We start from the raw sequence: 57,671 nt of genomic DNA, 5'->3' as shown, positions 1-57,671 counted from the left end.
TCAATGGCCTGACCCAGGCATCATTTGTCGCTTTCATGGCTCTCCTTGATGAGGGCGACGAGGCGATCCTGCTGGAACCCTATTATCCGCAGCATATCAACAAGATCGAGATGACCGGCGCTCGCGTAATATTGGCGCCGCTCGATCCCAAGACGAATTTCAGCATCAGCCGCGAGCTGATCGAACCGTTGATTACCACGCGGACACGCATGATCGTGCTGGTCAATCCCTCCAACCCGACTGGCCGTGTCTATAGCCGCGCCGAACTTGAAATTCTGGCGGATCTGGCCATCAAACACGATCTCGTCATCGTCTCCGATGAGGTCTATGAGCAAATTTTGTTCGATGGCGCGGAACATATCTCTATCGCCGCACTGCCGGGCATGAAGGAACGCACGATTTCGATGTTCGCCTTCACCAAAGCCTATGCGATGGATGGATGGCGGCTTGGCTACGTCGTCGCCGATGCGTCCATGATGCCTGCTTTCCTCAAGCTCACGGCAAACGAGATCACCCACGTCAACACTTTCATTCAGTACGGCGCCCTGGCTGCTGTGACCGGCCCGGCTGCTATTCTTGATGAGATGGTCGCCGACGACCGCCGCAAGCGTGACCTCGTTGTCAGCCGCCTCAACCAAATGCCGGGCGTGACCTGCGAGAGTCCGCAGGGCACGATCTACGCTTTTCCAGACATCAGTGGCACTGGCCTTACCTCCCAAAAGGCGGCGGACATGATCCTTGAACAAGTCGGCGTCGTTGTGGAAGCTGGTGGCTTCTACGGCAAATCGGGTGACAACCACCTGCGGGTGTGCTTCGGCTCTGAAAGCTACGAAAGGCTCGAACAGGCGATGGACCGGCTCAGCACATTCTTCAACGGACTCTGAGTGAACTGATCTTCCGGCTTGTCGTTCCTTTGCCGGTTGATGGCCGAAGTACTTATTGCCAGTCAAGATTCTCGTGCTTGCCTGACCAGCAGCAGGGCCCTCATCCCAAGCGAGCATAGTGCTGGGCGAATAAGTATTTTGGCATAAGCCCGTCTATTAAATTAGACGGGCTTTGATCTTAAAGGGCTCGAAAACACCCCGAGAACTTGAATGATCAGCGCCATCGAAGCCAACAAAAGGCGCTTGCAAGGATTCTGCCTGAAGCGTAAGCAATTGCGGACATTATAGGCAATGCGGGTGCTTTTGACGGAATTTCTGTATCCGTCAAGCAGACTTCCAAATCGGGCGGACGTCCAAAATTATGAATAACAAAATCGCCGTTGCCGTGAGCGGCAATGCAATCCTTGCCGGCATTCTTCTGATGTTGCTCGGCGACTTCATGTTCGCCATGAACGACGCCATGGGAAAATGGCTGGTAGAGAGCTTTTCTGTCGGCCAGGTTCTGTTCATCCGCTCGGTTGGCGCGTTTCTCGTTCTCGGCCCCATGCTTTCCCGGCGGCCAAAAACATCGCTTTTTCAGGTGGAAAAGCCAAGCCTGCAACTGGCTCGCGTCATTTTGGCAACTGCCGACACCGGGCTTTTCTATGCCGCTGTTGCTTATCTGCCGCTCGCCGATGTTATGACCTTTTATATGGCAGGCCCGATCTATATTGCGGCCCTTTCGCATTTCCTGCTCGGTGAGAAGATCGGCTGGCGTCGCTGGCTCGCGGTTCTTATCGGGTTCGCCGGTGTCGTCATCGCCTTGCGCCCATCTTCAGCAATGTTGTCGTGGCCTTCGATCTTCGGCCTGTTGGGTAGTATAGCATTCGCACTCACGCTGGTTCTGGGTCGCGTGCTTCGTTCCACGCCCGACGCGACACTGGTAACCTGGCAGACAATAGGCTGTCTCGTGATCGGCATGGTTCTCAGCATCGGCAACTGGAATCCTATGGACACCAATCAATTGCTTGCACTGCTGCTATTGGGCGTCGTCTCGTGTACAGCGCATCTCTTGATCACGCGCGCGCTCAAACTCGCTCCGGCATCCGTGCTGGCGCCATTGCAATATACTCTGCTGCTCTGGGCAATTGTGCTCGGATGGTTATTCTTTAACGATCTTCCCGATGCGATGATGCTGGTTGGCGCTTCAGTCATTGTTTTGGCAGGATTGTTCATTTTCCATCGAGGCAAAGTCCGGAACAATTCAGAACCGGTTGTGCCAAACGATTCCAGCCACGGATAGTCAAGGCGCGAAAACCATTGCATATCCGTTGAAGACTGCACGCACCGTTCGCGGTAGTTGCAGTCTTCAACCAAACGCCACCCAATCAGACCAGCAGTGACATCGGATCTTCGATGGCCATCTTGAATGCTGCAAGCAATTGCGCACCCAAGGCACCGTCCACCGCACGATGATCGACGGAAAGTGTCAGGCTCATCATCGTTGCGAATGCAAGTTGTCCCTCGCGTTCAACCGGGCGACGTTCACCCGCGCCGACAGCCAAAATGGCACTTTGTGGTGGGTTGATGATGGCTGAGAACGATTTGACGCCGTACATGCCAAGATTGGAGATCGAGAACCCGCCCCCCTGAAACTCCTCCGGTTTCAATCGGTTGTCTCTGGCCCGGGCTGCCAGAGATTTCATCTCCGCAGAGATCGCGCCAATGCTGATTTGGTCAGCATTGCGGATGATGGGCGTGATGAGGCCTCCGTCCGTCGCAACAGCCACGGCGATATCCACACTTTTGAGCTTTAACAATGCGTCGTCCGTCCAAATGACATTGGCATCGGGCACCCGGCGCAAGGCGACAGCCGCAGCCTTAATAACGAAATCATTGACGGAAATTCGTGACGCACTGTCGCGCTTCTCGTTAATCTGGCCGCGCAGCTTAAGAAGTGCATCGATATCGCAATCAGCATTGAGATAGAAATGCGGTACTGTTGTTTTCGCCTCGAGCAGCCGACGTGCAATGGTACGACGCATCGATGTGTGCGGAATGGTTTCATATTCGCCGATACCTGCCGGGAGACCCTTCGGTGATAACGATGCAACTGTTGCGACCGGTTGAGGTGTGGGGGCAACCGTTAGGGACGCCATCTGGCGCTCTACGTCGATGCGCACAATGCGGCCTTTAGGGCCACTGCCGAGAACGCCATCGAGTGAGATGCCGTGCTCCATTGCCAGACGTCGTGCAAGAGGTGAGGCCTTATGGCGAGTGCCATTCGAAAGCTGCGCGAGGGACGCCACTGCAGCATTGTCGGAAGACAAACGAATACTATGAGCTGCCACTTCCACTGGGGCTGTGACAACCTGTTCCGTTACAAGAGGGTCAGCAATCGCGGATTGGTCTTCTCCAGTTGTCAACAGGACGGCAATGACCTGATTGACGTTTGCCCGTTCGCCGTTCTGGACGAATAGCTTACCGATACGCCCATCAGTTTCAGCTTCGAGTTCCATCGTCGCCTTGTCGGTTTCGACTTCGGCAATCAGATCGCCCTTGTTGACCGTGTCACCTTCCGCTCTGAGCCAACGCGCAATGACAGCATCTTCCATTCCTGCCGAAAGGGCAGGCAATACAACTTCAATCGGCATTGTCTGTTTCCTTCCTTCAGTCTTCGATCGGCAGACCCTGGGCTGCCATGACCGCACGCAGACCTGCATCGATATCCTGCGGTCGCGCCGCAGCGGCGGCTTCCAGAACCTTCGAGATGGATGGCGACGCTTCGGCACCATGAACACGGGCTATCGGTTGATCCAGCCAGTCGAAGCAACGGCGCTGTAATTCATCCGCTAGCCAGCCGCCATAGGATGTGCCCGACGCGCCCTGCTCCACAATCAGGACATTCCCCGTTTTGCGGATCGAGGCTTCGATAGTCTCCCAGTCAAGCCCTGCCCGGTCGAGTGAACGCAGATCGATGATTTCAGCGTCAATACCCAACGCATCGACCACCGCTTGCGTCTTGGCTACCATGGCCAGATACGTCAGGACCGTAACCTTCGAACCGGAACGCACCACCTTCGCCTTACCCAGCGGAATGAAGTAATCGAGATCGTCTGCCGGTGCAGCGCCCTTCGAGGCGTAAAGATCGACATGTTCGAGAACCAGAACCGGGTCGCGACAAAGCAACGCCGAATTCATCAGGCCGACATAGTCGAATGGCGTCGAGGGAGCAACAATGCGCCAGCCGGGCGCGGTCGCGAAAATGCCCGCCGGGTCCATAGAGTGCTGCGAGCCATATCCTGTGCCCATCGCAACTTTCGTGCGCAACACCACTGGCATATCGCTATCACCACCAAACATATGGCGAGCCTTGCCGATCTGGTTGAATACCTGATCGGCGGCAACCCACATGAAGTCGGGATACATGAATTCGATCACCGGAAGCACCCGGCCATCGGCGGCCATACCGCCTGCAACGCCGGTGAAGGCGTTTTCGGAAATCGGCGTTCCCAGCACACGATCTGGAAACTCTGCCGACAGCCCGCGCGTTGCGCCGTTGGTTCCGCCTTTGAGACGGTGCACGTCTTCGCCCAGAACAACGATGCGCTCGTCTGTCTGCATGCGGCGTGTCATGACATCGGCAACAGCATCGATGAAACGCGCATCGTCGGTCAGCTTGCCGGAGAATTGCTCCTTCTCTTCAAAGCGCACGCCGCTGAATTCCGACAGGTCTCCACGCAGTCCGAAATCGCGGAAGCTTTCTTCAGGCCAAAGCGCAGGAATGATACGACGCTTGCCCTCATGCATTTCGATCAGTTCGCCTGCGACATCATTCATGAGAGACACGCAACGCTCACGCAATGCCTTGATTGCGTCATCGCCCAAAGCCTGACGTTTGAGCAGCGTTTCAGCCAATGCGTCGAGTGGATCGCGACCGCGCCATTCCGCTTCTTCTTCCTTGGAACGATAGCCGAAGGCGCTTCCCGGCAGCGGACCATTCTGGTGGAAATAACGATAGACGTCGGCTTCGATAATCGTCGGACCATCGCCTGCCCGCATGATTGCGTTGGCTTCCTCCGAGGCCAGCCAGACGGCGATAGGGTCCATGCCGTCAACCTTGAAGGATGGAATATTGAATGCGAGACCACGCGAGGAAAGCCGCGTTTCGGCGGTCACTTCGTCCACATGCGTGGAGACCGCATAGCGATTATTTTCGATAAAGAAGCAAATCGGCAGTTTCCAGGCGGCGGCGAGGTTCATGGTTTCCAGAACCGAACCGATATTGGTCGCTCCATCGCCGAAATAGGTGTAGACGACATCACCGGAACCGGCCCGCTTATGCGCCCATGCCGCGCCAGCCGCCATCGGCACACCACCGCCGACAATGGCATTGGTGCCAAGATTGCCGGATTCGGCCCAACGCAAATGCATCGAACCGCCGCGACCACGACAAAAGCCCTGCGACAAGCCCAAAATTTCCGCGAGTGTGCGTTGTGCGAGTTCGCGAACATCCTGATTGAACGCGCTCTTGGGATCGATGCCGCTTTGGGCGACATAACCAAGCGCCTTGGCAAGAAACTGATGGTGGGCGCGGTGGGAGCCATTTATCTGATCGCTGGCTCTCAACGCTACTGCAGAACCTACGGCACCGCCTTCCTGTCCAATCGCCGAATGCGCTGGACCGTGCACGAGACCCTGACCCGCAAGTTCAAGAACCTTTTCTTCAAAGGCGCGGATCAAATGCATTTGGGAAAGCATTGTCCCGCCAAGCGTGAGATCGAAGGCGGCACGATCGGCATCCGTTGGGATGACTTCCCGCCAGAAGCTGTGCGGAACAAGATCTTTATACTCGGGCATCAAAAATCTCCGGAGCTATGCTCTGTAATGACAATCAAGCAGCCAGGAAGCCACCATCGACCGGCAAGATCGTGCCGGTGATGTAGCTCGCCATGGCGGAGGCCAGGAAAACGACAGGATCGACGACTTCGTTGGTTTCACCGATGCGCTTCAACAAAACGCGGTTCATGAACCAATCCGCACCGCCGGGGCGGTTGAGCTGGGCGACGGCCATCTCGCTCATCATGATCCCGGGCGCGACCGCATTGACGCGGATGCCGTAAGGGGCGAGATCGCGTGCCATGACTTGTGTCAGTGAGCGGATCGCGCCTTTGGAAACGACGTAACCGGCTGTCGACCCACCGGCCACGAATCCTGCCACGGAACAAAGGTGAACCACATTGCCCTTCGCGACTTTCAACGCAGGCACGAAGGCATGCGAAACATTGAACGCACCTTCAAGATTGACCCCGATGACGCGATCCCACACCTCGGCGGCTTCCGGCTGATCAAAGGCTGCACGACCAGCAACACCGGCATTGTTGACCAGCACATCAAGGCCGCCCAGTCGCTCCAGAATATCGGCGGCAAGGTTTTTGACGGCGATACGGTCGGTGACATCCAAAGGCTGACCCTCGGCGGCATAACCTTGCGCTACCAGATGTGCGGCCTGCGCCTTTGCTGCGTCACCATCGATATCCACCAAAATAAGCCGTGCACCCTGCGCCGCCATGCCCGCCGCAATTGCGGCGCCAAGACCGCGCCCCGCCCCTGTGACGAGTACAAGCTTGTCCTTCAAGAGTTCCATTTTGCGTCCATTCCCTTACGCAAGGCGCTTACGCCATATAAATTCCGCCATTCACCTGAATGGTTTCGCCAGTGATGAAGCTGGCTGCCGGTGAACAGAGGAAAGCGACAACTGACGCGATTTCGGATGGCTTGCCGAGACGTTTGAGCGGTGTCTGCGACATGGTCTCATCCATACGTGTCTTGAGCAGATCGATGATCATCGGCGTTTCTATGATGCCCGGCGCCACACCATTGACCCGCGTTTTGGGCGCAAGCTCGCGCGACAGGGCGCGGGTCATGGAAACCATCGCGCCCTTGGTGGCACCATAATGGGCGTTCACAAATGCGCCGCGATAGGCGGCCAGTGATGCCAATGTTACTATGGACGAGCCTTCGTTCAGAGCGGGAAGCGCTCGTTTGCAGAGGTAGAAGACGCCGTCGAGATTGATCGAGATCGTGCGGTGCCAATCAACATCGCTCATCTCAGCAAACGGCTTGGCCTGATAGATACCGGCAGATGGCACAAGAAAATCGATCCCGCCAAATCGCTCGCCCGCCAGCGCTATCGTCTTTTCGGCATCCTCCGCGCTTGCAGCATCCGCCTGTAGGGTCGCAATACGCTCGTCGTTACCCAATGAAGCTGCAAAACTGTCCAATGCGCTCTTGTCAATGTCCGTCAGAACCAGATTAGCGCCCGAGGCATAAAACAGCGCGGCAATAGAACGACCGATCCCGCCATTCGCGCCGGACAGTACAAGGGTCCGGTTGTTAAAATCAAACATCATTGTCGGGTCCTTTAAGCCAGATCGGCGCGGTAAACGGAAACATCGTCATACTGAACGATTTCCACGATATGCCCCTCGGGATCGCTCAGAAAAGCGAGCCATACTCCGGGACGCACCTCAACCGGCTCGCTGCCGGTCAACAGTTCAGCACCATGTCTGATGAGATCACCGACAAGCGCCTTCAAATCGTCAACGATGAATGTCAGATAGCTGGCACCCGCACGCTCCAGAATAAAGCCTTGGCCGGGTGCGTCACCCGCCGCTGGCAGACGGTCGGGCTGAAGCAACTTGATACGTTCACCCTTTTGCGACTGCAGACGAACCACGGTGTAGCCGTCCAGGCTCAAGGCAGCCCGCGCTGCCTTCGCACTGCCGACATATATTTCGGAAACAAAACTCAGCCCCAGAGCGCCTTCATAGAAAGCGCGCATCCGCGTCATGTCTCTGACGGCAAGCCCGACTTCAAGCGGCGCTGTCATAGTCATCATAGTCATCCTCCCGATCTCTCCCCGATCGGCATCCGACAGTCACAAGAACTGTCACCCTATCTTTCAGTTCCAGATTCGTAACTCAAACTGGTAAGACCAGTCAATAGACAAGTAAGGCCAGTCGATACAAAAAATATCATGCTGTTTTCGTTATATTTTTTTAACTTACCGTCCTCGAAATTTGCTATTTCACGTCATTGCCGTCGGGCGCTTCAGGGAGGGCCGTTGACTTGTTAGACCAGTTACGGCATTTTGATATCTGTGCTTGAAGCCTGATGATTCAGAAACGAAACAGAATTGTGCGAGGGGTGCGATGAAAGAAACGACCGGCAATGCGCCGCCCCCACGCTTATTAGGCCATTTACCCCATGAGCTCGCCCGACAAATCGAGAAGCGCATCGGCAATGGCGAATTTCCTGTCGGCACGAAACTGCCAAGCGAGCGCGAGCTATCAGCGGAATATGCGGTCAGCCGGCCGGTGGTCCGTGAAGCATTGTCGCAATTGAAACTGGATGGACTGGTCGAAGCCCGCGCAGGCAGCGGGGTCTTTGTCATCGACAAAAGCAGCGAAAAAGCATTCCGGATCCAACCACTCGCCATTGAGGAAACGCAGTCTTTAGAGCAGCTGATGGAGCTTCTGGTTGCCGTCGAAGTTGCGGCCACCCGAATTGCGGCGGCCAAACGCACGGACGAAGACCTCAAACGGATCAAGCGGGCGCTTATCGGTCTGGAATATGCGATCATCAGCGATCAATTGGGTGATGAAGAAGACTATGCTTTCCATGACGCCATCGTGATGGCCACCCATAACCAGCACTTTATTGCGTTGTGCAAGCATCTTGAATATGGGGCCCGCCACGTTATCCGTCAGGCCCGCACCAATACACGTGCCAATCTCACCGGCATGCTGGATGCAGTGCAGGACGAACACAAGGCCATCTATCAGGCAATCGAAAAAGGTCTGGCAGACGACGCTGGAATTGCGGCAGAGCTACATTTGAGAAATGCCGCGAAGCGCATGACAACGTATCTGTCGGGTAAGAACGACCTCTGACATCTTTGCTATCTGGCACAACATCTCTTGAAAAGCCCCACCCATGGCAGGGCTTTTCGTGCTCGGGGCTTACGATTTCAGACCAACATCGTCGTGACGGTCATCGTCGTCAGATAGGCTTCAATACCTTCCAGACCACCTTCAGAACCGAAGCCGGAATCGCGGACACCACCGAAAGGTGTTTCAGGCAAGGCGAGCGCGAAATGATTGACGCCAAGCATGCCGCTCTTCAGCCTGTTTTGCACCTTGTGTGCCGTCGTCATGCTAGAGGTGAAAAGATAGGCACCCAGACCAACCGGGAGCCGATTGCCCTCGGCGATGGCCTCATCGAGCGAACTCACGCGCATGACGAGGGCGAGCGGGCCGAAGGGCTCTTCGTTCATTGCCAGCATATCGGATTTCATGCCTGACAGGATTGTTGGCGCATAGAAATTCCCGCTTTCGCCAATCCGTTCACCGCCGGTCTCAACCTTGGCTCCCTTGGTAACGGCATCAGCGACCATATCGACAACCGTTTCAAGCTGGCTCGCCGACGTCAGCGGCCCCATCTGCGTGTCTGCCTCAACACCCTTGCCCACCTTCAGTTCCTGCGCCTTTTCAGCGAAACGGCGTACGAATTCATCGTGGATGGAAGCATCGACGATGAAGCGCGTTGGCGAAACGCAAACCTGTCCGCAATTGCGGAACTTCCATTGCACGGCGAGCGGAATCAGGTGATCGAGATCAGCATCCGCCGCCACAATGACCGGACCGTGCCCACCAAGTTCCATTGTAACTTTCTTGAGCTGTTCACCCGCTTGTGCGGCAACGATACGCCCCACACGCGTTGAACCGGTCAGCGAGACCTTCCGAATTTCAGGTGCCTTGATAAGCGTATCGGAAAGCTCGGACGTCGCCCCCCAGATGACGGAAATAGCCTTGGGCGGCAATCCAGCCGCGAGCAGGCATTTGCCGATCAGCCATGCGGTGCCAGGCGTATCCGACGCTGGCTTGATGACGACCGGACAGCCAGCGCCCAATGCGGGGGCCACCTTTTGCATCGTATTCCATGCCGGAAAATTCCAGGGCGTGAAGGCCGCCACGGGTCCGACCGGATGCTTCAGCACCTGTATCTGAATGTTTGGCGCACGCGAAGGCACGATACGACCGTAAACACGCCGACCTTCTTCGGCAAACCAGTCAAGAAGATCAGCTGAACCCAGCCACTCGCCCCGCGCCTCGACCAGAGGCTTACCCTGTTCCATCGACATGACAAGGGCGGCCTCATCTGCACGCTCGCGCATGATGTCGGCTGCCCGGCGCATGATCTTGGACCGCTCCAGTGCCGAAAGCGCAGCCCACTGGACACCACCCTGCTCGGCAGAACTGGCAGCTTCTTCTGCCTCCGCACGACCCGCACGCGGAGCAACTGTCAGTTCGCGTCCGTCCGAAGGGTCTGTCAGACGCAGCGTTCCAGCGGAACCTTCGTTACGCTCTTCGCCACCTACGATCAGGGTCAGTTTAGGATACATCGATATCTCCTGCATAATTCAATTGCGCCGCAAGCGGTGCGCCCGACAGCGACTTAATGTTTATTGCCCAAAACGAGATCGGCCCCTTTGGCCGCCAGCATCATAACGGCCGCCTGCGTATTGCCGGACACCATTTCCGGCATGACCGAGGCGTCGATTACCCTTAGTCCCGATATCCCGTGGACACGCAGCGAAGGGTCAACCACCGCACCGGAATCTTCACCCATCCTGCAGGTTCCCGCCGCATGATAGATCGTCTGACCATTGGCCCGTGCAAAGGCCAGCCAATCCTCGTCGCGTGCGCAATTTTCACCCGGGCTGAGTTCTGCCACGCGAAAGGCGTCCATTGGCTTCTGGTCGATGATCCGACGCGCGAGCTTCATACCGTCCACCATCGCGCGGCGGTCTTCTTCGTGGTCCAGGAAGTTCGGCACGATAGCGGGCTGCACATTGATATCCGCCGACACGGCATGGATCGAACCGCGAGACCGGGGCCTCAACTGCGTTACCCCCAGCGTCATACCGGGAAAATGGTGGAGCTTGCGCTCGGCAGCATTGGCGTAACTTGCATGCATAAAGAAAAACTGTACGTCTGGCCGATCAAGCTCTGGGCGCGACCGCAGAAACGCATGGTTCAAACCCGTGCCATAGGTTAGCACGCCACGCCGTTTCAGCGCATATTTCAAAACCTCACCCACAAGGCGCGGTCCGCGTGTATATTCGTTCAACGTTACGGGTTGCGAAACACGCCAGTTCATTCTTGTGCAGAAATGATCGAGGTAGTTTTCCCCCACACCCGGCAATGCGTGAACCGGTTCTATGCCGATCAATTTCAGCCGATCCGGATCGCCAATGCCTGATAGCTCCAGAAGCTGGGGGGTCTGGATTGCGCCTGCCGTCATGATGACTTCGTTCGCCAACACGTTGCAGCTTTCTCCACCATCGGTCAAAGCCACGCCAACAGCTTTCTTGCCCTCAAGGAGAATACGCGTCACGCGGGTGTTGGTCAGGACGGTCAGGTTCGAGCGTTTGCGCGCCTGCGCAAGCCAGGCACGATCCGCCGAATAACGTTCACCGCCCGATTGATTGACCTGATACCAGCCCACACCTTCCTGGGATGCACCATTATAATCAGGATTGAATTTCTGGCCTTGCGCTTGCGCGGCAGCAATGAATGCCTCGCCAATGGCATTTTTTTCGACCACTTCATTTACGGGTAACGGTCCGGAATGACCGCGCAAACCGTCTGGATCTGGAAGCTGCCAGCGCTCAATGGCCTTGAAATATGGTAGGACACCTTGCCAGTCCCAACCAGCGGCGCCCCGCTCTTGCCAGTGTTCATAATCCTGCGGCTGACCGCGGACATAAATCATGCCATTGATGAGTGTTGAACCACCGAGACCCTTTCCGCGTGGGATGGCGATGCGACGAAAATCCGTCGCTGCCTCTTCCGTGCTCCAAAAACCCCAGTTGTAACGCTTATTGATCAGAAGCTTGTAGAAACCAGCCGGGATGCGAATCCAGGGTGACCTTGCTTCGCCACCGGCCTCGCAAAGCAGAACCTTGTTTCGGCCCGAGCGGGTGAGCGCCTCGGCGAGAATGCAGCCAGCAGTACCACCGCCTACGATAATGAAATCGAAGCGCGCGTTTTGCGGAAGAGCCTGTGCCATCTAAATTTGACTCCGTGGCATTTTAAGCTGCCGCTGCCTTGACGCCCATATGCTGCGCCATGAGGCGAATTTGCTGTCGCAGCATCGGACGACCAAAATGGATACGTGCACCCTTTTCTCGGGCGGCAGCCAGCAATGGTGTAATTTCGGGTTCCATGATCACTTCAGCCACAATCTGACCGTCATGGAAGGAAAGATCGTCGAGCGGCAAGCCGTCACCGGGACGCAAGCCGAGGGATGTAGCATTTACGACAAGATCGCGTTTGGAAGTTTCTGGTGCCCCAGCGATAACCTTCACGGAAGGGTAGCGGCTGCTCACGCGCGCTGCCAGATCGCGTGACTTTTCTTCAGAACGATTGACAATGGTCAGCTTCGCGATACCAGCTTCGGCAAGTGCGAAAGCAATCGCCGCTCCAGCACCGCCCGCACCGAGAAGGCAGGCATCCATGCCCGCCACATCGATACCGTTGAATTCAAGACCGTTTACGAACCCTTTTCCGTCCAGCATCGCGCCAACCAGACTACCATCGGCCTCGCGACGAATGGTATTGACAGCACCGATCAGCGCGGCATCGCCGACAACCCGGTCGCACATCTCCAGAACGGACGTCTTGTGCGGAACTGTAACAATCAGACCGCCAAAGTTCTCGATCCCGCGCAGATTGTCGATGAAACGCCCGAGATTTTCAGGCACGACATGGAATGGCACCAAAACGCCGTCATAGCCCAACGCTTCGAAGTGATTGTTCATCTCTTCGGGTGTTTTGACGTGAGCGATTGGGTTGGCGACGATGCCGTAAAGCTTGGTATGTCCGGTTATCACTTCTGACACCTCACGTCATATAGAGCCCACCAGCCACATCGATTGTCTGGCCGGTAACGAAGCTGGATTCAGTTGAAGTGAGCCAAAGAGCGACATCCGCCACTTCTGCCGGTTCACCAAGACGCGCCATCGGCGTCAGCTTGACCTGTTCGGCATTGACCTCCGGAGCCACGCCCGCGACCATCGGCGTTGCGATGCGCCCGGGAGCAAGTGCGTTCACGCGGATTGAAAATGGCCCAAGTTCGGCGGCCAGATGTTTGGTAAAGCCAATAATAGCCGACTTCGTCGCGGCATAATGGCAGGCTACAATCGGCGAATAGGTCTTCCCCGCTACCGACGACGTGTTCACGATCCAACCACGGCGGGCTTCCACCATCGCTGGGGTTAGGGCGCGAATAGTGTTGAAGGTTCCCGTCAGATTAACATCGACAACCCGCCGCCACTCGTCGGGCGCCATCTGCCAGACCTTGTGCGCAACGCCATCGTGCTTGGGAGAAATACCGGCATTGTTGATCACGGTATCGAAAGCCAATCCCGTCGCGTCGATTGCTGCGACGAGCGCATCATAGTCCGACACATCGCAGGCGACCGCAACCGCACGTCCCAAACCGAGTGCATTCAGTTCATCGCAGGCGCGAGCAACATCTTGCGGATTGAGATCGCAGATACCGACCGTCGCATGACGCTCGACAAAGGCCTGGGCGATTGCGCGACCAATGCCGCGCGCGGCTCCCGTCACCAAGACGTTGCGACCTTCATGCGATGGACGGCGGCGGATCGTTTCGGGCGTAATTTCAGTGAGTTGCATTTTTAGATTCCAAGATAAGCGCGACGAACGTGATCGTTATTCAGAAGTGCTTCCGAGCTATCGGCCAGAACCACCTGTCCGTTTTCGAGCACGTAACCGCGATTCGCGACTTTCAGCGTCGTGAAGACGTTTTGTTCGACAATCAGCACGGTGGTTCCTGTCGCCGCGATCTGGCGCACCACATCGAAAACCTGCGACACGACAATCGGCGCCAGTCCGAGCGATGGTTCGTCGAACATCAAGATGCGCGGATTTGCCATCATGCCGCGCGCAATAGCCACCATTTGCTGCTCGCCGCCGGAAAGCGACGACGCGGTCTGGTCCAGACGCTCCTGAACACGGGGGAAAAGTTCCAGAACTTCCTCCAGACGGCTTTGCTGCGAGGCGCGGGCAGCCTTGCGATAGGTTCCCATCTGGAGATTTTCGCGCACCGTCATATCAGGAAAAAGCTGACGCCCTTCCGGCACGAGAATGATGCCACGATCCACAACCTCATGCGCCGGTAGCCGCGTTATATCCTCGCCCATGAAAGTAATCTTGCCAGCGCGGGGTTGGATCTGGCCGACGATTGTGCGCAGCGTCGTCGTCTTGCCGGCGCCATTCGCGCCGACAATCGTTACAATCTCACCTTCCTTCACATCAAGGCTGACATCTTGCAGGATGGTGGTCGGGCCGTAACCGGCATCAACATGTTCAAGCGTGAGCATGTGCAAACTCCTTGCCCAGATAGGCTTCCACAACTTGAGGATCGCGCACGACATCCTGCGGACGTCCCTGTGCGATGACCTCGCCCGAGGCAAGAACGATCACCCGATCCGACAACGACATGACAGCCTGCATCACGTGTTCGATTGCGATGATCGAAACGCCGGAGTCGCGGATGGACAACATCAGATCAATGGCGCGACGCACGTCGGTCTGATTGATGCCAGCCATCACTTCGTCCAGCAGAAGAACGCGCGGTTCCATTGCCATGACGCGGGCGACTTCCAGTCGTTTCAAACCACCGATCGTCAGGCCACGCGCTTCTGCGTTAAGCAACGGGCCAAGTCCCATACGCCAAGCAGTCTGGCGGGCCGCTTCGCGGGCGTCTTTTTCTTCATGATGACGATAGAACGCGCCGACCATGATGTTTTCCTCAACGGTCATCGCCGCAAAGGGCTGGACAATCTGGAACGTACGGCCAAGACCAAGCGCTGCAAAATCGGCGGGATTGTTGGGCGTATGGAACTCGCCATCGGGACCCCGCATACTCACCTTGCCCTCATCCGGGCTCATGAAGCCGGAAATCATATTGAAGAGCGTGGTTTTGCCTGCGCCATTCGGGCCGATCAGACCAAGAACCTCGCCTTCACGCAATGTGAAGCTGACATTGCGCGTAACATGAAGGCCACCGAAATGCTTGTTGAGGTTTTCGACGCGCAGAATGTCCTGTCCGATGCCGGAACGGTCGGGAGACGGCGCTGCAGTTGCGGTTGCGGGCGCGATGATGGGTCCCGTTTCGGTCGCAGGCGCTGCATCCTTGCTGTCAGTCGCTGTCGGTTTGCGGGTGAAACGCTTGAGCGCGCCCATGATGCCATTCGGCATGAAGAGAACGACAAGGATCAACACCAGACCATAGACGAAGCCGTGCAGTCCGAGCGCAGAAGCACCGAGCGACGCACGCGCCCATTCAGTGATTGGCACCAGAAGCGCTGCGCCAAGCAGCGGACCTGCGACAGTGCCAAGACCGCCGATAAGGGCGAACATGGCAATCTGGATCGAGAAGGCGAGCGAGAACATGGCCGCCGGTTCGATGAAGGTCAGATACATTGCATGGAATGTACCGAGCATCGCGCAAAGAGCCGACGAGATCGCAACTGCAATCAGGCGTACACGAACGGTACGAACACCTGCCGCACGCGCGGCAGATTCACGCTCACGGGTTGCGACAAGGTAAAAGCCCAGACGCGAACGGCGCACGGCCCAGGTAACGAGCAGCGTTACCAGAAGCATGCCGAAGACGATCAGCAGTGACGGCCAGCGTTCGCGGAACACCATCCATGTCCAGCCGAGACGCAGTTCGATCATCAGACCTGTTGCACCGCCTGTCAGCGAACCGAAATGCAGGGAAAGCACGCGGAACACTTCAAGAAACGCGATAGAGGCCAGAGAATAGAACGGACCCTTGAGACGGAAACACGGATAGGAAATCAGCATGCCGACCAGCGCTGCAATCAGCGCGCCCACAAACATGCTGAACCAGGGGCTGATCCCCAGATTGAACAGGATTACGCCCGTATAGCCGCCGATACCATAGAAGACGGCATGGCCGAGCGACATCTGACCGGCGAAGCCGCCGACGAGATTCCATGCGGTGGACAGCGCGGCAAACAGGCAGATCGTGATGAAGATATGCGAGACGAAGGCGTTGTTGATCGCCAGCGGCAGAAGCAGCAGCAGGGCCAGAACGCCGAAGAAGGCGATTGGGCCCCAGCCCAATCTGGTTTTTTTCGTGCCAGTCCCGCTTAGAGTTTCACTGATGCTCATGAATTTTCCTCAGGACAGGTGCGAAAGGCTAAGCCGCTTGCCGAACAGGCCGGATGGCTTGAGAATGAGGATCAGCAGGAATATGCCGAATACGACGGCCTCCCGCAGATCGGAACCGATGTAGTAACCCGACATCGCATCGATAACGCCGATAATCAGCGCGCCGAAAAACGCACCCGGAATTGAACCAAGACCGCCGAGCACGACAACCACAAAGGCCGTCAGCACGAAATAGGTGCCGATGTTGGATGAGGTCGGATAAAGGGGCGCAATCAACACAGCAGCGAAGCCGACACAGGCTGCCCCCAGGCCGAAACTGAGAATGTAGATGCGTGATACATTGACACCCATCAACTCAGCAGCGACGCGATGCTGGGCGACGGCGCGAATGGCGCGACCGGTCTGACTTTTCTTGAGAAACAGTTGCAGAACGATCACCAGCGCTATGGCCGCCAGGAAAATGTAAACCTGCCCCGTCAAAATGCGTAAGGAACCGATCTCGATTGGTGCACGCAGGCCGAAATTGGGTGTGTTGGCGATGTCCGCGCCGAAAATCAGCAGCGCGAGATTGATCATTGCCGTGGAGAGACCGACGGTGGCGAAAATCTGGACATGGTCGTCCTCGGCCGACATCAGCGGCTGTATCAGCAGCCTCTGGGTCAACGCACCCAATAGAAACATCATGGGTACAACAATGATCACTGCGGCATAGGGATGGAGTCCCAGCCTCGTTGTGATCATCCAAGTCACGAACATGCCTGCCATGAGGAATTCCCCATGGGCAAAGTTCACGACTTTGACGATGCCGAAAATCAGCGTCAGGCCGATGGCGACAATTGCGAACAGTCCACCAAGCATGAGGCCGTTCAATAGGATTTGTAGAAAGGTCGTCATAGCATGCTCCACGAGCGGGGGCGATCACAGGTTCAGCACCTGTGGTCGCCCTTGCACGATCATTTGTTAAAGCGCATCTTCGCGACGGCGGCATTTTCCGGATAGACAGTGACGAGCTTGCCGTCCTGCCACTGCATGCCCATCATGCTGGCACGCTCGTTCTGGTTATTCTTGCCGAACTTCACGCCGTAGCCAGCAGCCGTCTGACCATCGGGAATATCCAGTGCCTTGGCCGCACTGACGATCTGGTCCGGTTCAAGACCTTCGCCCGCATTGAGCGCCTGGAAGACTGCCTTCGCACCGACGTAGTTGTTGAGCGAATGACCCGAACGCGGTTCCGAACCATACTTGGCCTTGTAAGCCTCAACAAACTTGGTCAGGCCCGGCGTCGCCTCGGTATTGACCGCATATTGCGTGAAGTCGACGTCGTAAACGCCTTCGATCACGTCATGCCCCACTGCATCGGCGGTCGGCTGCATGGAATAACCGCCACCGCCACCGATAACGGCCAGCGGCTTGTAGCCCGTCTCATTGGCCTGCTGAAGAAATAGAACAGAGTCGTTCTGATAGGAGGTCTGCATGACAACATCGACGCCCTTTTCACGCAGTTCCAGAACCAGAGAGGACATGTCGACAGTATTGGACGGGTAACCCGACTTCAGCACGACATTCAGACCGGCAGCCTTGGAGTTTGCTTCCTGATGGCCCGCAACCGAGGTGCCGTAAGACGAATCTTCGTAAATGATGCCGATCTTCAGATCCTTCGCATCCTTGCCGAGACCCGGCGCGATGCTCTTGACCAGCATATCGACCGAATCCTTACCCATGTTTTCAGCGGTCGGATTGGTGCGGAACAGATATTGCAGGCCACGTCCCGTCACTTCATCGGCAACGGCGCCGAGTTCAAAATAAGGAACGCCTGCAAGTTCGCTGACCTGCGAAGCGGCAATAACGCGAGCCGACGAATAGGTGCCGAAGATAGCCTTGACGCCTGAAAGCGAAATCAGGCGGCGCGCTTCGCCAGTGGCCTGGTTGTTATCAACAGCATCACCGCGCTCCAGCACAATCTTTTCGCCCTTGATGCCACCAGCTGCGTTGACTTCCTCAACGGCAAGCTCAAGACCACGCGCGCTTTCTTCGCCCAGAAGAGCGAGAGGGCCGCTGATCGGATAGAGTGAACCGATCTTCACATCGGCGAAAGCCGCAGACAGCGCGGTCGAGGAAAGTGCGATGCCGAGCGACGCACTCATAAGCAGTTTGGATAGTTTCATTCTCTCTCTCCCTGAAGAATTAATAGTCGAGTGCTTGTTTTCCGGTGAAACTGGTGACTGGCGGGTAAGCGCGTTCGTCGGTGACGACATCAATGACAGTCAGAACATTGGAGCGAAGAGCCGTCTCAAGTGCAGCGGCAAGTTGATCAGCGCGCTCTACCCGGATGCCATTGACACCGCAGGCTTGCGCAATTGCCGCATGGTCGACCGGCTGGAAATGCACGACATCGGTATATGCACCAAAGAGGCTGAGTTCCGCATGTTTCTGGTAACCCAGAATCTGATTGTTGAGCACAACAACCACGACTGGCAGGTTCATCCGCTTGGAGGTTTCGATCTCGGCCCAGACATGCGCGAAACCACCGTCGCCCGTCAGGCAAATAACCGGCGACTGCGGGCGAGCTGCCTTTGCGCCCAGCGCAAACGGTAGTCCCCAGCCCAAACCGGCCAGGCCCCGTGGCGTGATGACCCGTTGTCCGCCGGAGCGGATGGTCACACCATCGGCAACCCAGATCGAGGAATAGGACGCGTCCGCCACGACAATGGAATCGGGCGTAAGCAGACGGTCGATTTCCGCGACAATCCGTTCGGGCCGCAGTGGTGTCGCATCCGAACCCGCCTTGGTCTCGCGCAGTTTTGCGCCATCCTTCAAGCCATCGCGAATGCGTGTCTCAGTGGCCGGGCGCTGCGCCTCGCGAACAGACAGGTCCTGCAGCTTCAGCGCTGCAACAAGGGCTTCCAGCCCAAGACGCGCATCGCCGACAAGGCGCAGTGCCTCGTAGTTGCGGCCAACCTCTGTGCCATCAATATCGATCTGGATATAGCGCGCGTCTTTCGGATAAAGCTGCCAGCTGTCGGTGCCGTTCTGATTGGTGCGATTGCCGACCAGCAATATGACATCTGCGTCCTGCACCATCGGCGCGAGCTGACCCGCACGCGCGCCAGGCCCCATGAAATAGCCCACCACGCCAAGCGAAAGCGGATTGGTTTCGTCGATTGCACCCTTGCCCATCACCGTGGTCGCGACAGGGAAACCGAGAGCCTGCAGCGCAGACAGAGCTTCATAGCCGCGCGCACTGTGCACGCCGCCGCCAGCAATAACCAAAGGGTGACGTGCGGACGCAAGCAGCGCCGCAGCTTCGCTGACACGTGCCGGATCTGGCGCAACCGGATCAAGAGGGTAATGGCCAAGAGAAGCCTGACGTGCAGTCTTTAATGCACCGTCGTCCAGTTCATCGAGAACATCGAGCGGAACCAGAAGAACAGCCGGGCCTGCACGACCGGTCGTCGCAGCCGTAAAGGCCATATCGACATAGTCTTCGATACGCGAAATCTCGCTGACGCGACGAACCCATTTGGCTGCTCCGTCAAAGAGCGCCAGATGATCCAGCTCCTGAAAAGCGTTCTTGTCGGTAAACTGGCGATGGACATCCTGAACAATTGCCACAACCGGAATAGAAGCCTTGAGTGCTTCGGCGAGGCCCGGAACCAGCAAGGTTGCTGCCGGACCGTTCTGTGCGGTTACGACCGCAACTTGCCCAGAGACGCGGGCATAAGCATCGGCCATGGCCGCACCCGCATTTTCCGTACGGTAGCCGACCTGCGTAATGCCGAAATCAGGCGCGGCAAGAAAGAACGCTGAAGGGATCGACTGTCCGAAGACACGGGTAACACCGTGGCGCTGCAACGCGCCTGCCAAGATATGAGCGCCGGTACGATTGGAACGTCGTTGAACATCTAGCATCTGCGCTTACTCCTCGCCGCAGGCGGTCGTTTTAAGAACAATCTTGCCGGTATGCGCTGAGGCTTCGAGATGGGCATGGGCTTCACGCACATCGGCAAGGTTGAATACGGAATCGATGACGGGACGAGCCCCCTTGTCGAGGATCAACGGCAAGACCTCGGTCTCCACCGCGCGGGTCAATGCCGCCTTCATCGCTAACGGGCGCGCGCGGAGCGTCGAACCGCTCAGCGTGAGGCGCTTGAAGAGCAAAGGTCCCATGTCCATCTGGGCCTGCGATCCTTGCTGGAAGGCGATTTGCGCAATGCGTCCGTCTTCGGCTACCAATTGCAGATTGCGCTGCATGTAGCTGCCCCCGACCATATCGACGATCACTTCTGGTCCACGCCCCTCAGTCAATGCCCGACCGGCCTCAACGAAATCGGTTGTGCGATAATTGATTGAGGCCACCGCGCCCAGAGCTTCGGATGCACGGCACTTGTCGTCCGAACCGCATGTGGTGATCATGCGTGCGCCGATGGCCTTGGCCAGCAATGTCGCGGTCACGCCGATACCGGACGTGCCGCCATGCAGGAGCACCGTTTCGCCGGGCTGGAGGCGAGCACGCTGGAAAAGGTTGCTCCAAACCGTGAAGTAGGTTTCGGGAATACCTGCCGCCTCAATCATCGACAGACCGGCTGGCACCGGTAGGCAGACATCCGCCTGCACCACGGCTTCTTCAGCATAAGCGCCACCGGCCACCAGCGCCATGATGCGGTCACCCACGCGGAAACGCGTGACGTCATTCGCCGTCTCAAGGACCACGCCCGACAGTTCCAGCCCCAAAACGTCAGTCACACCGGGCGGTGGTGGATAGTTACCGGCACGCTGCATGGCATCGGGCCGATTGACGCCTGCCGCATGCACTTGTACGCGCATTTCGCCGGGCTTCAGGGCGGGCAACTCACGCGCAACAAGTTCGAGAACTTCAGGGCCACCCGGACGGGCAGCTATAACGGAAAGCGTCGTCATATCAGACATTGGGATTTCCTTCGGGAAACAGCATCACTTTGAGCGCGGCCCGCTTTCGGGCGAGCGCAAATCCTTCTTCGGCGTCAGCCAAAGGCAAACGATGGGTGATCATGCGGGTATAAAGCTCAGGCTCCGCAGCGAGACGCTCAACGGCTTCAGCGAAGGCTTCCGGTGTGGCGTCGTGGCTGCCGCGCAATTGCTTTTTGCCGCGCACCAGCACATTGAGATCAAGAGTAAGTGGTTCGGCATGGATACCGACAACCACCAGAACGCCGCCAGAACGAAGCTGGGTCAATCCGGAAGCCACGCTTTCAGCGCGCCCGGTTGCTTCGAAAACGATATCGAGCCCGCCCTCGAAGTGGCTCGTCACAGCATCCGCCAAATTCACATGCTTCAGGTCCACACAAGCTTCGATGCCCATGGCGCGCGCCAGCTCGAGGCGTGCATCATCATCATAGCCAGCAACCATCACCTTCGCGCCGCGCGCTTTGGCGACAATCGCGACGCCCATACCGATCGGGCCGGGTCCCAATACCAGCACTCGATCTCCAGACAGGACTTCGCCGACATTGACGGCATTGATCGATACCGCCAGTGGTTCTGTAAGTGCGGCCACGTCCAGCGGCATTGCATTGGGCAGCAACAGCGCATTTTTAGCGGGGATACGCACCTCCTCCGCGAAGCCACCATCCCGATGGAGACCAATCACGCGGCGCGTTTCACAACTGCCCGGAAGGCTATTGCGGCAGGATTTGCATTTTCCGCAAGCAACGGTTGGACAGCACACAACGGCATCGCCGATAGCAATCTGGCTCACGCCAGCGCCGAGGCCAGTCACGATCCCCGTAAATTCATGTCCAAGGGTAAGCGGCAGAAAAGATTCCATGAAGCCGTAAGAAGGCTCCCACGCATGCGCATGGAGATCGCTGCCGCAGATGCCCGCAGCATGAACTTTAACGGCAATCTCTCCAGTGGAGAGGGCCTCAATTCGATCGCATTCTACCAACTCAGCACCCGGAGCGGGTAGACGCTTGCGCAAGGCTAGCATTAAATCCTCCTCCGGCGCACCGGCTCCTCAACCGTATCGCGCCACGTCTATATATGTTATAAGCCACATGTTATAACACTGAGTCAATTGAGAACCGCAAGATTGCCGATCAAAGGGGTGATGAATGGTAGAAGCTACAGCGACCGAATGGATAAAACCCATTCAAAGACAAAACCTTAGCGAGCTTGCCTATACCAATCTGCGTGAGGCACTTATGGAGGGCCGACTCAAGCCGGGCGAAGACCTGCCGTTGCGTCCCATCTCCAGAAGCTTCGGAATCAGCGCCACGCCGATGCGCGAAGCGCTGTTTCGGCTTGTCGCCGAACATGCGCTTGAGATCGATGGACGTGGCCGTATCTCCGTGCCTCACCTCACCCGTGCGACGCTGATTGAAGTTCGTAAAGTGCGCGGTTTTCTCGAAGGAAACGCTGCGCGTGAAGCCGCGCTCAATGCCAGCCCAGAGGCAGTCGATGCGCTTGAGGCTATTCATAATAAGCTGAGTGCAGCCCAGGATGCCGATGACTTTCCTGCCGCCATCGGGCTGAACACCAAATTTCACCTGAAACTTTGTGAGATTGCGGGCCTGCCGGTCACGCATGAAATGGTATCCAATCTTTGGGTCCGCTGCGGGCCCCTGCTCTCTCATCTCTATGACGGCGGCGTACCGCTGAACTGGGATCCGCATCCGCATGTGCGCATTGTGAAAGCCATCCGCGCCAGAGATCCCGACGCCGCCTATGAAGCGCTGAACATGGATATTGAAGGCGGTGGCGCCGGACTGTTGGCACATGTGAAAGACTGATACTCTCGCCACGTCCTGTGCGGCTTTATGGGGAGCAGGCATGTCCATTGCTCTCTCAGGCTGCCGTATAACGGGACTCGACCCACCGTATTGACGCCTCAAGCCCATCCGCATCCAACGGACGCGGCAGATGGCCGATATGCGGCGCAGTCATCGTTCTGCTGACGATTTCTCCGATCTCGTCGTCAGCCGCAGCGCGTCCACCGAGTTCGATCAAGGTGGCTGGCAGGCCAACACGACGGGAAAAGGCAACAAAGGCATCGATTTCAGGCGTCTGCGCCCCTTGGGCGTGCATCTGAACGACATTTGCATAGGCAACCTGAAGGCCATGCATTTTTTCCGCGAAAGGCGATACTGCGGTCAGCCCACGCGTCATCGAATGCGCGACAGACAAGCCCCCGCTTTCAAAAGCAAGGCCACTCATCAGGATTGTCGCTTCCACGACGCGCTCCAGCGCGGGCGTCGGTGTTTTCCTGTCTAATGCGGCGAGTGCGGCCTCGGCATGTTCCAGCAATATTGCGTGACACGCTTCGGCCAGAACCACAGCTGTCCAGGCGGAACTGCCACCGAAAATGTTCTTGCCCTGCGCATTGGCGCAGCATCGTACTTCATGAATTTTCCCGATCGCGTCGCCTATTCCAGCCAGGAAAAATTGCTTCGGAGCTTTCGCGATAACCGCCGTATCGGCCAGAACAAGCTCGGGATTACGCGGGAGTTTGCTGACGCCCACCATGCGATGGGCATCGTCATACAAGACATAATTGTGCGAGGTCGGCGCATCCGTCGATGCGATGCTTGGCACTGTTACGACTTTGGCGTTCAAGCGATGCGCCAAGGCTTTGCCCGCATCGATGCATTTGCCACCGCCAGCTGCCACAACGACAGAAGGCACGCCGGCGAGCGCATCATGTAACCTGATGATTTCGGCCTCGGTGCAATCACCGCCGAACATCAATACCGCGACTGTGATCTGCTGGTTGCGAAACGATTGCTCGATCATGTCTCCGTACTGTTCCCACAGCACGGGGTCGGCGACCAGAACTGCATCTCCGCCCAGTCGAACAAGTTCGGGACCAAGCTCTTTCAGAGCGCCTGCACCCTGCACATAGCGCGATGGTGATCCAAAAATTATCATTTGCGTTCCTCCCCGACGTTTCGAGCGAATGCCCACCCCGTCGAATTTTTTGCGATTGCATATCATATATGATGCTTGATGTATCCTCCAAGAGTCAATATACATATTTTCGTCTGGTCGGAAGGAGCCGCCTTGACGCAAACATGACGCCCGCTTTCAGGATTGGCCCTTGCGGCGCATATGCCACCCATGGAGAAGAATATGACCCTGCCATCGCCCGTCGGAATGCCATCCGCTGGAGCATCGCCCGGCGCGAACAGCTATATGCCCGATGAGAAAACGGTTTCATTTCTGCGCGAGCGCGCGCAATTCATTCGACTGGAAACCATCCGACTGATCGATATTGCAAAGACCGGGCACTACACCTCTGTCTTCTCGGCGGCAGAAGCCTTCGCAGCGCTTTATTACGACGTGATGAACCTGCGTCATGGCGAGCCGCATTGGGACGAACGCGACCGGTTCACGATTGGCAAGGGCCACGCAGCCGTTGGCCTGTTTCCGATTTATGCGGATCTCGGCTTTTTCCCCAAAGAATGGCTCGATGATTACACGCGGCTCGGCAGTCCGCTCGGCGATCACCCGGACATGCGCAAGGTTCCAGGCGTGGACTTTTCGTCCGGCTCTATCGGTCACGCGCTATCGAATGCTATCGGCATCGCCCTCGCGCAGCGCTGGACCGGCAAATCCTACAAGGTCTTCTGCATGATGGGCGATGGCGAAATGCAGGAAGGTCAGGTCTGGGAGGCGGCACTCTTTGCAGCCCAGAACCGGATGAGCAATCTTATCGCCATTGTCGATCGCAACGGCTACCAGCTCGACGGCAAAGTGGACGACGTGATGAACATCGAGCCGCTTGACCAGAAATGGTCGGCTTTTGGTTGGGAAGTCCATGAAGTCGACGGTCATGACGTGACCGCTGTCACGGAATTGTTGCGCCGCTTGCGCGCAGACGACACCCGCGAGCGCCCCGTCGTGGTGATTTCCAAAACAGTGAAAGGCAAAGGCGTTTCCTACATGGAAACCGAACCGGGCTGGCATTTGGGCTGGCTGGACACCGAGGACGCAGACGCCGCCGTCGCCGAAATCAAATCGAAGGTAATCTGATATGAGCAGCCCAAAATCCCCTAATTCCTGGCAGTATCGCGGCCTGAATATGGTCAATCCCGGCCTCGACCACCTTTCAAATGGCCTGATGCAACTCGCCGAAGCGGGGCATAATGTGGTCGCCGGCTCCGCCGACCTTCAATATTCCAATGGTTTGAATCGCTTTGCCGCTGCTCATCCCGACCGATATATTTCGTTCGGCATCTCCGAGCAGAACATGGTCTCTGTCGCAGCAGGGATCGCCACCTGCGGCGTTACGCCCTTCGTGGCGACTTTCGCATCCTTTCTCGGACTTCTGACCTGCGAACAAATCCGCATGGATGTCGCCTATTCCGCGCAGCCGGTGCGGCTGGTCGGCCATCATACGGGTATTTCGCTGGGCTTCTACGGCACCTCGCATCATGCGACGGAAGATATCGGAACGATGCGTTCCATCGCCGATCTGGCCGTGGTTTCGCCGTCCGATGGGGCCCAGCTGGAAGCCGCAATCCGAGCTTCAGCCGATTGGGATCAGCCGATCTATTTCCGCATCGGGCGCGGTCGCGATCCGGTGGTTTATAGTGACGGCGCGAATTTCCAGTTCGGCAAGGCGAATATTCACTCTCTCGGGGACGAACTGACAATCATCGCCTGCGGCATTACCGTTCATGCTGCGCTGGAAGCAGCAGTCGCACTCAACGCTGCTGGTCATTCGGTCGGTGTCATCGACATGGCTTCGATCAAGCCGCTGGACCGCGATGCCGTTCTTGAAGCAGCAGAACGATCCCGCTGCATCATGACGGTGGAAGAACACAATGTGCTCGGGGGCCTCGGCTCAGCTGTGGCAGAAGTGATTGCCGACGAGGGCAAGGGCGTGCGCCTGAAGCGCCATGGCATTTATGACGAATACGCGTTGATCGCGCCGCCGACGCATCTTTACGCACATTATAAGCTTGATGGGGCCGGTATTCGCGAAGTCGCGGAATCCTTCATTCGCAAAGGTCAAATGGCATGAAAACGGCAGTCATCACAGGCGGCGGCACTGGTATCGGCCTGGCCACAAGCAGATTTCTGCTGTCGCAGGGCTGGCGGGTGATCGCTGGCGGCATGGACAAGGAAGAGCCCCTGCCCGATGGGCTTGAGTTCATCCAAACGGATGTGACCAATACCGATGATCTTGACCGGTTGATGAACAGTGCCGAACGAATTGATGCGCTCATCAATTGCGCTGGTATCATTCGGCAGGCGCGCGAATGGCAGGCAGCTGAATTCCATAAGGTGCTTGAGGTCAATCTCACCGCCTCTCTGGCAGCAGCGACCGCAGCGCGGGAAAAGTTGCTGGCCGCAAAAGGCAGTATCGTCAACATCGCATCCATGTGGAGTTGGTTCGGTTCGGCCAACGCGCCCGCTTATGCCGCATCCAAGGGCGGCATCGTTGCACTGACGCGTTCCCTTGCCGTCGCTTGGGGGCGTGAGGGAATACGCTGCAACGCCATTGCTCCGGGGTGGGTAAACACGCGGATGGGAGCAGGCGCTAAAAACGATCCATCGCGCGAGCCAGCTATCACAGCACGTATTCCGCTTGGACGCTGGGCGGAGCCTGAAGAAATCGCGGAGGTGATTGGTTTTCTGATCTCACCTGCCGCGCGTTATATCAATGGAGCGCTACTCCCGGTGGACGGCGGCTATTCCATCGCATGATAAAGGCCGTGCCTCGTCCATTACGGGGCACGGCACAACACCACTCAACGAGCGTTCTCGCTGTTCTTTTCTTCTATCCGGGCGACGAGTTCATTCGCCCATTGAATATCAGCCTGCATCGCATTGCGTGCTGCGTCAGGATCGTTGCGGCGCAAAGCCTCAATGAAGCGGAAATGCTGATGATCTTCGCCGGACAATTGCCTGACCGGCATTTCCTCGTGAAATGTACGCAGGAACGGCCCCATCAGTGTCCACATGTTTTCGCAAATCGTTTCGACATAGGGCAGCTCGGCGCGGCGCAAAATCAGAAAGTGAAACTCACGATTTGTCTGAGCGGCCTCGCGTGGGTCTTGTGCCGCCGCTGCGGTGAAACTCGCATTGAGCTTCTCGAATTCTTCTACAATCTCACCTGTGGCAGTTTGGCCGACGCGGTAGGCCGCCATTCCTTCCAGATTGTTGCGAATAGCCACAATCTCGCGCAGATCGCGCGGCGTCAAAACAGGCACCGCGACCGAGGTGGCGGCAACAAAATTCAAGGCCTGCTCCGAGGCCAAACGCATGATAGCTTCGCGCACCGGCGTAATCGATGTACCGTAAAGTTCGGCCACACCGCTAATCGTGAGACGCTCCCCCGGACGATATTCACCCTCCATGAGAGAGAGGCGCAGATTGCGATAAATCTGTTCCGACAGGTTCGCTTTAATGACTTGCTTCTGGACCATCCAAATCGCCTTTCATTTGGATATATCGCAGCAAAATCAAGCGATGGCCAGCCATAAAGTGGCATTACAACGCGGCAACCCATCGCGGACCACTGATCGCAAACAAAGCACATTCGTTGAGTCTAAGTGATCCAGTTTGGTTAAGCGCAATCCCCTCTCTTATCATCAGTCTAGAAACCACAACCTCTAACTGCCGCCGCGTCCACGACATGCCTGCACTAAAAATGATGGCTGACGAGAGCCGCACCCAGCCCCACCAGTATCGTGCCACACGCCTTTGGCACCATCCAACCCATCCTGTTACTGTGGAAACGTCCAAAGGCGAGAGCCGCAATAGCGACAGCTGCAACGTCGGCTGTTGAGAAAATCAGGTTAACGACGATGCCCAACACAAGGAACTGAAGCCAGAGCGGAATTTCGGTCGCCGGCTGCACGAATTGCGGCAGAAAAGTTAGGAAGAACAGCGCCGTCTTCGGGTTGAGAACTTCAACCACGATACTGTCGCGAAACGTTTTTGATACCGGACTTCCGGATTGATCGCCTTCTCTATTCCAATTAAAGAATAGGGCTAACCCCGACCAGATCAGATACCCGGCACCGGCAAACCTTATGATCACGTAGATGATCGGTGCGTGTTCCATCAACGATGCGAGGCCTATCGTGGCTGCAACGATATGCACGTAACATCCAAGATGAACACCAAGAGCCGCCATCAGGCCAGCATTGCGGCCGTGCGCAAGGGTTTGCGCGGTCATGTAAAGTATTGCAGGGCCTGGCACGCAAGCAAATGTCAACGTCGCAACAGCAAACGGTATCCATAAGTCCAGCGACGACATAATGGCTCCTCCCCATGGTCCAATGGCAGGAGTATTAGGCTTGGCTGAAACGCAATGATATACGGCAGGTGTCGTATTTAGACGGCAGGAATGCTCGGATAATCTACTTTTGGTTAAAGCTTTTTAACGCGTATCAAGGCACATAAATATCCCGATCAGACCACTAACTTTGTTACCACGACCACTTACGAACCGGTCAATGGGATGACATTAAAATCGTGGGCTCGATTTTAGCAATTCCCTGATATGGATTCGCATGAATCGCCAAGATCCACAGACATAAAGTTGCGCTGACCGTGTATATAAGCAGAGCCACAATTCCGGCTTGAACTCTGTCTGAATGTGTTGAAGAAATCGCAATTACTGTCATGATAGTGAGTGAAATAACCAAATACCATCTGTAGGAATCCACAGACGTCGTTCCGATAGAAAGCCTCATGCTTCTGGCATCTTGCAGAATATCGAGATCGCTTAATAGATACGAAATTACGGGACCTGGAATATTTTCTTTGCTCATTTTCAATATCACGTCGCGGATGTCCTGCAGGGACTTTTCGACCGAGCCAGCCGGCTGCAGGTTTATGTTCTTCACCCATTCATCGTCTACGACAGCGTTCCTGTAGCGGATCAATACCTCTCGCAGAGGAGGTGCATCGATTTCTGGAGAATCGGCAATTCCAATCAATCGAATGATCGCGGAGCGTTCATCGCGTGTGGCTTGATTTGCTTTTGCGGTAATGGCCCATATGTCAGCCGCGACAAATCCGAGTGCAAGCGCCCAAGCCGTCGCCACTGTAGCGACAAATGCTCCGACTGGTATCGATAGAGGGTCACGTTCGGCATATTTTGCAAATATATGCAGCATCAGGCGCCCAAACAGAAAAAACGCTCCCCCTAATGCAGCAAACGCAAGGAGAGACATTTGGACGGAGAGCGCAAATATCGTAACCATCTTAAAGGTGCCCCGTTTCTTTTTGACTTCCAATATTATTGTTACGGTATAGAATTCCAATCGCCAATAAATATTACGATGCTATTAAGTTTGCGACCATAGTGGTATGGGCATCTCTTGGGAGAATAGCTATGCAAAAAAAGATTTCAGTCACAGCAACCAGTGCGGTGTTACTTATCAACTTGGTGCATTCCGCGTCAGGCGCGTCGATAGGCGGAGGTAATCCCCACCCTGTCAGCGATTACGTGTGCAAAGACGGCACTCATCTGGCTGTTCGTCTCCTCGGAGAGAGCGCTTCGGTATCTATCAACGGCAAACCCGCCATCGACCTGCCCTCCCAAGGGACCGATGGAACGACCTATTCCGACGGCCAGCAGACACTGGCGATAGTAGATGGTCGACTCTCATGGACCATAGGCCTGGCTGAGCCGATCGCTTGCACTGGCGGCTGAGCACCTCCCCGGCCAACGGAGAGCACCGTAAGTTGAGAAGACAAATTTTATTTATAAGATGATTAATGTGTCAGTCGAGTTGACAGCTGGCTTCAATTTAAACGCGAACTTATAAGTTTATCTCAGCGCGTCCAATTGCCGCAAACAATCTCGCCCATACAAGCAAGCAGCAAGATGCGTTGATAGGCTCAACGTTTTAAAGCACCCCCAAGTCAGAACTTCCGTATCCGCGCTTAAGTCTGGCAACAAACGCTCAAGACGCCCCTAGCTTCTTCCCGGCTATCTCGCAGCGTTGAATCATGTCCACCGGTGCTTCAAAATCAAAGTCGGCAACAGTCTCGTTCTCCGCAATTGCCTGCCCCAACACCTTGAACTCCTTGCCGCTCGCTCCCGGCTTTAAGCTGAACGCATGGGCTTTGAGATGAACTACTTTTCCGCGTACGAGGCTCTCCCCTTCCCCGCCTTTCGTCCTTATATCCCCATCAACCGTGATGGTACCAAACGGCTTTGACAGCTGGACGCCGATTGCGCCATCACCAAAGGTTGTGATGCTCTGGAATTCGGCATGGTTCAGCGTACCGTCATAAAGGTTGAATCCCCGCGCACCCAGACCATGCGTCTCGATAGGAGCTTGAATCTTGAGCGTGTTGATATCACCGAAATTCACGAGCCCAATGCCGCTTGAACCGTAGGAAGTTATCGGGGCTTTTGCCGCCCAGGAATCGACAGCTCCCCAATTGTCGAGAACCATATCATTAGGACTATAAGTCGTCACCGAATCCTGATTGATAACGCTCAACGCGTTGACGCCGGAACCCACAAACACGCCACCCGTAATCAGATTGCCGGTGCCTTTTGGGATTCCACCGTCCGAATGGATTTCTCCCGTGGTGAGTTCGGTGAGTTCGATCACGCCGCCAGCTTCGGTTGGAGCCGGAGCCTTAGCCATGTCGGCATCAAAAGGAATATACGCTCCACCGAATATGAATATACCACTGCCCCGCAGAGGATTTTCTTTGCTGCCGCCCGAAAGATTATGGGCTTCCAGTGTCCAGCGGCTCGCTTTATTCTTCGAGTTGTTGAGGACCGTCAATCCGCCAAGCAGAACTTCGACTCCGAATCCTGAAGGGCGATGCGCGGCAATTCGGGCGTCCGCCCTTTCAACATGAATGTCATCAAGCTTGATATGCGCTGCTAATGCGCCGGCTGCTTCCAGATGAAAACGGCCGACAGTTCTTATATTGTCAATCGTAATCGTACCGAGATCGGTGTTTTCATCAGCCAGACCGATGGCGATCTGAGTTTCATCCGTCACTATCCGCAAATCAGCGATCCGATGGTTCGCACTCAAGATCAGGCCCGGTTGCCCTTCCTTGAAACGCAATTCGGCTGTGCCATCAACACCACGAAGCAGCGTTCCCGATGACAATTTAAGGCTGGGAAGATTATCGATGACACCTTCAACCTCAATGCTCTTCGCATTTTCGTGAATGGCAAGCTGAATGTCGGCAGCATCTTTCACTCGTCGTGTATTATTAATCATGGAATACTCCTATTATTGTCGATGCCACAATTTTTTCGGACGCATTTCGCCGTTTACTTGCCATTTCAATTGAGGAAATAGACCTGCTGCCTAGATTTTCAAGTATTCAGGCGACAAATCCTTGACGGATTTCGCCCCCGCCAACAGCATGACGAGCTTCAACTCTTGGTGCACGTGCTCAAGCACACTCTGCACGCCCGCAGCTCCACCCACTGCTGATCCGTAGAGAACGGGACGCCCAACGGCCACAGCAGAAGCTCCAAGGCAAAGGGCGCGGAATACATCAATACCACGGCGGATCCCGCTGTCGAAAAGCACCGGCACGCGGTTGCCTACCGCATCGCTGACTTCCTTCAGCACACTGATGGCACCTGGAACGCCGTCGAGCTGGCGTCCACCGTGATTGGAGACCTGAATGGCGTCCGCACCCGCTTTGATCGCCATATCCGCATCTGTTCCGCGCATAATCCCTTTGACGATGACCGGCAGTTTGGACACTGATTTGACCATACGAATGTCATCGGGAGTAAGATCGATCTTCTGATTTCTGAAATTACCAATTCCGCCGTAACGCGGATCATGATTGCCAAAGCTGAATCCGGGTGGGAAAGGCTTTCCCAATTCAATGAACGCATCGCTCGCGCCGGGCCCAAGAGCATCTGCTGTGATGATAATCGCGGAATAGCCAGCGTTTCGTGCACGCTCAAGCAGGCTTTGCGTCACATTGATGTCTGCGTTGAAGTAAAGCTGGAACCATTTGGGTCCTGTGGTCGCCTTAGCGATTTCTTCGAGCGGCCGGTTGGATGCACCCGACGATTGGTAAAGCGTACCAGCCGCTCCCGTGCCAGCGGCAGCCGCGATCTCGGCTTCAGGATTGGCAAACATTTGCGCGCCCATCGGGGCCACCACGATCGGAAAGGGCAATTTCTGGCCCAGAAGCTCCACACCAAGATCAACATTATCAGCCGCGACACCGGCGAGACGGTGCGTTCGAATTGGGTAGTCGTTAAAGGCACGACGGTTTTCGCGCAGTGTCCATTCATCGCCCGATCCATGGGCGATGAATGCATAAGCAGGCTCACTCATGATGGCTTTTGCGCGCTGCTCAAGCAGGTCGAAGTTCACGATATCGATTTTCTTGTCCGTCGACCGTTTTGTTCCGCTCGCAGTGGCTGCAGCTTTGCGGGTTTTCCCGGTCGCATGGGCAGCGCCGGACAGGGCAGCCAGCGCAAAACCCGCGCCGGCTCCTTGCAAGAGATTGCGTCTTGAGTGATTCATATGTTCTGTATCCTGTGTTTGGACCAACGGCTTGCCACCGCAGCCTTGAAAGACTGCTACCAGGCACCACGGCGGTGATTGCTAACCCAGCGATACATGCCGAGAATATTCAACGTCTTCATCGTGCTGAATGCAGTCCAGCTCTGAACCTCCGGACTGAATTTGACGTTGCGATAAAGTTCATCCCAGGACTGTCCAGCCCGCACGAGGTCGAGAACCTGCCGATGAAGATCGACGATGTAATTGCGTTCTGCAACGATGTCTTCTTTCTTCGCCGGGCTGTAATGACCGACATCGATTACATCGACGTCCTGCTTGATGACCCAATCAAGGGTCTCCACCCATCCATCATAATAGAAATCGAGGAAGTCATTATATGGCATGGACTTGCTTTCGCAGACATCCGTGCATTGCAGAGCTTTGTAGCCAGGGAAATAGACCATCACCATGCTGTTGGAATGGCTTGGCGCGACGCGGTGCAAACGCACCTCCTCCCCGCCCAATGTGATCGTCATATTCTCATCGAAAACTTTGTCAGGCACCGCCGTCGGAAGCTTTTCGCCAACGATGGGCTCGACTGCCCGTTGGTTGGCGATAACCGTGGCTCCGTCCTGCTGAAAAATCTGTCCACCACTGACGTGATCGGCATGGGCGTGGGTGTAGACCACATACTTCACCGGCACATTGAATCGCTTCTTGATTTCGTCTTTGAGCCAGCCAGACGTGCAGCTCATCGCGGGGTCGATAACAAGTGCGCCTTCCGTGGTAACCAAAACCAAGCCACTATGGACAGCCAGTCCTGCACCGGTCGTATGACGGTAGAGATTACCCTTGACCTGTTTCAGGCTACGAGGAGTATCGGGGCAGGCTGCGCCGGTGAAATCGGGAAGAACCGCGCGATTGGCATAGGGCGTTTGATCGAGAACGACAGCATCATCGCTGGCCGCCAGCGCAGCCGTGCCGGGCATAACAGCCAAGAGCAGCGCCACAAGTTTAGTCAAAGAAGGTTTCATCAATTGTCCCCTTGAGGTGTTCGGCGAAGGGTATCTGCGGATACTGAATTGTCCTGAGTTTGATTGCTGCCCAACTTGAACAGCGGTTGTCGGCCCGACATTGCTAGGCCGGAAGCTACCGCCCGTTTGATCTATCTGACAATTCGGATAATATTGATGATTATGAACAGTCCATTCGATAGAACCAAAAAACAGCCCACCCTGGATCAGATCAATGTGTTCCTGGCCGTTGTCGAAGCGGGCGGTTTTTCTGCGGCGGCACGGCGGCTGCATCGGCAGCAATCGTCTGTCAGCTATACGATTGCTGCATTTGAGGCCCAATTGGGCGGCGTCGCGCTGTTCGATCGGACAGTCCGCCGTCCCGTACTGACGGAAATCGGGCGCGCGGTGCTGATCGATGCGAGGCGCATCGCGCAAGAAGTGGATGGTTTGAATGCCCGGATGGACGGGCTACTGGCCGGTGTGGAGCCAAAGCTTTCCATTGTAGTCGATGCCATGCTTCCCGGACCGGCTCTTGTGGCCACCCTTCGCGATCTGCGCACCGAATTTCCCAAACTTGCTGTGCAGTTGAGGACGGAGGTTCTAGGTGGTGTCCCGGCAGCCGTTCTGGACGGATCAGCGAATATCGGAATCAGTGGACCGCTTTTTTATCGTATCGACCGGCTGGATCAGGTTCGTATCGGTCAGACCAGTCTTATCCCTGTGTGCGCACCGAACCATGAACTTGCAAAAATGCAGGGACCAATTAGCAACAGGCAGGCGCGAGCTTTTACCCAATTGGTTTTGACAGACCGCTCGGAAATGTCCAAAGGCCAGGACTTTGCCGTATTGTCACCAGATACTATCCGGGTTTCGGATCTCCAGGCCAAATACTGGTTGGCGCTGTCTGGCCTTGGATGGGGTAACCTCCCCCTGTGCCTCATCGAGGATGACCTTGCGGCAGGCCGATTGCACGAAGTTAAACTGGCGGAATGGCATAGAAGGCCTTATCCCTTCCACACAGTTCATTCCATCGACGCACCGCCCGGTCCGGCTGCCCGACGCTTTGCAGAATATCTTGAGAGACATTTGACCGAAGAGTAGTCTTCATACTGGCATTTTTGCCTCGCATTAAATTCCAACGCTGAAAAACATGCCGTAAGACGCGACGAGCGTCCTTATCGACAAAAGCCATGCTTTTGTCCTCATGATCGCGATACAGGACGCGGATATCGCCGCAAGCGCATAGCCAAGCTCCAAAAATGGCGAAAGCGAAACAATATTTTCGATGTGAAAAAAATCACCCCGGACGACAGTTTCCTGAAGATTACATTTGCAGCTATATCAAAATTAGCTTGCATATCATTATGTGTTGATATTGTCACAGGTTATATGCGAACTAATACTGTCATAAAACTGATAATTGAAAATGAATGTATTCGATGTTTTTTTGATTTCGCAAATACAACTACTCCAGGTGACGAATCATGAAAATCACTACACTTCTGATTTCTTCCGCAGCGGGGATCATATCTTTGCCAGCATTTGCCGCCGATGCAATTGTTGCTCCAGAGCCGGAAGCCGTTGAATATGTTCGCGTTTGCGATGCTTACGGCGCGGGCTATTTTTACATTCCAGGCACCGAAACCTGCCTGCGCGTCAGCGGCTATGTCCGTTATGACGTGAAGGGTGGCGACGACGCCTATACAGGCTTTGATCGCAAGGGCTGGGACAAGGGCGCCCGCTTCACGCTGCGCACCCACACCGCGACCGAAACCGAACTCGGCACGCTCAAGTCCTATACCGAAACCCGCTTCAACTACACGGCCGACAATTCCGGCTGGGATGGCGAGTATGGCTCCGCGTCGAGCGGTGTCGACAATCGTCGCGCCTATATCGAACTTGGCGGCTTCCGCGTCGGTATCGACGAATCGGCCTTCCACACCTTCACCGGTTACCTCGGCGATATCATCAACGATGACGTGATCGCAGCTGGCAGCTACACCACGGGCCAGATCTCCTACACCTTCAACGCTGGCAATGGTTTCTCGGCCCTTATCGCAGCCGAGCAGGGTGGCAGCAGCTACACGATTGACGGCTACACTCCGCACCTTCTCGGCGGTTTGAAGTACAAGGCTGGCTGGGGCTCGATCGCAGCTGTCGTGGCTTACGATTCCGTTCTCGAAGACTGGAATGCGAAGCTTCGTGGCGATGTGAACATCACCGAAAGGTTCTCGGTCTGGGTACAGGGCGGCTATTCGTCGGAAGAAACCCCATATCAGAATTACGGCCAGTGGGGCGGCGAATGGGTTGTCTGGGGTGGCGCGAAGTTCAAGGCAACCGAGAAGGCCACAATCAATATCCAGGGCGCTTACGAAGATTGGGGCAAGACCGCAATCGCTGCAAACGTGGCTTATCAGCTGGTTCCTGGTTTCACCATCACCCCGGAAATTGCCTACACCAAGTGGGATAGCGATCATCCGCTGCGTGAAGCAGGCCTCGTTGGTTCCGATGGCCTTCAGGGCACAATCCGCTTCCAGCGTTCTTTCTGACTATTTGGCGTGAATCGAAATAATTTCGGAAGTAACATTTGACAAATTCAAGATAAGATTGAATATTGAAGCTGTGATAATCTGACCTCCAATCACGATTACATCACACCAACTAACAGCGGCGGATTACTTCTGTCGCTGTTTTTTTGTTTATATTAAAAATTAGATTCCATATCGCAGCATCACATAAATTCACTAATATTACTATTAGCTGACATAATGTTGGATGTTTCATTGCAACATCGATTGATAGAACAAAATTGAAATCGAATTTGGTAATTGTCCGGAAAGGATATTAATGCTCTTTGGCATCATTGTTCGCATACAATGAAAGGTCAAAGTCATGAAAATAAAGTCGTTCCTGATTGCTTCCGCAGCGGTCGTGACATCAGTTCCGGCATTTGCTGCCGATGCTATCGTTGCTCCAGAACCTGAAGCTGTTGAATATGTTCGCGTCTGCGATGCTTACGGCGCTGGCTACTTCTACATTCCGGGCGCCGAAACCTGCCTGCGCATCAGCGGCTATGTCCGCTACGAAGTAAAGGGCGGCGACAATCCTTATTCCGGCGTTGACCGTGAAGGCTGGGACAAGAGCCTGCGCTTTACGCTGCGCACCTCGACGGCTTCGGAAACTGAACTTGGCACCCTGAAGACCTTCACCGAAACCCGCTTCAATTACTCGGCCGACAATTCCGGCTGGGATGGCCGCTACGGTGAAGCGAGCGATGACGTCGAACTTCGCATGGCCTATATTGAACTTGGTGGTCTCAAGGTTGGTATCGACGAATCGGAATTCCACACCTTCACTGGCTATCTCGGCGACATCATCAACGATGACGTGGTCTCGGCTGGTGCTTACCGTACGGGCAAAATCGCCTACACTTTCGCAGCAGGCAACGGCTTCTCGGCTGTGGTCGCTCTCGAACAGGGCGGCGATGACGATGGCGGTTACTCGAACGGCGTCCACGATTATGCAATCGACGGCTACATGCCGCATGTGGTCGGCGGCCTGAAATATGCAGGCGGCTGGGGCTCGATCGCCGGCGTCGTAGCTTACGACTCCGTTATTGAAGAATGGTCCACGAAGGTTCGTGGCGACGTCAACATCACCGACCGTTTTGGCCTCTGGCTTCAGGGCGCATACTCTTCGGAGGCAAGCCCAGATCAGATGTACGGTCAGTGGGGCGGCGAATGGGCTGTCTGGGGTGGCTTGAAATACGCACTGACGCAGAAGGCAACTTTCAACCTCCAGGGTGCAACCGACGACTGGGGTAAGACGGCTGTTGCAGCCAACGTAGCCTATGAACTCGTCCCTGGCTTCACGATCACGCCTGAAGTCACCTACACCAAGTTCGGCGGCGATTGGAAGCGTTACGAAGCAGTTGTCAATGACAACAACGTAAATGATGCTTGGGGCGGCACGATCCGCTTCCAGCGTTCGTTCTAAGCTGCTTTCTGAGAAAACAGCTACAGGTCATAACAGGCAATCAATAATGACGAAGGCTTAGACGTCATATATTCATCGATGTAGTGACAACCAAAGCAGCGGCGACCACGTCATCCGGTCGCCGCTGTTTTTTTGAGTTGATAGCCAGACAGACGACAGGTGATTGGCAGGACAGAGGCCCGCGGTCGATTCACTTGCGAGCCTACCGATCCGTCCCACGTTCTCGCAGGTCGTCCAATTTTCGCTATGTCAACTGTTCAAGCAAACGCACTATATTCGCATTCGAACAATGCGATTTTTAAGACATGATTTCACTAAATCATGCAGAAAACAACAAATATCAAATTTATATAATCAACATTTGAGATACATTTTCTAAGATAACATAAATACTTTATATATAATTTTTATGAATAATTTCCGTGCTGTATCTTTATTTGTAATAAACTGCACATTTCGCCTCGGCCTTTATTCTCACTGAGGTTCTGATTGTCGAAAACTATGCGATGATCGCCATATTACGAATAGTCGATACGATTACTGGCATGGGAATTCCGTATATTGCCAGCGTCTTTGGCATATTCCTGTTACGTCAGACATTCAAATCTGTACCCGCCGAATTAGAGGATGCAGCGCGGGTCGATGGATGCGCGTGACTGGGCGTCCTTTGGCGCGTCTACGTACCGGCAGCTAAACCCACCTACCTGGCCTATGCTCTGGTCTCGGTTGCACCCACTGGAACAATTTTCTCTGGCCACTGATCATCACCAATACACCCGGAAAAAGACCGCTCACAGTAGGGCTGTTGCTGTTTGGAGCGCCTGAAAGCGGCGTGGACATTTCAACCATCAGCGCCGCGACCATTATGGTCATTGCGCCATTGGTTATAGCCTTTTTGATTTTCCAGCGTCAGTTTGTTCAAGCATTCCTCAGAGCGGGAATTCGATGAATGACCAAGCGAACGTGGTTGACTGCCAAACAGCCATGCATCCCCACTATCGTCTCCAAGGGAACATACCCGCTATTTTTTTGCCTTTTATTTCGACCTAAAAGGTCTCGTACTTAAAGATTATATGTCGGCATCAAACCTATAATTCGATACCGCTACCTCCGTCAAAACATTAAAGCCGCTTCAATGTTCGCTGACAATTTCATAAACCTTCCAATTGCAAATGCTTATCATAATCATTTAACATATTGATATTACTTGACAATTTTTCCAGCTGCAAATAGGAAATCCGCATCGGGGAGTAGCCACCACCGAAGCGCAGCCCATTGGGGCAACGCCAAGATCAAGTGGGGTCACGTCAACACAATCGCTGAAAAGCGTGGCGCGACCAGCCGTTTAACGGCCCGGCAAGACCGTGGTATCAGCCATCCGCCGACGGACGGATGGCCTTTGTTGCCCGGCCAATCCTCCGTCTGAGCAGACATGATGTCCCCCATCACAGTATTTTTTCTTTCCGTCAGTATGTCGGTCGATGCTTTTGCGGTCTCTGTTGGGCGTGGTACTGCCTTGAACCGTCCTCGACTTTCAGAGGCGTTGCGCACCGGCATCGTCTTTGGCGTGGTTGAAGCCATCACCCCGTTTCTCGGCTGGGTAGCCGGTGTACTAGCTAGCGACTGGGTTTCCCATGTCGATCACTGGCTGGCATTCGGGCTTTTGTCGGCAGTTGGTCTGCATATGCTTTACACAGTCATCTGGCCCAAGGATGACGACGGAAAGACACCTCAGGGAGGTTCGTTCCTCGTTTTGCTCGCAACGGCGCTTGGTACGAGCATCGATGCCATGGCTGTCGGTCTGTCGCTGGCCTTTATCGGTATCAACTTGCAGGGCATCATCGTGATTTCAGTGGCCATCGGTCTTGCGACATTCATCATGTCCACGATGGGCCTGATGATCGGCAAGGCAATCGGAGCCAGGTTCGGCAAGTTTGCCGAAGTGGCGGCGGCTGTTGTGCTTTGTGCTTTAGGCACATCCATCCTCGTTGAACATCTTTCGGCATAGGTTTTCAGGGCGCGGAAATTTTCCGCACACGACTGTAATGATGGGGGAGGCGCAGCCCTCCATCATTTGAGAGCGGCCCTTGTGGGATGCTTTCACAAATTTTCCATTCGGAGTTGCCCTTTCCATAAAACATGACTAGAGAACTCATATTTCTGAATGTGTCTTTGGATCAGGTATATGTCTCCGATGAATGCCGTTTTTGAACGTTTCTTTGTACGGGAACGCTCGCGCCTGAAACGGTTTGCCATAAAACTTCTCGGCAATGCCCACGATGCCGACGACATTCTGCAAGAGACCTACATCAAGCTCTCTTCCCGCGAACTTTCAGACGGCGACAGAGGCCTGGTGGTTCGCACTCTGACGACATTGGCCTTCGATCACATTCGCAGTCGCAATGTTCATGACGCAGGCGGCAAGGCAGCGAGCGACGAGGTCTTCGTGGAGCACATTCAGCCTGAACGCATCGTTTCGTCAAAACATGATCTCGCCGTTCTGCTCGAAGCGATCAATCATCTTCCGCGCCGCCGTGCAAAAATCTTCCTGCTCGCACGTGTAGACGGCATGACTTATGGACAAATTGCCCAAACACTTCACGTTTCGCTCAGCACCGTCGAGAAAGAAATGGCTGCGGCCATAGCTTTTTGCCATAAGTGGCAGCAGTCACATGGCTGATTGCGATTCATCTGTTCTAACTTTAAATAGCAAAACTATGTTGGAATCTGGCAACCACGAAAAGTCGAAAGACGTAGCGATTGATGACGCCGCGACGTGGTTTGTCCGTATGAGCAGCCACCCAGTACCGGACGATACAAAGCGCTCGTTTCAATTGTGGCTTCAAGAAAGCCCTGCCAACCGGGACGCTTATGACAGCATTTGCAAACTTTGGGGCGAGTTGAAAGCACCGGCTCAAATTGTAGCCCGATCAAGCCGTCGCGGCTTGGGTTGGGTTGAACGCTTTTTCTCTCAACAGACCTTGAAATGGGCGCTCTCTGCATCTGTAGTGGCACTGGTCATTGGCGCAGGCGTAATCTGGCGCGATGAAGGTTTGATCGCCCGGGGATTTGCCGACTATGCCGCATCGCCCGGAACCCAGAACGAAGTTGTGCTCTCGGATGGGACCAGAGTCTATCTGGACGGCGACAGCGCCATCGACTCGGCGTTTTTGACAGGTGAGCGCCACATTAGATTGATCCGCGGTCGCGCATGGTTTGATGTCGCTCGTGATGAAGATCGACCGTTCTATGTCGAAACACAGAACGCAACAGTTGGCGTTCTTGGGACAGTCTTTACCGTCGACATTGGAAATAATGACTCTACAAAGGTCAGCGTCGAGAGCGGTACGGTATCTGTTCGCTCCGCAGTTGGCGAACAAATCAAGCTTGGAGCGGGCAATGGTACGGCGGTTTCGACCCGTGGTTTTCAAAAGCTGGAAAATGCCGACATAGACACAATGAATGCCTGGCGGCGCGGGCTTATCATTATGAACCAGACCCCTCTTCGAACCGTTTTGTCAGAAGTTTCACGCTATACAACAGGCCGAATAGTCGTCTCGGACGAAACCATCAATGATCTTCAGCTTTCTGGCGTCTTCCGCACGGATGATGCCGATGCAATATTCACGGCACTCCAGTCAATACTTGACCTGAAAGTCAGAAGAATTCCAGGTCTGCTGACGATTATCTACCACTGAAATATTTCCAATAGAAATTGCAGATTATTTTTACGGGTTTTGCCGGTCTCGTCCGTTCTTTGCATGAAGGGCTTCATGCTCATGCAATTGGATAGGGACGGTTCATGGAAAAGACACTCAGAACAGCGCTTGCGATAGGAAGCATTTCACTGATCGCGTTCGTGGTTGCGAGAGCGCCGGGCGTCATGGCGCAGGAGATGGATTTGAAAAGCCATTCGTCTGCGTTCGATTTCAATATTCCGTCGAAACCTCTTCTGGCCGCGCTGGCTGATTTTGCCGAAGTGACAGGCATCCAGATTGTGAGACAGGATAGCAACCCGATCCAGGGATCATCCCATGCCGTTAGCGGTCGCCAGTCTGCCGAAACGGCCCTAACGCAAATGCTGTCAAACTCGAAATTACGCCATCGTTTCATTGATGCGCGCACGGTGAGCGTCTTTGATCGTCAAGGCACCATTGCGCCAACGGATGGGACGACGTTGCTCGAAACAATAGTGGTCGGCAATGCCAGAATGACAGATGCGGCATCGGTTTATTCAGCACCGCGCTCCAGTGTTTATGTCTCCGGTGAGGAACTCGACCGCTATGGCGCTATTTCTGCTGCGGACACTCTCAAAGGGTTACCAGGCATTCAGGTCGCTGATAGCAGGAATGGCGGCGGCGTGGACGTCAATATTCGCGGAATGCAGGGACAAAGCCGCGTGGCAGTGACAGTGGATGGATCACAGCAGGCTTTGAATGTTTACCGCGGTTATGCAGGCACGCAGCAGCGCAGCTATTTCGACCCGGATCTCGTCAGTGACATGGTTATAACCAAGGGGCCGGCACTCGCGCCCGGCGCAGCTGGCGCAATTGGCGGCACTGTCGCGATCACAACCTTGCGTCCCGAAGACATTCTCAGCCCGGGCAAGAATATCGGCATCCGATTAAAGGGCGAATTGTGGGACAACGGCATTAAGCCGCCGCATCGCAACACACAGATAAAGAGCAGCAAGGAGTTGTTCGCGCACCCCCACGAAGGCAAAGAAAATCTGTTTGACTCGGATGCCAGGTCAGGAAGCGCTGCTTTTGCCTTCCAGCAGGACAATTTTGATTTCATCGCAGCCTATGCCCGTCGTAATCAGGGTAACTACGTCGCCGGACGTCACGGCCACGATAAATACCGCATATTCAGCAATTCCGGTTACGAGCAGAATTCGGCGGCGACCTCCTATGCGCCGGGCGAAGAAGTTCTCAATACATCCGCCAAGACAGAATCCATTCTTTTGAAGGCGACAATCCGGCCAACAGACGAACAAGAACTGGAACTTAGCTACCGTCGCTTCGATGGTCGTTTCGGCGAAATCATGCCATCCGATATTTTCCGGTCCGGAACAGCTGGCATTTATCAGTACCCGCAAGGTGAGATGTTGATCAATTCGGCGTCCGCACGGTACGCCTTTGATCCTGAAGACAATGACTGGATAAATCTCAAGGCCAATCTGTGGTGGACCGATGCCCAAAGCAGCCAGATAAATGGCGTCACAGGTCCCAAGTCACAGTATTTCGCAAGCGACCGCAGCTGGGTCAGAATGTCCAATCGCCGTATTGGCGGGGATATTTCCAACAAAACGGATTTTGCATCACGGTTTGGCGATTTCAATCTCACGCTTGGTGGTTCGTTCCAACATGAAGAGATTCAGCCACAGGATGGCGTTGTTATTACCGAGCATGATCTTAACACCAACCGGTTTCTGCGTGATGGTTCCAGAACAGAAATGAGTCTTTCAGGTCAACTACAATATCGACCGGTGGATACGCTCGAATTCTGGGGCGGCGGTCGCTACAGTATATTTCGCTCGAAAGACCGCAACGCTATGTCGAAAGTGCGATGGGAAGACGCTTTTGGGCGCTGGATATATGCATCCAACTCAAAAGAATCTGGCTATATGTTCTGGCGACCGGATTCCAACGGCCTGTTTGGCGATGCGACGGACCCTCGCCTGAACAATGGACTGCTCTTTGGTGACAGCAACAATCCATTCGATGGGGTACCATTCAACGAATTTGGTGCTACCTACACCCATGCTTTTGACCCCCGTTGGTCGGAGACGGTTGTTGGTTTTGACCGGGGCCCGAGCCTGTCAACCAAGGATGGCGGTTTCGCGCCTGCTTTTGGTGTAAATTACGAGATCGCGCCAGACACCTTCCTTTATGCCAGTTATGCCGAAGGCATACGCATGCCTTCGCTTTTCGAAACCACTTTGGGAACGCTTCAGGTGGAACCCACAGGCGGGCTCAAGCCGGAACGCTCGCGCAACTGGGAGATCGGTGCCAGCACCACGCTCGACAATCTGCTAACGGCTGGCGATACGGCATCTTTCAAGATCGCTTACTTCAACACCAATGTTAAAGATTACATCACCCGCTACTATGACCCGAATACGAACGGCGTGATGACCTTCTCCAATGCAGAAAGCTACAAGACCAGCGGCCTTGAGTTTCAGTCGAGATTCGACAATGGCAAACTATTTGCCGATCTGTCGGCAACCTATTATTTCAAGACAGAGACATGCGACCCCACATTCGCGTCCTATTTGCGTGAAACCGCAGGGATTTATCAGCATACCGAGAATACACCCGACTGCACGCCGGGCAGTTTCATGGGCTCCTATACCAATACGCAGAACCCACCCAAATATGCTGTAAACCTGACATTGGGCAGCCGCTTCTTTGAGGAGAAGCTGATCCTGGGAGGGCGAATGACTTATACATCTTGTCCGACAGAGGAAATAACCGAACCTTGGCAAACCGGAGCGACAACGCCGCAACTTGTCTATCAGCCGGTCGCAATTTTCGATGCCTTTATGAGCTACAAGCTGAGAGACGATGCCATTTTAAACGCATCGGTGCAGAACATCACGGACCGCTATTATCTGGATGCGCTGGCACAAAGCTTCATGCCAGCACCAGGCCGCACCTATCGCGCGGGACTGACAGTCAAGTTTTGAACTCGTGAAGCATCAGATATCGCCCACGCCATCTGACTATTATCAGTTGGTGGCGGGGACGCCAGTCAGGACACTCACTTGTGGAAAGGCATTTACGAATGGATTGTTCGACGCAGGCAGAAGCCGCGCAAAATCCGTGAGAATTTGCGCGTAATCCTCCGTGTGAAATTCGTAAGGCAGTTCCAGTCGAAACTCGGAAACTTGCGGCAGTACAGGATCGGTTGCGAGCGCTTCCAGAATTTGGTCAGTCGTGCCCACAATATCGGGCAGAAACAAAGTGCGGCGCGGACCATGGGCGAAACCTGTTCGCTTGTCGCGCTCGGCGGCAAATTCCGCATAGCGACGACGCGCATCGGGACTTGCACTGTCGGTGGGCAGAATCACGCGACCAAGTGCAACACGCGGCACACGTTCATGCCTCCATTCCTGACGGAAGCGTTCAATGAGTGTTTTCTGTGCTGTCAGAAAATCGTCCGTATTCTCACCGCTGACAATGTTTCCCGTCAAAAGGTTGAAACCGGTCTGGCCCGCCCATCGTGCGGAATTTTGCGAGCCGCCGCCATACCACAGGCGGTCGGTCAGCCCTTCGGCAAAAGGTCTCAAACGCGGGATTTGCGCCCCCGCCGCATTGCCCGCTTCGGTTTCGCCGGAAAGCGGTTCAGAGCGCAGCGCCTGCGCCAGTTTTTCAGCACGCGTATGGCTGTAATCAGCAATTGGAACAGCATCGACGAAATCAGCGATCAGATGCGCAAAAGGCGGCGCGCCCACCGAAACACCGACATTGAGCCTGCCATGGGACAGCAAGTCCACAGTTGCCAGATCTTCGGCCAGCCGAAATGGATTTTCATAGCCGAGCTGAATGACCGCAGTGCCAAGCCCGATGCGTTTCGTCCGCTGCGAAGCAGCAGCCAGAAATGTGGCTGCGGATGAAATGCCACGCTCCAGATGGCGCTGGCGCACCCATGCGCTATCATATCCCAGTCGCTCTCCATGCTCGAAAAGCTGAAGCGTATCCTCTAAACCTTGTGCGGGGTCATTCTCCCGGTGACTACCGGGAATGAGGAAGGCAAAATGTTCTATGTGTGAAAGAGGCATGGTCAATTTCCCTTCTCGCGCAGCGGCTTCGCAATAGCTTTGAAGTCGAATTCAATAGGTTTCTCCGCGCAAATGGCTCGCGAGAAACCCCAGATTATCCTGTCCCCAGTAGGTCTCGGCATCATAGATATAGGTTGGAAATCCAAAGACGCCTCTGGCCACGGCGTGTTCACGATCCGACTTCCACTTGGCTTGAACATCGTAATCATTCTCACGCGCAACCAGATAACCGCCGTTGAAGCCGGCCCGATCCGCAACCGCACTGCGGACTTCCGGCTTGCCAATGTCCTTTGCCTCTGACCAGAATGCATTTTGGAAAACACGTGTCAGCTGCAGCCAGTTTTGACCATCAAGATGGGCCGCGATCACACTGAAGGAAGCGGGTGTGGGATCACTCAAAGCTGGACGGCCATCGATAAAAAGCGGCTTGCCACGAAATTTGGCCCAACGCTTGAGATCCTGTGTGCCATAAGCGCGACGTACTTCCGGCCGATTGCGCGAGAGGATGCCGCCATTTTCCTCAATAACGGTTGCGAGGTAAGGCTTGATTTCGACCACATGCTGCTCTGCCAGTTCCTCAAGCGTATCCAGCCCAAGATATGACCAGGGCGAACCGATGGAAAAGAAATAATCGATCGTTTTTGGCACATTATGTCCTTCGATAATGACTGTACTGGAAGTTTATTTGAACTGCGGCAATCCGGGCGGATTGGTCTCCGATTGTTTCAAAGCTTCTTCGTCCAGATGCCAGCGGTCGAGAATGCGGGCATAGTCTCCGCTTGCGATCAGGCTATTGGTGGCGATCGTCAGCGCCTCGGCAATTCCGCTGCCCTTACGGGTTGTAATTGCCACATCCGAACGATCCGGCCAGCCCGCGCTGAGCGTGCCGACACGTTTGATATTCTTGTCACGTGAGGCAATGAATACGAGCTGTGCATGGGGTTGAACAATCACATCGGCCCGACCCGATTGCAGAGCCAGAAGGCTGGCGGCCTCATCATCATAATATTGCAGTTCCAGCGGTTTCAGTCCCGCCTTCTCATTCTCCTCGCTCCACTTGACGAGAATGCGTTCCTGATTGGTCCCGGCACCCACGATGATGCGGAGGCCTGCAGCATCCTTTGGCTCCTTGATGGAGGTAACGCCACTGTCGGCCTTTACGAAGAAGCCGTGCAGGCCCTGCCGATAGGTCGAAAAGTCGAACTTTTCCTTGCGCTCTTCCGTAACGCCAACATTGGATATCACGGCATCATATTTGCCGGATGCGAGACCCAGCGGCCAATCGATCCATGCAACCGGAACGCTTTCAAGTTGAAGCCCTAGGCTTTCCGCAATCGCCGACGCATAGTCCGCATCCGCACCCACAACGGTCTTGGCATCTGTGGCATAGGCCGCCAGTGGCGGTCCGCCCGGCGCGACGGCCACAGTCAGCTTGCCCGGCGTGACGAATTTGAAATCGGCGGGAATGGCGGCGATTGCCTTGGCATCTTTCTGCACATGAATGCGGCCCGTCTGTTCGGGCGACAAATCAAAATCATCTTCAGATAGCGCTGGCAGGATTGAAGCGCCAACCAACGCCCATGCAGCTATTAACAGAGCACCTGCTCTCATGAACCATTCTCCATTTATGTAGAATAAAGCGGGCTGGGCACACGCATCCCCTCATGTGCCAGCCCGGCCCTCACGAACCGCTTTTCGGCAGGCCCCGTGGATTTGTCTTGGCTTCGGTGATGGCTTCCGGTCCGAGATTCCAGGTATCCAGAACCTTGGTATAGGCGCCGCTCGCGATTAGATCGTTGAGAACATTGGTCAACGGGCCTGCAAGCCCGCTGCCCTTACGCGTTGTAACCGCAATCTCGGCGGTGATCGGCCAGCCACCACTGACCGTGCCAACCAGCTTGGTCTTGCCATTGATGCCAGCGGAATAGGCCTGTGTCGCGTTCACGCTGAACACCGCATCTGCACGACCACTTTGAATGGCGAGGTCCTTGACCGCGTCATCATCGTAATATTGCACCTCGATCGGTTTCAAACCCGCAGCAACATTCTGCCGATCCCATTCCAGCAGCACCTTTTCCTGATTGGTGCCGGCATCGGTGATGATCTTGAGGCCCTCAATATCCTTTGGCTGTTTCAATTCCTTGATCGCGCTGTCTGCCTTAACGTAGAAGCCAAGCTCATCCTTGCGATAGGTGGAGAAATCGAACTTCTCCTTGCGTTCTTCCGTTACGGTGACATTGGAAATCACCGCATCGAATTTGCCCGAAGCAAGCCCAAGTGGCCAATCGGCCCACGCAACAGAAACCAGTTCCAGATCGCGTCCGAGAGCGTCGGCAATGATCTGTGCCAGATCGACATCGTAGCCGATGACGGTCTTGGAATCTGACGCATAGTCATGCAGCGGCAGATGCCCGCTGGTGCTGATGCCGATAGTCAGAACACCATCTTTGACGAATTTGAAGCCCTTGACTTCCTCGATACGTTTATCGAGTTTTTCAACCCGCAAGCGGTTCGGCTGTTCTGGGCTGAGATCAAATTTACCCTCACTCCGTGCCGCATTCGTCATCAGCAGAGCCGTTGAAATCAGGCCCGCAGTGAAATATCCCGCTTTTCTGATATAAGTCATATGCCCATCTCCTTAAGTGTAAAACACTGTGTAATGACCTGATTTCTCTACATTTCGCTTTGTTACGAGCGGAACTTACGATCCGCTTTTAGGCAATCCGGCAGGGTTGGTTTTAGCTTCGTCAACGGCTTCTGAACTCAGGCTCCAGCGTTCCAGAACCTGTCCATATTTGCCGTTCTTGATAAGCTCATTGAGCGAGAGCGTCAGTGCGTCAGCCAGACCGCTTCCCTTGCGCGTAGTGATTGCCACTTCAGCCGTCTGCGGCCAGCCACCGCTCACCGTCCCGACAAGCTTGGTCTTGCCGTGCTGCGCTGCGGCATAGGCTTGCACTGCATTGACGCTGAAGACCGCATCCGCACGACCGGATTCAATCGCGAGACCCTTGACTGCATCATCGTCATAATACTGTACTTCGATGGGTTTCAGTCCGGCTGCGACATTCTGCTTGTCCCACTGCAGAAGGATGTTTTCCTGATTGGTGCCGGGATCGGTAATGACCTTCAGGCCCGCAATGTCCTTGGGCTCTTTCAGCGATGTGATTGCACTGTCCGCCTTGACGTAAAATCCAAGTTCGTCCTTGCGATAGGTGGAGAAATCGAACTTTTCCTTGCGTTCCTCGGTCACGGTCACATTGGAAATCACGGCGTCGAACTTACCGGATTCCAGCGAAAGCGGCCAGTCGGCCCAGGCGATCGGCACCAGCACAAGCTCGCGCCCTAATGTATCAGAAACCAGCTGAATCAGATCGGGATCGAAGGCCACCACGGTCTTTGCATCCGTAGCATAAGTGCTGATTGGGGGCACCCAAGGATTGATACCAACGACAAACTTGCCATCCTGCACGAACTTGAAATCCTTGGGGACAGCATTGATAACGGCATCGCTTTTCTCCGTGCGCAGACGGTTTGGCTGCTCCGGGCTCAAATCGAGTTCTGCGGAAATAGCTGGCGCGCTGAACAGTGTTGCTACTGCCAGAAGGCCGCCGAATATTGCGCTTTTGTAGTTACCTGTTTTCATTGAATAACTCCTGAGAATGTTCTGAATTTTGAACAAACAATCCCCGCCGATTGCCCCGTCAGGGCAATCGTGGTTGTCGGGGTTGTGGTGTTAAACGGGCGTTCTGGCGTCAGAGGACTTTTGCTAGAAACTCCCGGGTTCGGGGATGCGTTGCCGCATTGAAAAGCTGCTCCGGCCTGCCGGTTTCGAGAATGCGGCCCTCTTCCATGAAGACCACCGTATCCGCCACTTCACGGGCAAAGCCGATCTCATGGGTTACGATGACAAGCGTGGTGCCAGAGCGTGCGAGCTCCTTGATTACATCCAGCACTTCACCCACCAGTTCGGGGTCGAGCGCAGAGGTCGGCTCGTCGAACAGGATCACTTTGGGATTAAGTGCCAGTGTGCGGGCGATGGCGACACGCTGTTGCTGACCACCGGAAAGCTGACGCGGATACGCATTGATTTTTTCGCTGAGGCCAACACGCGCCAGCAGACGTTTTGCAATCACGGTCGCGGCATCCCTGCTCAGGCCACGGACAATCATCGGTGCTTCGATGATGTTTTCCAGCACGGTCAGATGCGGGAAGAGATTGAAGTTCTGAAACACCATGCCGACATCGACGCGCTTTTTCAGAATGTCTTTTTCCTTCAACTCATAGAGGGTTTTGCCGCTCTGACGATAGCCCAACAGTTCGTCATCAATCGAGATAAAGCCGTCATCCACACGCTCCAGATGATTGATGGATCGCAGCAATGTCGACTTGCCCGAACCCGATGGGCCGAGGATCGCTGTCACGCTCCCGGGCTTGATGTGCAGACTTACATTATCAAGAACGAGATTGCTGCCGAAGCTCTTCGATACACCGTGAATGTCCACCGCACCGCGTCGCACACCGGTAAAACCGCTGACAGCAAGTTTTTCAGTAATCCGTGCATCAGGCTCGGTCGGCGCGACAGGCTCGGCCCTGGTCGAAACCGGAGTTTCTGCTGGAATGAAACGAGCGAAAAGACGTGTCAGAATAGCTGGCGGTGGATTGCGCAACGCACCGCGCGAAAAATGGCGCTCGATGTAATATTGGGCGATCGACAGCACCGTCATGATGATCAGATACCAGACGGTTGCGACCATCAGCAGGGGAATGACTTCGAGATTGCGGCGGTAGATGACTTGCACCGTGTAGAAGAGTTCCGGCAGCGCAAGGACATAGACCATCGATGTGCCTTTAGCGAGACCGATGATCTCGTTGAAGCCCGTCGGAAGGATCGTGCGCATGGCTTGCGGAAGCACGATGCGGAAGGCTTGTCTGCGCCGTGGCAGGCCGAGTGCGGCGGCAGCTTCGAGCTGCCCCTGATCGACAGACAGAATGCCGCCACGGATGATCTCGGAAGAAAATGCAGCCTGATTGAGGCTCAACCCTAAGAGAGCAGCAGCAAACGGACTGAGTATCTGAACAGTAGGATACTCGGCAAAGGTGATATCCGTATATGGAACACCTAATCTGACTGTTTCATAGAGATAGCCGAGATTGTTCAAAACAAGAAGCAGGACGATCAGTGGAATGGATCGCAGCAGCCAGATATAGGCCCAGGAAAGACCGGATAACAGCGGCGAGCGTGAAACGCGAGCCAGCGCGAGTGCGGTGCCCAATGCAAATCCAAGCACTGTTGCAAGCGCTGTCAACCACAGTGTCCGCATCAAACCGACGAGAACAGGCTCCGAGAAGAACCATTCTGCGAAGACTGGCCAACCCCATTTCGGATTGGTCAGAACCGATTGCAACACAGCGATAATCAGGCCTGCGGCGATGACTGTGCCAACGACGCGTGCCGGATAACGGGCCGGAACGATGCGATAATGTTTGAAATCGCCGGGACTTACGCGAGAGCTTGTCTCTCTGTCCGTACCCGCAAACTCTGTAGCGATAGCCATGATCAACACTGCTCCGAATAGCCGTTCAACTTATGACTCACTGCAGGTATTCCTGCTTTTGAAGTCACCGGACTTCAGTTTCGGAGATGAAGCGTCGAGTTTCAAAACAAATAAGTCTATTTAAACAGGCCGTGGCGGATGTTTTTTTCATAACACCCACCAAAACGCCCAAGCATCTACTTAGCCAAACACAACCTGTTTTAAAGCGGCGTCGGAAGGATGAAATTCAACTTGTCCGATATTCTCGATGTTTTTCTCGAATGGCAACGTCCCGTAAATTTCGGGATCGGCCGCGACATCAAAAAGCGCCGTATATCCGTTTCTCAAATAGAGTTCCCTGGCTTCCGGCTGCCGGAAACCAGTGGTCAGATAGACGCGGCTATAACCCTGCCGACGCGCCTGCGCTTCCAGTTCATCCAGCACTTTTTTGGCCAATCCCTGTCGACGGAAATCACTATGTGTCCAGATGCGCTTGAACTCGGCGGTCACATCGTTATAGCGCATGAATGCGCCACCAGCGATTGTTTGGCCATCACGAAGCAACAACAGGAAATTGCCGTGCGGAGGCGCAAAAGCTTCCGGCGGATATCTGTTCATTTCGGCGGCTGCACCCTCTTCATGGAAATAGGTGCCGTAGCGCGTGTCGTACTCAATCGTCAGGGCCTCGATCAATGGCACTGCACGAATATCGGTCGTTGAAGTGTAGAGAAATTCATCCGCCATGATGGAACATCCATGTTGAAGAAATCGTGCAATCTCAGATCAGCGATGCTTCGGTCAGCCGAACCCAAAACAACGCGGCTGGAAGCAGGATTTCATCGTTGAAATTATAATTGGGGTTATGCAGGCCCGCGCTGTCGCCATTGCCGACGAAGAAATACGTTCCCGGCTTCTGTTCAAGCATGAAGGCAAAGTCCTCGCTTGCCGTACGTGGACGGAAATCTTCGATAACTGTGCCGGTGGGGAAAGTGCTTAGCGCGACCTGTCGCGCAAATTCCGTCTCGGCTTTTGCGTTGATCAGGGCAGGAAAGCCCCACTGATAATTGACATCAGCAACAGCACCAAAGCTTTCGGCCTGTGAACGCGCGACAGCTTCAATCCGCCGCCGCAACTCTTCACGTACAGCTTGCGAAAACGAGCGGATGGTAATGCCAAGATCAACATGCGCAGGAATGACATTCAACGCATCACCGCCATGAATGGTGGCCACCGTCACAACCCCCATATCGAGCGGATCGAGATTGCGCGCGACCACCGTTTGCAAGGCCAGAACAATGGATGAAGCCACCACAACCGGATCAACCGATTTGTGTGGTTCGGCTCCATGACCGCCACGGCCGTTCACGCGAATTCTTGCCCGGTCCACCGATGCCATCGCCGGGCCAGTCACAAAGCCGAACTTGCCTGCGGGCACGCCCGGCCAGTTATGCAGCCCATAGACGGCATCGCACGGAAATCGCTCAAAGAGGCCGTCCTCGATCATGCGTCGGGCGCCAGCCCCGATCTCCTCAGCTGGCTGGAAAATCAGGTGCACCGCACCGGAAAAACGACCAGACTGAGCGAGATAGCGCGCTGCTGCCAGCAGAATGGTCGTGTGTCCGTCGTGGCCACATGCGTGCATCAAACCGGAGTTGCTGCTTGCGTAATCAAGGCCAGTTGCTTCGATGATTGGCAGGGCGTCCATGTCTGCCCTGATACCAATGGCCTTGCTGGAGTTGCCGCGTTTCAATGTGCCAACGACACCAGAACCACCAACGCCGGTTGTAACATCATAGCCCCACTGACTGAGATAATCCGCCACCAGAGCAGAGGTTCGTGTTTCCTCGAACGCCAGCTCCGGATGAGCATGAATGTCGCGACGCAAAGCGATAAACTCGTCGATAAACGAGGCAAGACCCGCCTCGATTTCCAGTTTGCGGTTTACGTCTGGCGACCGTTGAATATTCATGCCGCACCCTTTCGGTGGCTTTCGGCATCATTGTTTTCAACGGGCTTCGCATAACGGCTCTGCGGATGCTCCAATCCAAGATTTCCGCGCAGCGTGTCGTATTTCAGACTGCCTTCATGATATCCGCGCTTTTCCAGAATTGGCAGAACATGGGCAATGAAATCATCCAGCCCTTCAGCGATCACCGGGAAGCCGAGGATGAAACCATCAGCTGCCTTTTGCTCTTTCCAGAGAATGATTTCGTCTGCGATTTTTTCCGCCGTACCAATGAAGGACGTGCGTGGTGTGGCAACATTCAGCGCCACTTCACGCAAACTGAGCCTGTTTGCAGCCGCGTCGCGCTTGATACGATCCGTTGTCGAACGGAAGCTGTTTTTGCCGACATCACCAAGATCCGGGAAAGGCGCATCAAGATCATAGGCGGTGAAATCATGATGATCGAAGAAGCGACCGAGATAAGACAGAGCTTCGTTGATGCTTACGAGATTACGGATCGCATGATATTTCTCTTCGGCCTCGGTATCGGTTCTTCCAACGATGGGACCAATGCCGGGATAAATGCCGACATCGTCCTGCGAGCGCCCATGCGCAACAGCGCTGGCTTTAATCTGCGCATAAAATGTTTGGCTGTCCTTGATGGTGCCGGCATTGGTGAAGACGGCGTCCGCGTGTTTACCCGCAAGTCCTACACCCGCTTCCGAAGCACCGGCCTGAAAGATGACGGGCTGGCCCTGAGGCGAGCGCTGGATATTGAGTGGCCCTTCAACCGAGAAGAAGCGCCCCTTATGGTCGAGCCGATGGAAACCCTCCGGCTTGTAGAACTGTCCGCTCTCACGATCGCGAACAAAGGCGTCTTCATCCCATGAATCCCAAAGACCTTTAGTCACTTCGAGATATTCATCGGCGATTTCATAGCGTAACGCGTGTTCTGGGTGTGGCTTGCCATAGTTGCGGCCCGACCCTTCAAGCGGCGATGTCACCACATTCCAGCCCGCACGCCCGCCGGAGATGAGATCAAGCGATGCAAACTGTCGCGCAATCGTAAATGGATCGCTATAGGATGTCGAAACCGTGCCTGCGAGACCAATGCGCTTCGTATTCGCTGCGAGCGCCGAAAGGACGGTCAAAGGCTCAAAGCGATTGAGAAAATGCGGAATGGAAATCTCGTTGATATAAAGCCCGTCGGCGATGAAAGCGAAGCTGATACCAGCCTCTTCGGACTTGCGCGCCGTATCGATGAAAAACTGGAGATTCACGCTTGCATCTGCCGGCCCGGATGGATGTTTCCAGGCATTCATATGTCCGCCCGCACCCTGAAGCATCACACCGAATCTGATCTGCTTGGAACCCATTTTAGATACTCCTTATCGCCAGTGGCTTTGGATCAGGCGGCAATTGCCAGACGTTCGCCTGCCAGGCCTTCGATGGCAGCTAATCTTTGCTCATGAGAAACAGTGGGGAACTCGAGCACAAACTCGGCCACCCCATATTGCTCGTGCAGTTCATCGAGCTTCTGCTTCACCTGCTTTGCCGAGCCTGCGAGCACATTTGGATGCTTTTCTTCAACCCGGTAATCAGCCTCTCCAGCCTGCCGCGCAAACTCAGCGGCGGCCTCCTGTGTGCCAACCGAAACGGATTGTCCGGAGGCGAGATGCACCTTGAAGATTTTGATTTTTGAGACCGCAGTATCAACCGCGTCTTCGCTCTCGGCAACCACTGCGCCAAGCGCCAGAACCGGCACCTTTCCGGTCACTTTGTGATAGGCGTCGAACGTTTTCTGCAGATTGGCAGTATCACCATTCAAATGACCGGCATAGACAAAATCCCAGCCGGAATGTGCGGCAAGCAACGCGCTTTCCGGGCTTGCGCCAAGCACGAATTTTTCCGCAGACAGCTGTGGTTTAGGCGTTGCAGCCAATCCTTCAAACGGACCCGAAGCGATCTTGCCACCGCCAAGAAACGCAGTGAGCTGCTCAAGCTTGCTATTGAAATCGAGGCGCTTTTCGCTGCCTGTTTCCTGCTGTAACGCCTTGGTTGATAAAGGAAGTCCGCCCGGCGCCTTGCCGACACCGAGATCCACGCGCCCGCGCCCAAGGGCCGCCAGAAGGTTGAAGTTTTCGGCAACTTTATAAGGGCTGTAATGCTGAAGCATCACGCCGCCAGAACCAATTCTGATCCGCTTTGTCGATGCCAGAAGATAGGAAACAAGCACCTCCGGCGAAGGCCCGGCCAGTTCCTCCGCGTGATGATGCTCCGCAACCCAGAACCGCTTGTAGCCCGCTTGTTCGGCCGCCTGAGCATAAGATACGGTGTTCGCAAGAGCGGCTTCCGCATTGCCCGCTTGTGCTACCGGGCTCTTGTCGAGAAGGCTTAACTGATAGGGCATCGGTACATCCACTTTCGCTGAGCATTACATCGGGTGACCCCTTCGCGCAAAGCGCACGTCTAGGGATCAGCCTCAGATAGTTTCTCGGCTGCGGGACGAAATCTCAAAGATCAGGCAACTTAAATCTTCTGCATTGCGATAAATTTATTCTGCGGCGCAGTTATATGTTGAAACGGCCTGCTTTGCCCGTCTCCTTCTGCTGTTGCCCAAGCACTCAACACCCCGGTGCACCGATGATGTTGAGACTCGAACGCAAAATGGAAACCAGACCGGTTCGCTTATTCTCAAGGTGAGAGGCTCACGCCTCTTGTAAATCACTCTCATATGTCTTCTTGGTCTTTGGCACACAGAGGCAGGCAGGCACGATCAGCACCGCGATAAGCATCATCGCTACAAAGGTCGCGTGCAGCGCGTGCTGAAGCGCCAGCCGTAGCTCGTGCTGATCAATCAACATCTCCGCCCCATTCAGCAGGTCACGAAGTTGTTCTGACGTAATCGCTTCACCGTGGTTGGCATTCGCAAGACCGTAGGTGAGCACTGCGCCCAGAATGGCCGCGCCGAGTGTGCTTCCCAAATTACGCGAGAAAACATTCGATGCCGTAGCGCTGCCACGCTCTGACCAGCTTACGCTGTCCTGCGTCAAGATTAGTGCCCCGATGTTAAGCAGCCCCATGCCGAAACCCATGATCAGAGAACCGGCTCCAGCCATTGTTGCCGAACTTGACGGGGTGAGCATGACAAGCAGAGAGGTTCCGATTGGAATACAGATGCTTCCGACGATCATGATTGGACGCAGCCCAAAACGCGTAAACTGTCGCGATGCAATTGTTGCCCCGCAGGGCCAACCCAGCAGCAGCATAGTGAGGGCAAAGCCCGCGACCACGGGAGAACGGTCGAGAACCGTCTGCACATACATCGGCAAAAATGTCGTCAGGCCCATAATCGACATGCTGGCCAGGAAAACTGCAAGATTGGAAAAAGCTATAGGACGCTTCAGCCACAGGTCGGGCGCGACCATGGGTTCCTTCGTGCGGCGTTCCTGCCAGATGAAGGCAATCAACGAAACGCCGAAGAGAATGAATGCCAGAATTCCCTCCAGCGAAACCGCGCTCTCCATCAGGGTAAGCGCAATCATCAATGACGAAATGGAGACAGCGAAAAGTGCCGCGCCGAGTACGTCGACCGAGACCGGTTTTGTCCGCTTCTCTTCATGCAGGAAGAGAAGAAAACCAGATGCCGCCAGAATACCGACGGGAACATTGATCCAGAAAACCCAGGCCCAGCTCAGATTGTGAATGATGAGACTGCCAAGCAACGGGCCGACGACGGCTGACAAAGCCCATACACTGGCAAGATACCCTTGGACCTTGCTACGCTGCGCTCCGGGAAAAAGGTCCGCCACCACAGTCATGGCCGCAGGCTGGATCGCCCCTGCGCCGATGCCCTGCAAAAGCCGGAAGACGATCATCGAAGGCATCGACCAGGCGAAGCCTGCCAAGACCGAAGCGGCGAGGAACAGCGCGATACCGAAAATAAGAACGGGCTTGCGACCATAAATGTCTGCAAGCTTTCCAAACACGACGGTCGTCGCGGTCTGGGTCAACAGGAATGACGAAAAAACCCAGGAATACAGATTGAGTTGTCCCAGCTGTGCTGCAATCTGCGGCATTGCGGTAGACACAATCGTTGCCTCGACGGCGATCATGGCCATGCTCGCCATGATCGCGGCTACAACAAGCCCGCGATGAGAGTGTTTTTCTGTCATGGATCGCTTTCAGACCAGAACTGGTCGTCGTTGAGAGAAGCCTCCTCGCTCCCGGCTTGCTTCTTAGACCCGCTCGACCACCATCGCAATACCCTGCCCGCCACCAATACACATCGTTGCCAACCCGTAGCGGCCACCGATACGTTCCAGTTCATAGCAAAGCTTGATGAGGATGATCGCTCCCGACGCTCCTACCGGATGGCCGAGAGCAACGGCGCCGCCATTCGGATTGACCTTATCTTCCGGAAACTCCAATTCCGCGCTGACCGCACAGGCCTGCGCCGCAAACGCTTCGTTGGATTCGATCACGTCCATATCGGCTACGGTCAGACCCGCCCGCTGCAAAGCCTGTCGGCTGGCGGGAACGGGGCCCATACCCATTACCTCGGGTGCGACGCCACCGAGTCCGGTTGCGATAATGCGGCCTAATGCCTTGACGCCATGGGCCTTAGCGACACCCTCCTCCATAAGAATCAGAGCTGCCGCACCATCGTTGAGACCCGATGCATTGCCCGCCGTTACGGTGCCGTCCTTGCTAAAAGCAGGGCGCAGCTTGGCCATATCCTCCAGAGAAACATTGCTGCGCACATGTTCATCCGTATCAAACAGCTTTTC

50 protein-coding genes and 1 pseudogene (2 of these 51 cut by a window edge) are annotated in these 57,671 nt (G+C 55.0%); 16 read left to right on the top strand and 35 right to left on the bottom strand.

The window, feature by feature from the left end; translation table 11 throughout:
* Together D8666_RS10075 and D8666_RS10070 are read left to right on the top strand one after the other, a co-directional pair.
* Positions 1 to 884: the 3' portion of a pyridoxal phosphate-dependent aminotransferase gene (locus D8666_RS10075; RefSeq protein ID WP_121537609.1), read on the top strand. Its footprint begins 286 nt before the window's first position; only the last 884 of its 1,170 coding nucleotides appear in the window; the start codon falls outside the window, past its left edge; the stop codon is at positions 882 to 884.
* Positions 885 to 1,245: 361 nt separating this feature from the next.
* A complete protein-coding gene (locus D8666_RS10070) occupies positions 1,246 to 2,166 on the top strand; it encodes a DMT family transporter (protein WP_121537607.1) in 921 nt (306 codons plus the stop codon).
* An 85-nt stretch (positions 2,167 to 2,251) separates the two neighbouring features.
* Here D8666_RS10070 and D8666_RS10065 read toward each other — a convergent pair whose 3' ends face one another.
* The 5 genes from D8666_RS10065 to D8666_RS10045 are packed head-to-tail and all read right to left on the bottom strand — an operon-like array spanning position 2,252 to position 7,764.
* Positions 2,252 to 3,517, bottom strand: coding sequence for a pyruvate dehydrogenase complex dihydrolipoamide acetyltransferase (locus D8666_RS10065; protein ID WP_121537605.1), 1,266 nt, complete (start codon positions 3,515 to 3,517; stop codon positions 2,252 to 2,254).
* 16 nt (positions 3,518 to 3,533) lie between these two features.
* Positions 3,534 to 5,723 (bottom strand): alpha-ketoacid dehydrogenase subunit alpha/beta, encoded by a 2,190-nt coding sequence (locus tag D8666_RS10060; RefSeq protein ID WP_121537603.1) that lies wholly within the window; start codon positions 5,721 to 5,723, stop codon positions 3,534 to 3,536.
* 34 nt (positions 5,724 to 5,757) lie between these two features.
* Positions 5,758 to 6,510, bottom strand: coding sequence for an SDR family NAD(P)-dependent oxidoreductase (locus tag D8666_RS10055; protein ID WP_121537601.1), 753 nt, complete (start codon positions 6,508 to 6,510; stop codon positions 5,758 to 5,760).
* A 28-nt stretch (positions 6,511 to 6,538) separates the two neighbouring features.
* The gene (locus tag D8666_RS10050) at positions 6,539 to 7,276 is read right to left on the bottom strand and encodes an SDR family NAD(P)-dependent oxidoreductase (RefSeq protein ID WP_109366202.1); all 738 of its coding nucleotides are present in this window, start codon (positions 7,274 to 7,276) and stop codon (positions 6,539 to 6,541) included.
* Positions 7,277 to 7,287: 11 nt separating this feature from the next.
* Positions 7,288 to 7,764 (bottom strand): VOC family protein, encoded by a 477-nt coding sequence (locus tag D8666_RS10045; RefSeq protein WP_121537599.1) that lies wholly within the window; start codon positions 7,762 to 7,764, stop codon positions 7,288 to 7,290.
* A gap of 313 nt (positions 7,765 to 8,077) precedes the next feature.
* Between D8666_RS10045 and D8666_RS10040 the strand changes: the two genes are divergently transcribed.
* A complete protein-coding gene (locus D8666_RS10040; RefSeq protein ID WP_121537597.1) occupies positions 8,078 to 8,818 on the top strand; it encodes a FadR/GntR family transcriptional regulator in 741 nt (246 codons plus the stop codon).
* 77 nt (positions 8,819 to 8,895) lie between these two features.
* On the opposite strand, the gene D8666_RS10035 is transcribed toward D8666_RS10040, so the two are convergent.
* Genes D8666_RS10035 through D8666_RS09985 form a run of 11 tightly spaced genes read right to left on the bottom strand, consistent with a single transcriptional unit; the run spans position 8,896 to position 22,124 of the window.
* Complete coding sequence (locus D8666_RS10035; RefSeq protein ID WP_121537595.1) at positions 8,896 to 10,329, bottom strand: NAD-dependent succinate-semialdehyde dehydrogenase; 1,434 nt, start codon at positions 10,327 to 10,329, stop codon at positions 8,896 to 8,898.
* Positions 10,330 to 10,382: 53 nt separating this feature from the next.
* Positions 10,383 to 11,999 carry a GMC family oxidoreductase gene (locus D8666_RS10030; protein WP_121537593.1) on the bottom strand — a complete coding sequence of 539 codons (1,617 nt, stop codon included), beginning with the start codon at positions 11,997 to 11,999 and terminating at the stop codon, positions 10,383 to 10,385.
* 22 nt (positions 12,000 to 12,021) lie between these two features.
* The gene (locus tag D8666_RS10025; RefSeq protein ID WP_121537591.1) at positions 12,022 to 12,822 is read right to left on the bottom strand and encodes a shikimate dehydrogenase family protein; all 801 of its coding nucleotides are present in this window, start codon (positions 12,820 to 12,822) and stop codon (positions 12,022 to 12,024) included.
* 10 nt (positions 12,823 to 12,832) lie between these two features.
* Complete coding sequence (gene fabG / locus D8666_RS10020; RefSeq protein WP_109366208.1) at positions 12,833 to 13,630, bottom strand: 3-oxoacyl-ACP reductase FabG; 798 nt, start codon at positions 13,628 to 13,630, stop codon at positions 12,833 to 12,835.
* A 2-nt stretch (positions 13,631 to 13,632) separates the two neighbouring features.
* Positions 13,633 to 14,337 (bottom strand): ABC transporter ATP-binding protein, encoded by a 705-nt coding sequence (locus D8666_RS10015; protein WP_121537589.1) that lies wholly within the window; start codon positions 14,335 to 14,337, stop codon positions 13,633 to 13,635.
* Positions 14,324 to 16,159, bottom strand: coding sequence for a branched-chain amino acid ABC transporter ATP-binding protein/permease (locus tag D8666_RS10010; RefSeq protein WP_121537587.1), 1,836 nt, complete (start codon positions 16,157 to 16,159; stop codon positions 14,324 to 14,326). The genes D8666_RS10015 and D8666_RS10010 overlap by 14 nt, the downstream gene beginning before the upstream one ends.
* A gap of 9 nt (positions 16,160 to 16,168) precedes the next feature.
* Positions 16,169 to 17,053: a branched-chain amino acid ABC transporter permease gene (locus D8666_RS10005; protein WP_121537585.1), complete on the bottom strand. Its 885-nt coding sequence runs from the start codon at positions 17,051 to 17,053 to the stop codon at positions 16,169 to 16,171.
* A gap of 59 nt (positions 17,054 to 17,112) precedes the next feature.
* Entirely contained in the window at positions 17,113 to 18,324 is a 1,212-nt protein-coding gene (locus D8666_RS10000; RefSeq protein ID WP_109366210.1) for an ABC transporter substrate-binding protein, read from the bottom strand.
* A 19-nt stretch (positions 18,325 to 18,343) separates the two neighbouring features.
* Positions 18,344 to 20,068 carry an acetolactate synthase catalytic subunit gene (locus D8666_RS09995; protein WP_121537583.1) on the bottom strand — a complete coding sequence of 575 codons (1,725 nt, stop codon included), beginning with the start codon at positions 20,066 to 20,068 and terminating at the stop codon, positions 18,344 to 18,346.
* Between the two features lie 6 nt (positions 20,069 to 20,074).
* The gene (locus D8666_RS09990) at positions 20,075 to 21,085 is read right to left on the bottom strand and encodes an NAD(P)H-quinone oxidoreductase (RefSeq protein ID WP_121537581.1); all 1,011 of its coding nucleotides are present in this window, start codon (positions 21,083 to 21,085) and stop codon (positions 20,075 to 20,077) included.
* Complete coding sequence (locus D8666_RS09985) at positions 21,078 to 22,124, bottom strand: zinc-dependent alcohol dehydrogenase (RefSeq protein ID WP_121537579.1); 1,047 nt, start codon at positions 22,122 to 22,124, stop codon at positions 21,078 to 21,080. Before D8666_RS09985 ends, D8666_RS09990 begins: the two co-directional genes overlap by 8 nt.
* A 124-nt stretch (positions 22,125 to 22,248) precedes the next feature.
* On the opposite strand from D8666_RS09985, the gene D8666_RS09980 reads away from it, so the two are divergent.
* Positions 22,249 to 22,926: a GntR family transcriptional regulator gene (locus D8666_RS09980; RefSeq protein ID WP_121537577.1), complete on the top strand. Its 678-nt coding sequence runs from the start codon at positions 22,249 to 22,251 to the stop codon at positions 22,924 to 22,926.
* Between the two features lie 55 nt (positions 22,927 to 22,981).
* On the opposite strand, the gene D8666_RS09975 is transcribed toward D8666_RS09980, so the two are convergent.
* Entirely contained in the window at positions 22,982 to 24,061 is a 1,080-nt protein-coding gene (locus D8666_RS09975) for a glycerol dehydrogenase (RefSeq protein WP_167836058.1), read from the bottom strand.
* A gap of 201 nt (positions 24,062 to 24,262) precedes the next feature.
* Here D8666_RS09975 and D8666_RS09970 point away from each other — a divergent pair, with 201 nt between their 5' ends.
* The 3 genes from D8666_RS09970 to D8666_RS09960 are packed head-to-tail and all read left to right on the top strand — an operon-like array spanning position 24,263 to position 26,845.
* On the top strand, positions 24,263 to 25,165 hold the full coding sequence (locus D8666_RS09970; RefSeq protein ID WP_328589813.1) for a transketolase: 903 nt from the start codon (positions 24,263 to 24,265) through the stop codon (positions 25,163 to 25,165).
* Between the two features lies 1 nt (position 25,166).
* Positions 25,167 to 26,159, top strand: coding sequence for a transketolase family protein (locus D8666_RS09965; RefSeq protein ID WP_121537573.1), 993 nt, complete (start codon positions 25,167 to 25,169; stop codon positions 26,157 to 26,159).
* The gene (locus D8666_RS09960) at positions 26,156 to 26,845 is read left to right on the top strand and encodes an SDR family NAD(P)-dependent oxidoreductase (RefSeq protein WP_121537571.1); all 690 of its coding nucleotides are present in this window, start codon (positions 26,156 to 26,158) and stop codon (positions 26,843 to 26,845) included. The genes D8666_RS09965 and D8666_RS09960 overlap by 4 nt, the downstream gene beginning before the upstream one ends.
* Before the next feature lie 44 nt (positions 26,846 to 26,889).
* On the opposite strand, the gene D8666_RS09955 is transcribed toward D8666_RS09960, so the two are convergent.
* From D8666_RS09955 to D8666_RS09945, 3 genes are all read right to left on the bottom strand, one after another.
* A complete protein-coding gene (locus D8666_RS09955) occupies positions 26,890 to 27,567 on the bottom strand; it encodes a GntR family transcriptional regulator (protein ID WP_109366218.1) in 678 nt (225 codons plus the stop codon).
* Positions 27,568 to 27,785: 218 nt separating this feature from the next.
* The gene (locus D8666_RS09950; RefSeq protein WP_121537569.1) at positions 27,786 to 28,403 is read right to left on the bottom strand and encodes a LysE family translocator; all 618 of its coding nucleotides are present in this window, start codon (positions 28,401 to 28,403) and stop codon (positions 27,786 to 27,788) included.
* A 196-nt stretch (positions 28,404 to 28,599) separates the two neighbouring features.
* Positions 28,600 to 29,355, bottom strand: a complete 756-nt coding sequence (locus D8666_RS09945) for a bestrophin-like domain (protein WP_121537954.1) — start codon at positions 29,353 to 29,355, stop codon at positions 28,600 to 28,602.
* A 131-nt stretch (positions 29,356 to 29,486) separates the two neighbouring features.
* Here D8666_RS09945 and D8666_RS09940 point away from each other — a divergent pair, with 131 nt between their 5' ends.
* Positions 29,487 to 29,807: a hypothetical protein gene (locus tag D8666_RS09940; protein ID WP_121537567.1), complete on the top strand. Its 321-nt coding sequence runs from the start codon at positions 29,487 to 29,489 to the stop codon at positions 29,805 to 29,807.
* Between the two features lie 253 nt (positions 29,808 to 30,060).
* Here D8666_RS09940 and D8666_RS09935 read toward each other — a convergent pair whose 3' ends face one another.
* The 3 genes from D8666_RS09935 to D8666_RS09925 form a co-directional block, all read right to left on the bottom strand.
* The gene (locus D8666_RS09935; protein WP_121537565.1) at positions 30,061 to 31,350 is read right to left on the bottom strand and encodes a hypothetical protein; all 1,290 of its coding nucleotides are present in this window, start codon (positions 31,348 to 31,350) and stop codon (positions 30,061 to 30,063) included.
* 90 nt (positions 31,351 to 31,440) lie between these two features.
* Positions 31,441 to 32,655 (bottom strand): alpha-hydroxy-acid oxidizing protein, encoded by a 1,215-nt coding sequence (locus D8666_RS09930; RefSeq protein ID WP_209445971.1) that lies wholly within the window; start codon positions 32,653 to 32,655, stop codon positions 31,441 to 31,443.
* Positions 32,656 to 32,684: 29 nt separating this feature from the next.
* Entirely contained in the window at positions 32,685 to 33,641 is a 957-nt protein-coding gene (locus tag D8666_RS09925) for an MBL fold metallo-hydrolase (RefSeq protein WP_121537561.1), read from the bottom strand.
* A 156-nt stretch (positions 33,642 to 33,797) separates the two neighbouring features.
* On the opposite strand from D8666_RS09925, the gene D8666_RS09920 reads away from it, so the two are divergent.
* From D8666_RS09920 to D8666_RS09885, 8 genes and pseudogenes are all read left to right on the top strand, one after another.
* Positions 33,798 to 34,724: a LysR family transcriptional regulator gene (locus tag D8666_RS09920; RefSeq protein WP_209445970.1), complete on the top strand. Its 927-nt coding sequence runs from the start codon at positions 33,798 to 33,800 to the stop codon at positions 34,722 to 34,724.
* Between the two features lie 383 nt (positions 34,725 to 35,107).
* Complete coding sequence (locus D8666_RS09915) at positions 35,108 to 36,172, top strand: porin (RefSeq protein ID WP_121537559.1); 1,065 nt, start codon at positions 35,108 to 35,110, stop codon at positions 36,170 to 36,172.
* 343 nt (positions 36,173 to 36,515) lie between these two features.
* Positions 36,516 to 37,619, top strand: coding sequence for a porin (locus D8666_RS09910; protein ID WP_121537557.1), 1,104 nt, complete (start codon positions 36,516 to 36,518; stop codon positions 37,617 to 37,619).
* Positions 37,620 to 38,089: 470 nt separating this feature from the next.
* Positions 38,090 to 38,568, top strand: a pseudogene (locus tag D8666_RS24465) (carbohydrate ABC transporter permease); the annotation flags it as partial.
* 483 nt (positions 38,569 to 39,051) lie between these two features.
* Positions 39,052 to 39,627, top strand: a complete 576-nt coding sequence (locus tag D8666_RS09900) for a manganese efflux pump MntP (protein WP_503591166.1) — start codon at positions 39,052 to 39,054, stop codon at positions 39,625 to 39,627.
* 177 nt (positions 39,628 to 39,804) lie between these two features.
* Positions 39,805 to 40,299, top strand: a complete 495-nt coding sequence (locus D8666_RS09895) for an RNA polymerase sigma factor (RefSeq protein ID WP_167836057.1) — start codon at positions 39,805 to 39,807, stop codon at positions 40,297 to 40,299.
* Entirely contained in the window at positions 40,292 to 41,317 is a 1,026-nt protein-coding gene (locus D8666_RS09890) for a FecR family protein (RefSeq protein WP_121537553.1), read from the top strand. The genes D8666_RS09895 and D8666_RS09890 overlap by 8 nt, the downstream gene beginning before the upstream one ends.
* A 104-nt stretch (positions 41,318 to 41,421) precedes the next feature.
* Positions 41,422 to 44,307, top strand: coding sequence for a TonB-dependent receptor (locus tag D8666_RS09885; protein WP_209445969.1), 2,886 nt, complete (start codon positions 41,422 to 41,424; stop codon positions 44,305 to 44,307).
* A 42-nt stretch (positions 44,308 to 44,349) separates the two neighbouring features.
* Here the strand turns inward: D8666_RS09885 and D8666_RS09880 are convergent, their stop codons facing one another.
* The 12 genes from D8666_RS09880 to bktB form a co-directional block, all read right to left on the bottom strand.
* A complete protein-coding gene (locus tag D8666_RS09880) occupies positions 44,350 to 45,402 on the bottom strand; it encodes an LLM class flavin-dependent oxidoreductase (RefSeq protein ID WP_121537551.1) in 1,053 nt (350 codons plus the stop codon).
* 51 nt (positions 45,403 to 45,453) lie between these two features.
* Positions 45,454 to 46,050 carry a 2-hydroxychromene-2-carboxylate isomerase gene (locus D8666_RS09875; RefSeq protein WP_121537549.1) on the bottom strand — a complete coding sequence of 199 codons (597 nt, stop codon included), beginning with the start codon at positions 46,048 to 46,050 and terminating at the stop codon, positions 45,454 to 45,456.
* A 33-nt stretch (positions 46,051 to 46,083) separates the two neighbouring features.
* Positions 46,084 to 47,013, bottom strand: a complete 930-nt coding sequence (locus tag D8666_RS09870) for an ABC transporter substrate-binding protein (protein WP_121537547.1) — start codon at positions 47,011 to 47,013, stop codon at positions 46,084 to 46,086.
* Between the two features lie 70 nt (positions 47,014 to 47,083).
* Positions 47,084 to 47,968 (bottom strand): ABC transporter substrate-binding protein, encoded by an 885-nt coding sequence (locus D8666_RS09865; RefSeq protein WP_371830810.1) that lies wholly within the window; start codon positions 47,966 to 47,968, stop codon positions 47,084 to 47,086.
* A 135-nt stretch (positions 47,969 to 48,103) separates the two neighbouring features.
* Positions 48,104 to 49,045, bottom strand: a complete 942-nt coding sequence (locus tag D8666_RS09860) for an ABC transporter substrate-binding protein (RefSeq protein ID WP_121537543.1) — start codon at positions 49,043 to 49,045, stop codon at positions 48,104 to 48,106.
* Positions 49,046 to 49,154: 109 nt separating this feature from the next.
* Positions 49,155 to 50,957 (bottom strand): amino acid ABC transporter permease/ATP-binding protein, encoded by a 1,803-nt coding sequence (locus tag D8666_RS24610; protein ID WP_121537541.1) that lies wholly within the window; start codon positions 50,955 to 50,957, stop codon positions 49,155 to 49,157.
* A 180-nt stretch (positions 50,958 to 51,137) separates the two neighbouring features.
* On the bottom strand, positions 51,138 to 51,680 hold the full coding sequence (locus D8666_RS09850) for a GNAT family N-acetyltransferase (protein ID WP_121537539.1): 543 nt from the start codon (positions 51,678 to 51,680) through the stop codon (positions 51,138 to 51,140).
* Positions 51,681 to 51,714: 34 nt separating this feature from the next.
* A complete protein-coding gene (locus D8666_RS09845) occupies positions 51,715 to 52,905 on the bottom strand; it encodes a M20 aminoacylase family protein (protein WP_121537537.1) in 1,191 nt (396 codons plus the stop codon).
* Complete coding sequence (locus D8666_RS09840; RefSeq protein WP_121537535.1) at positions 52,902 to 54,257, bottom strand: LLM class flavin-dependent oxidoreductase; 1,356 nt, start codon at positions 54,255 to 54,257, stop codon at positions 52,902 to 52,904. Before D8666_RS09840 ends, D8666_RS09845 begins: the two co-directional genes overlap by 4 nt.
* A gap of 32 nt (positions 54,258 to 54,289) precedes the next feature.
* Positions 54,290 to 55,291: an MsnO8 family LLM class oxidoreductase gene (locus D8666_RS09835; protein ID WP_121537533.1), complete on the bottom strand. Its 1,002-nt coding sequence runs from the start codon at positions 55,289 to 55,291 to the stop codon at positions 54,290 to 54,292.
* A 298-nt stretch (positions 55,292 to 55,589) separates the two neighbouring features.
* Positions 55,590 to 57,056, bottom strand: a complete 1,467-nt coding sequence (locus tag D8666_RS09830; protein WP_121537531.1) for an MDR family MFS transporter — start codon at positions 57,054 to 57,056, stop codon at positions 55,590 to 55,592.
* Positions 57,057 to 57,119: 63 nt separating this feature from the next.
* On the bottom strand, positions 57,120 to 57,671 hold the end of the coding sequence (bktB, locus tag D8666_RS09825) for a beta-ketothiolase BktB (RefSeq protein ID WP_121537529.1). 630 nt of this gene lie beyond the right edge of the window; 552 of the gene's 1,182 nt are visible here — the last part of the coding sequence; its start codon lies off the right edge, out of view; the stop codon is at positions 57,120 to 57,122.

The organism is Ochrobactrum soli (genome assembly GCF_003664555.1).
In the GTDB taxonomy this organism is placed as follows: Bacteria; Pseudomonadota; Alphaproteobacteria; order Rhizobiales; family Rhizobiaceae; genus Brucella; species Brucella teleogrylli.
This window is presented reverse-complemented; position numbering and strand designations above follow the sequence as displayed.

What these genes read in the sequence shown, in the direction of transcription:
- D8666_RS10070 (WP_121537607.1), top strand. Translation starts at nt 1,246, where the DNA reads ATGAATAACAAAATCGCCGTTGCCGTGAGCGGCAATGCAATCCTTGCC.
- D8666_RS10065 (WP_121537605.1), bottom strand. Translation starts at nt 3,517, where the DNA reads ATGCCGATTGAAGTTGTATTGCCTGCCCTTTCGGCAGGAATGGAAGAT.
- D8666_RS10060 (WP_121537603.1), bottom strand. Translation starts at nt 5,723, where the DNA reads ATGCCCGAGTATAAAGATCTTGTTCCGCACAGCTTCTGGCGGGAAGTC.
- D8666_RS10055 (WP_121537601.1), bottom strand. Translation starts at nt 6,510, where the DNA reads ATGGAACTCTTGAAGGACAAGCTTGTACTCGTCACAGGGGCGGGGCGC.
- D8666_RS10050 (WP_109366202.1), bottom strand. Translation starts at nt 7,276, where the DNA reads ATGATGTTTGATTTTAACAACCGGACCCTTGTACTGTCCGGCGCGAAT.
- D8666_RS10045 (WP_121537599.1), bottom strand. Translation starts at nt 7,764, where the DNA reads ATGATGACTATGACAGCGCCGCTTGAAGTCGGGCTTGCCGTCAGAGAC.
- D8666_RS10040 (WP_121537597.1), top strand. Translation starts at nt 8,078, where the DNA reads ATGAAAGAAACGACCGGCAATGCGCCGCCCCCACGCTTATTAGGCCAT.
- D8666_RS10035 (WP_121537595.1), bottom strand. Translation starts at nt 10,329, where the DNA reads ATGTATCCTAAACTGACCCTGATCGTAGGTGGCGAAGAGCGTAACGAA.
- D8666_RS10030 (WP_121537593.1), bottom strand. Translation starts at nt 11,999, where the DNA reads ATGGCACAGGCTCTTCCGCAAAACGCGCGCTTCGATTTCATTATCGTA.
- fabG (WP_109366208.1), bottom strand. Translation starts at nt 13,630, where the DNA reads ATGCAACTCACTGAAATTACGCCCGAAACGATCCGCCGCCGTCCATCG.
- D8666_RS10015 (WP_121537589.1), bottom strand. Translation starts at nt 14,337, where the DNA reads ATGCTCACGCTTGAACATGTTGATGCCGGTTACGGCCCGACCACCATC.
- D8666_RS10010 (WP_121537587.1), bottom strand. Translation starts at nt 16,159, where the DNA reads ATGAGCATCAGTGAAACTCTAAGCGGGACTGGCACGAAAAAAACCAGA.
- D8666_RS10005 (WP_121537585.1), bottom strand. Translation starts at nt 17,053, where the DNA reads ATGACGACCTTTCTACAAATCCTATTGAACGGCCTCATGCTTGGTGGA.
- D8666_RS10000 (WP_109366210.1), bottom strand. Translation starts at nt 18,324, where the DNA reads ATGAAACTATCCAAACTGCTTATGAGTGCGTCGCTCGGCATCGCACTT.
- D8666_RS09995 (WP_121537583.1), bottom strand. Translation starts at nt 20,068, where the DNA reads ATGCTAGATGTTCAACGACGTTCCAATCGTACCGGCGCTCATATCTTG.
- D8666_RS09990 (WP_121537581.1), bottom strand. Translation starts at nt 21,085, where the DNA reads ATGTCTGATATGACGACGCTTTCCGTTATAGCTGCCCGTCCGGGTGGC.
- D8666_RS09985 (WP_121537579.1), bottom strand. Translation starts at nt 22,124, where the DNA reads ATGCTAGCCTTGCGCAAGCGTCTACCCGCTCCGGGTGCTGAGTTGGTA.
- D8666_RS09980 (WP_121537577.1), top strand. Translation starts at nt 22,249, where the DNA reads ATGGTAGAAGCTACAGCGACCGAATGGATAAAACCCATTCAAAGACAA.
- D8666_RS09975 (WP_167836058.1), bottom strand. Translation starts at nt 24,061, where the DNA reads ATGATAATTTTTGGATCACCATCGCGCTATGTGCAGGGTGCAGGCGCT.
- D8666_RS09970 (WP_328589813.1), top strand. Translation starts at nt 24,263, where the DNA reads ATGACCCTGCCATCGCCCGTCGGAATGCCATCCGCTGGAGCATCGCCC.
- D8666_RS09965 (WP_121537573.1), top strand. Translation starts at nt 25,167, where the DNA reads ATGAGCAGCCCAAAATCCCCTAATTCCTGGCAGTATCGCGGCCTGAAT.
- D8666_RS09960 (WP_121537571.1), top strand. Translation starts at nt 26,156, where the DNA reads ATGAAAACGGCAGTCATCACAGGCGGCGGCACTGGTATCGGCCTGGCC.
- D8666_RS09955 (WP_109366218.1), bottom strand. Translation starts at nt 27,567, where the DNA reads ATGGTCCAGAAGCAAGTCATTAAAGCGAACCTGTCGGAACAGATTTAT.
- D8666_RS09950 (WP_121537569.1), bottom strand. Translation starts at nt 28,403, where the DNA reads ATGTCGTCGCTGGACTTATGGATACCGTTTGCTGTTGCGACGTTGACA.
- D8666_RS09945 (WP_121537954.1), bottom strand. Translation starts at nt 29,355, where the DNA reads ATGGTTACGATATTTGCGCTCTCCGTCCAAATGTCTCTCCTTGCGTTT.
- D8666_RS09940 (WP_121537567.1), top strand. Translation starts at nt 29,487, where the DNA reads ATGCAAAAAAAGATTTCAGTCACAGCAACCAGTGCGGTGTTACTTATC.
- D8666_RS09935 (WP_121537565.1), bottom strand. Translation starts at nt 31,350, where the DNA reads ATGATTAATAATACACGACGAGTGAAAGATGCTGCCGACATTCAGCTT.
- D8666_RS09925 (WP_121537561.1), bottom strand. Translation starts at nt 33,641, where the DNA reads ATGAAACCTTCTTTGACTAAACTTGTGGCGCTGCTCTTGGCTGTTATG.
- D8666_RS09920 (WP_209445970.1), top strand. Translation starts at nt 33,798, where the DNA reads ATGATTATGAACAGTCCATTCGATAGAACCAAAAAACAGCCCACCCTG.
- D8666_RS09915 (WP_121537559.1), top strand. Translation starts at nt 35,108, where the DNA reads ATGAAAATCACTACACTTCTGATTTCTTCCGCAGCGGGGATCATATCT.
- D8666_RS09910 (WP_121537557.1), top strand. Translation starts at nt 36,516, where the DNA reads ATGAAAATAAAGTCGTTCCTGATTGCTTCCGCAGCGGTCGTGACATCA.
- D8666_RS09900 (WP_503591166.1), top strand. Translation starts at nt 39,052, where the DNA reads ATGATGTCCCCCATCACAGTATTTTTTCTTTCCGTCAGTATGTCGGTC.
- D8666_RS09895 (WP_167836057.1), top strand. Translation starts at nt 39,805, where the DNA reads ATGTCTCCGATGAATGCCGTTTTTGAACGTTTCTTTGTACGGGAACGC.
- D8666_RS09890 (WP_121537553.1), top strand. Translation starts at nt 40,292, where the DNA reads ATGGCTGATTGCGATTCATCTGTTCTAACTTTAAATAGCAAAACTATG.
- D8666_RS09885 (WP_209445969.1), top strand. Translation starts at nt 41,422, where the DNA reads ATGGAAAAGACACTCAGAACAGCGCTTGCGATAGGAAGCATTTCACTG.
- D8666_RS09880 (WP_121537551.1), bottom strand. Translation starts at nt 45,402, where the DNA reads ATGCCTCTTTCACACATAGAACATTTTGCCTTCCTCATTCCCGGTAGT.
- D8666_RS09870 (WP_121537547.1), bottom strand. Translation starts at nt 47,013, where the DNA reads ATGAGAGCAGGTGCTCTGTTAATAGCTGCATGGGCGTTGGTTGGCGCT.
- D8666_RS09865 (WP_371830810.1), bottom strand. Translation starts at nt 47,968, where the DNA reads ATGACGAATGCGGCACGGAGTGAGGGTAAATTTGATCTCAGCCCAGAA.
- D8666_RS09860 (WP_121537543.1), bottom strand. Translation starts at nt 49,045, where the DNA reads ATGAAAACAGGTAACTACAAAAGCGCAATATTCGGCGGCCTTCTGGCA.
- D8666_RS24610 (WP_121537541.1), bottom strand. Translation starts at nt 50,957, where the DNA reads ATGGCTATCGCTACAGAGTTTGCGGGTACGGACAGAGAGACAAGCTCT.
- D8666_RS09850 (WP_121537539.1), bottom strand. Translation starts at nt 51,680, where the DNA reads ATGGCGGATGAATTTCTCTACACTTCAACGACCGATATTCGTGCAGTG.
- D8666_RS09845 (WP_121537537.1), bottom strand. Translation starts at nt 52,905, where the DNA reads ATGAATATTCAACGGTCGCCAGACGTAAACCGCAAACTGGAAATCGAG.
- D8666_RS09840 (WP_121537535.1), bottom strand. Translation starts at nt 54,257, where the DNA reads ATGGGTTCCAAGCAGATCAGATTCGGTGTGATGCTTCAGGGTGCGGGC.
- D8666_RS09835 (WP_121537533.1), bottom strand. Translation starts at nt 55,291, where the DNA reads ATGCCCTATCAGTTAAGCCTTCTCGACAAGAGCCCGGTAGCACAAGCG.
- D8666_RS09830 (WP_121537531.1), bottom strand. Translation starts at nt 57,056, where the DNA reads ATGACAGAAAAACACTCTCATCGCGGGCTTGTTGTAGCCGCGATCATG.